Consider the following 46,292-nt stretch of genomic DNA (forward strand, 5'->3'; position numbering starts at 1 on the left):
CTATCCCAAATTCACTGTAAAAAAAGACCGCTTGTTAAGATAACAAGCGGTCCACTATTTACTTATTTTTGTAAATTTTTACTCTTTTGGTAAGCGTTTAACCGCAAAAGCTAAACCACCCCAAATAATCACAAGCGCAATGCTCATCATAATAATTGCTGGAGTACTCATACTCTTCTCCTATTCGTTTTCCAGATTAAATTCCGTTTCGTTATGCCATTTTAAGCGAGACAGAATAAACGCTACGATAACTAATGCAACTGCCATGCCCCAACCAAAGCTATTCACAAACCAACTTGGATAATTTTCGTATCCTTCGTTAGACACTTTGATCGCTTCACTGAATAACATAAAGGCTAATACCCCTGTGGTAACTACAACCGATAAGCGCCAGAATGTGCCAACCTTAATTGATGAAGTCTTATTGATATGGTGACCAAGCATACTCAGTTTACCTTTCGCCACAATCGCAACTAACGAAGCAAAGGCTACCGCAACAATACCAAAGTTGTTTACAAATTTATCCATCACATCCAACATTGGTAAACCGGTTGTGGTACCGAATAACACCACAGATACCGCCATCATCGGTAAACCGACAATAAATGTTGAAGCTACACGGCCAAATTTTAATTTGTCTTGAACTGTCGCAATAATTACTTCAATTACTGAAATGAAAGAAGTTAATGCCGCAAAAGTTAATGAACCGAAGAATAATACGCCAAGTAATGTTCCCATTGGTACTTCATTAATAATCGTAGGGAAAGCAAAGAATGCTAGACCGATACCGCCTTTCGCCACTTCACTCACTTCCTGACCGGCTGCGGTTGCCATAAAGCCTAATGCCGCAAACACCCCGATACCGGCTAACACTTCAAAACTGGAGTTTGCAAAGCCTACTACCATACCGGTACCGGTCAGATCCGCATCTTTCTTCAAATATGAAGAATAGGTAATCATGATACCGAAGCAAATTGAAAGCGAGAAAAAGATTTGACCATACGCCGCAATCCATACACTCGGGTCAGCTAATTTCGTCCAATCCGGTGTAAATAACGCATTTAAGCCTTTCGCTGCCCCCGGTAAAAACAATGACGAAATCACTAAAACAATAAACATTGTGACTAATACCGGCATCAAAATGCTTGATGATTTTGCGATACCTTTCTCTACCCCTAATGCTAATACGATTAAAGCAATAATCCATACGGCAATAAGTGGGCCAACAACCATACCGACAAATTCAAAGCTGATACCATTTGCGATATCACCCATTTTTAAGAATTCGCCGACAAAGAAATCAACCGGTTTATCCCCCCATGCTTTAGTCAGAGAGAAATAGGTATAAACTGCCGCCCAACCAAGTACGACCGCATAATAGATGCCGATAATTACATTTACTAATACTTGCCACCAACCAAATACTTCAAAATGACGGTTTAAACGGCGGAATGACAATGGCGCCGCACCACGGTGACGGTGACCAATGGCAAAATCTAAAAACAATAACGGAATCCCTGCAGTTAATAGTGCCACAATGTAAGGAATAATAAATGCACCACCACCATTTTCATAAGTGGTATAAGGGAAACGCCAAATGTTTCCTAAACCAACGGCAGAACCGATGGCAGCGAGAATAAAAGCATTACGGCCGGAAAAAGTAGCACGTTTTGCTGGAGTTGCGTTGCTAGAAGACACGAGAGATACCTCAAATGTTAAATATTAAACACACTAAGTTTTTATTTGAATAAAAGAAAATTGGTTGCGAATAGAGCTCGCAAGGGCAAGAAATATGCCGAAGAATTGTTAAGAAGTAAAGAGAATAAAATAAAATATAGAAGTGTATTTTTAGAATTTAACAGTGATTTAAAACTGGAAAATTGTTATCTATTTAGCATATTAATCTAATATCAATATAGATTCAGATGTTTATATAAATTCATTGTTAAATTTGTAGCACAACTGTTTGAATTCTATTAGCTCAAAAAATAAACTAAAATAGAACAATAGTACGAGTCAAATCCACAAAAACAAGCGGTCGATTTTGCAAAAAATTTTACCAAATCGACCGCTTACCGGCTTAGCCTTCTTCCGGTGGGGAAATTGGCTCAACTTTTGCTTGTTTCACCATATTTTCTGCCACTTCCAACACCGTCACTTTTAAATTGTTCAGTTCAAATTGAGTGTCTTCATCTGGAATCTTTTCAAGATGTTCCAAAATTAAACCATTGAAAGTCCGTACTTCATCTACCGGTAAATTCCAGCCAAACAACTTATTCAGATCACGTAAATTTGCCGAGCCTTCAATAATGACCGAACCATCCGATTGTTGCTTCACTTCCTCTTCCAAACTTGGAGCTGTTGAGGTAGTGAATTCGCCGACAATCTCTTCCAAAATATCTTCTAAAGTGACTAAACCTTTAATATCGCCATATTCATCAACGACCAAACCGATACGTTCTTTATTGGTTTTAAAATTCATTAACTGAGTCGTTAAAGGCGTACCTTCCGGAATAAAATAAACCTCATCCACGGCACGAATGAGCGCTTCCTTACTTGGTTCGTCTTTTTCTAACAGCAAGCGGAAAGCCTCTCGTACACGCAACATACCCAGCACATTTTTATCCATATTACCTTTATACAGCACCACTCGAGCATGTGCGGCGTGGTTTAATTGACGCATAATGGATTTCCAATCGTCATCAATATCAATACCGCCAATATCGTTGCGAGGTACCATAATATCTTCGACCGTCACTTTTTCCATATCTAGAATAGAAATCAGCATTTCTTGGTGTTCGCTCGGAATAAATTTCCCTGCTTCCAATACCACGCCACGCAATTCTTCCGCACTTAATCCGGTATTTTCATCTTTTTTAACACGTAATAATTTCATTAAAGCGCTAATGATTAAATTCATTAAAAATACTAACGGCATTAATAATTTTTTTAATGGCGTTAGGATATAACTAGCAAAAAAACCGATTTTTTCCGGATAAATCGCCGCAATGGTTTTCGGTAAAATTTCTGAGAAAACCAGCATTACAAAGGTCAATGCACCGGTTGCAATCGCCACACCGGCATCACCGGCTAAACGCATACCAATCACTGTAGCAATCGCAGAAGCGGCAATATTGACTAAGTTATTACAAATAAGGATAAGACTGAGTAATACATCCGTCTTGTTGAGAAGTTTTTCCGCAAGTTTCGCCCCTTTGTGACCGCTTTCGGCAAGGTGACGCATTTTATAGCGGTTGAGCGACATGAGCCCTGTTTCAGAACTTGAGAAAAATGCAGAAAGGAATAAAAGAATTGTGAGTGAAATAAAAAGAGTACTCAGGGGAATACTGTCCAAAATAAAAGTCCTATATAAATGAATAATTAAGCGGCCAAATTTGAAAAATAATTTGCAAAAAATACAGAAAATCCGACCGCTTCCGCTCGTGATTATGAAATCACATGACTACCGAAATAACCGACAGTCAATAATATTGTACCTAAAATTGAATAAATTAGCACCCGATTTCCACGCCAACGGAATTTCCATTGTCCGAGTAATAAAATCGTATAAACAATCCAAGCGATAAACGAAAAAATCGCTTTGTGAATTTGTTCCGGCACAAAGAAATTATGCAGATAAATCATACCGGAAATTAACGTTACCGTCAGCATCGCCTGTGCTGCTAACGTCAAGGTAAAGAAATGACGCTCAACCGTCATTAACGGTGGCAACATACTGCAAAACACCGGCTTTTTACTTTTCAGTTTTTTATCTAACCACTTTAATTGTAAGGCATACAGTAAAGCTAAAAAGAACAACGCATAAGAAAACAATGCAATACCTAAATGGAATACCAAGCTCGGATTATCCGCTAAGTTTTTAATAAAATTCCCTGTCGCAAAACTTGAAACCACCACGCTGCAAATACCAAAGGTATAAACAACCATAAGCGGAAACCAAATCGTTCTCCAGCGAGGTAACGCCAGTGTCGCAAACGCACTGAGCAAGAAACTCATCAACGAATTGACATTAGAAAGCGAAAAGTCTTGTCCGTTCTCTGTTGAAATAAATTCTTGAGACAAGCTAATCGCATGAAATAACACAGCAAGTAAACTGATACCAAAAACCGCTTTAATATTCGGTTTTTGGTTATTAGCTCGATTCTCTAAATTGGCTACGGTTGGCGCCACCCATAATAAAGCGCCTAAATAAGCAAGGATCGCTAAAATAGCAAATAACATCATCGTCCCGTGTTTAACGTAAAATAAGAATAATTTTCAGCTAGGTGATAAAAGTACCAGTTTTATCTCTTTTTTGCTATGGTTAGTGGTCAAATTACCTAGAAAAAATTAGTATAATTTACCTTATATCAAACCCAAGTGAGAGATCTTTTCCCTATACCGACATATTTTAGAAAAATCCGATTTTCTCTTTGACTATTTTGCTTTCTATCTGTAGTATGTACGCCTTATGCAAAAGGTAAAACTACCCCTCACCATTGACCCATATAAAGACGCACAGCGTCGAATGGATTACGAAGGCTACATTTCAAGTGGTCTCCTTAGTCGTTTGGGTGAATCTGTGAGCAATGTGCTAAGCGATGCACAAGTTACTCTCTCGTTATATATCGATCCGCAACGCTTAACCGTCATTAAAGGGACGGCTAAAGTTGAGGTGGAATTTGATTGCCAACGATGCGGTAACCCGTTTACACAAACACTCGACTGTTCATTTTGTTTCAGTCCAGTGTCTAATATGGATCAGGCGGACAATTTGCCCGAAATTTATGAACCTATCGAAGTAAACGAGTTTGGTGAAGTAAATTTATTAGATATGATTGAAGATGAGTTTATCATTGAATTACCTCTAGTCCCGATGCATAGTGAAGAACACTGTGAAGTGTCCGTGAGTGAACAGGTGTTTGGCGAATTGCCTGAAGAATTGGCGAAGAAACCCAACCCGTTCGCTGTATTAGCTAATTTAAAGAAAAACTAGATCTAGGAGTATAGCCAATGGCTGTTCAACAAAATAAGAAATCTCGTTCACGTCGTGATATGCGTCGTTCACACGATGCATTAACAACAGCAGCAGTTTCAGTAGATAAAACAACTGGTGAAACTCACTTACGTCACCACGTAACTGCTGACGGTTACTACCGTGGTCGTAAAGTAATCAACAAATAATCTCGGTTAGTTTCGAGGTATCAGTTGAATCGTCTAACCCTTGCGTTAGATGTGATGGGCGGGGACTTTGGTCCCCGTGTTACTATCCCTGCATTATCTCTAGCATTGGCACAAAATCCGATGCTATCTTTTATACTATTTGGTGATCAGCGCCAAGCAAGTCCTTTTCTGAATGCTCTTCCTAACGATCAGTTAAAACGTGTTCAATTTGTCCATACGCCGCATACTATTGATGCAAATCTTCCTTTTATGCAAGCATTGCGAAAAAGTAAAGGAAGTTCTATGCGTTTGGCATTAGAAGCTGTCGCTAATGGTGAAGCACAAGGTTGCATTAGCGGTGGAAATACCGCTGCATTAATGGGCTTAGCGAAAATATTAATAGAACCGCTACCAAATATTGAACGACTGGCACTTGCCACACTTATTCCGAGTATGAATGGAAAATCGAGTGTAATGCTTGATTTGGGTGCAAATGTAGAGGCTGACAGCGATTTACTTATCCAGTTTGCCGAAATGGGCAATATTTTTGCCGAAGTGATGCTAGATTTAGTTTATCCGCGTTTAGCACTATTAAATATCGGCGTAGAAAATAGCAAAGGTACACAAACTATTCGTAATACGGATAAACGTTTACAACTACGCAATGATTTAAATTATATCGGTTTTCTAGAAAGTGATAAGCTGATGAATAATATGGCGGATGTCATTGTTTGTGATGGATTTACCGGTAATATCGCTCTAAAAGCAGTAGAAGGATCCGCCAAAAATATTCTTTCACTATTAAAAAGATCCTCTGAAGGTTCTTTTATTTGTCAAAGTACTAAACGTTATTTATTACGAGCTATTTTTTATCGCTCTTATCGAAAATTGCAACAAATTAATCCGGATCGCCATAATGGAGCAACCTTACTTGGATTATCTTCTGTGGTGGTAAAAAGCCATGGTGGAGCAAGCACTAATGCATATTTTTATGCGATAGATCACGCAATTGGGCAGATCCAAAGGCAAATTCCTGATAAAATTTCGCAAGGTTTAAACAAATTACATCAAAATTTATAGAGAATAAAATATGTACAGCAAAATTTTAGCAACAGGTAGTTATTTACCTGCTCAAATTCGTACTAATGCTGATTTAGAAAAGATGGTCGATACTACTGATGAGTGGATTTTCACTCGTTCCGGTATGAAAGAGCGTCGTATTGCTGCTGCAGATGAAACAGTTGCGACGATGGGCGCACAAGCGGCTAAAAAAGCACTAGAAATGGCAAAAATTGATCACAATGAAATTGATCTGATCGTAGTTGGTACTACCACAAATTCGCACGCTTATCCGAGTGCAGCTTGCCAAATTCAAGGTATGCTAGAGATTAAAGATGCGATTGCTTTTGATGTGGCTGCCGCTTGTACGGGTTTTGTTTATGCGTTAAGTGTTGCTGATCAATTTGTGCGTACCGGAAAAGTAAAAAAAGCTTTGGTTATCGGTTCTGATTTAAACTCTCGTGCATTGGATGAAACCGATCGTAGTACGGTTGTGTTATTCGGTGACGGAGCCGGTGCGGTTATTCTTGAAGCAAGTGAAGAGCAAGGTATTATTTCAACTCACTTACATTCATCTTCCGATAGTGAATATATGCTTGCCCTACCGGCACAAAAACGTGGTAATGAGAAATCCGGCTTTATTCAAATGCAGGGCAATGCCACCTTTAAATTAGCGGTAGGACAGCTTTCAAGCGTAGTGGAAGAAACGCTTGAAGCGAATAACTTACAAAAATCGGATTTAGACTGGTTAGTACCGCACCAAGCGAATATTCGTATTATTGCGGCAACCGCAAAAAAACTCGAAATGGATATGTCGCAAGTGGTATTAACTGTTGAGAAATATGGTAACAATAGTGCGGCAACCGTTCCTGTTGCGTTAGATGAAGCGGTTCGTGACGGACGTATTCAACGCGGCCAATTATTGTTACTTGAAGCATTTGGTGGCGGTTGGACTTGGGGTTCTGCCCTTGTTCGTTTTTAACCAATATCGTCTCTAACAAGCGGTCAAAAAAGATAGAATTTTTACAAATGTCAGAAAAACAAACTTTTGCAGATAAAAAACGTAAAACAGTAGAACAAGCCGAATTCACCGAAGACGGTCGCTATCTTCGTAAAGTGCGTAGTTTCGTATTACGCACCGGACGTTTGAGCGATTACCAACGTGATATGATGAATAACAACTGGGCGAGTCTCGGCTTAGATTATCAAAACACACCTTTTAATTTTGAACAAATTTTTGGTAACAACAATCCGGTCGTGTTAGAAATCGGCTTCGGTATGGGACGTTCATTGGTTGAAATGGCGGAACAAAATCTGGATCGTAACTACATTGGGATTGAAGTACATACGCCGGGTGTCGGCGCTTGCATCGCTTATGCGTTGGAAAAAGGCGTCAAAAACTTGCGTGTAATTTGCCATGATGCGACTGAAATCTTACGTGATGCGATTGCTGACGGTGCATTAGGCGGTTTACAACTTTATTTTCCGGATCCGTGGCAAAAAGCGAAACACCATAAACGCCGTATTGTACAGCCGGAATTTATCACTCGAGTGCTGACTAAATTAAGTGATAATGGTTTTATCCACTTTGCAACAGACTGGGAAAACTACGCAGAACATATGTTGGGAGTATTACGTCAATTCGATAAGGAACTACGCAATACTTCAGAAACTAACGATTTTATTCCACGCTCGGATTTTCGTCCTTTAACCAAGTTTGAGGAACGCGGTCATCGTCTTGGACACGGTGTGTGGGACTTATATTTCGTTAAACAAGTACAATCAGTTTAACGATTGATTTTAACTATCCATTCTCATTAAATAAGGGGAGATACAAATGGCTATTCAACGTAACGCGCGTCAGCGTAAAAAAATGCACTTAGCAGAATTCCAAGAATTAGGCTTCTTAGTAAAATTCCAATTTGCAGAAAACACAGGGATTGATCAAATTGATTTAACTGTCGATCGTTTTATCGCAGAAGTTATCAAACCAAACGGCTTAGCTTATGAAGGTAGCGGTTACTTACACTGGGAAGGTTTAGTTTGCTTAGAAAAATTAGGCAAATGTGATGAATCTCACCAACAATTAGTAAAAACTTGGTTAGAAAACAATGGCTTAACTCAAGTTGAAGTAAGCGATTTATTCGATATTTGGTGGGACTACCCAGTTCAAGGCTAATACTTTAGCGACAAGCGATTAGATTTTGCAAAAAAATTGCAAAATCCGACCGCTTTCTATCATGAGGGCGGGTATATTCCCGCCCGAATAGTTTATAAAGACATTTTTATAAGAGGAAGATAGATGGAATTTCTAGCCCCTGTTCTTTCGATCGTTATCGGCTTTTTTAGCTTCGTATTAATTTTGCGTACTTGGCTGCAATTCTGCCGTGTTGATCCTTATATGCCGTTATCACAATCGCTATTACGTCTTACCTCACCACTAGTCAATCCGGTAAGCAAAGTGATCCCGACCGTAAAAAATATTAACTTTGCCGCATTACTGATTGCGTTGCTATTACTTGCATTCGAGAAATTTGTGCTAGGTGTACCTGTTGCAATGGCAGTCCTGACTGGCTTATTAGGTGTGGTGAAAACCTTTGGTCAGATTCTATTTTTCACCACTTTAATTCGTGCCTTAATGAGTTGGGTGACACGTGGCGATCATCCGTTAGATTATATGGTGGCACAAATTACCGAGCCGGTATTAGGCTTTATCCGTAAATTATTACCGCGTACCGGTATGTTGGATTTTTCGGTGATGGTACTCGGGTTCGGCTTAATTCTTCTAAATAACCTTTTTTATAGTATATTTGGCGTGCTTTGGGCGGTTGCTTAAATGGAAGCAGTAGAACGTATTGAAAATCCGTGTGGCATCCGCCTGCGGATTTTTCTACAACCCAAGGCAAGTCGCGATCAAATTGTCGGTTTACACGATAATGAACTCAAAATTGCGATTACCACACCACCGGTCGACGGTGCGGCTAATGCGCATTTGCTGAAATATTTAAGCAAGTTATTTAAAGTACCTAAAAGTAGTATCGTGCTAGAGAAAGGCGAGCTACAGCGACATAAGCAATTATTTGTGCCGGAGCCGAAGTTGCTTCCGAAAGAAATCGAAGTATTGCTGAATAAATAAAAAAACGGTGGGATGTTTGCAAAGTTTTGCAGAAATCCCACCGCTTGTTTATGTGAAATTATTTCACTTTTTCATTAGTTAGTAATTTGCCTTTATATTCACCGGTCAGTGATTCTAAGAAAGCAACTAGCTCATTAAGCTCTGTCTCAGAGAATTGTTTATTGCTTTGGTAAATACCCATAATACGAAGCGCTTCTTTTAAGTCTTTCGCACTTGCATCGTGCATATGGTTAACGCCACGTTACGTAAAGTCGGCACTTTGAAACGGTGCATATCGCTTGGATTCTTAGTTACCGCATAACGACCGTGATCCGCTTCGGTTAATTCCGTACCGAGATCTTTGAAGTAATCGCCGTATAAGCCCATATACTCGAATGATTGTCCACCCATTGCCGTACCGGTATGGCAGGTATCACATTTCGCATTTTTGAAATGCTCATAACCACGTTTTTGTACGTCAGTTAACGCATTTTGTTCACCTTTTAAGAAACGGTCGAATGCACTATTTGGTGTGATAAGCGTTTTCTCAAATTCACCAATCGCATCGGTCACATTTGCTTGGTCAATATGTGGATAAACCGCTAAGAAACGCTGCATAAAGCCTTCGTCTTTGCTTAATCTCGCTAAGATCTCATCCCAAGTTTTTGACCCCATCTCAACCGGATTGGTTGGCGGACCGCCCGCTTGATCAGCTAATGTTTTCGCACGACCGTCCCAGAATTGCCATTTATTAAATGCCGCATTAAATACGGTTGGTGCATTGATACCGCCTTTTAAGCCGTGAATCCCTTCCGACACAGGTAAGTTATCCACCCCGCCTTGCGTTAATTGGTGACAAGTACGGCACTGGATTGAACCGTCACCTGATAAACGTCCGTAAAAATAAAGCCCCTCACCTAGTGCCACTTTATGTGGATTGGTTACTAATTGATCTGGAATCGGTTGAACTAAACGCGTTGCATCTGTGCCTTCTGCTTTTGGTAAGAAGTGTGCTTGGCGCTGTGCAGTAATCCAATCTAGAATCACTTTCTTCTGTTCCTCATCCGGACGAGCGCCCCAGTTAACATGGATATATTTCGCAATTGGCATTTCATCATTACGAATAACTTGCTCCAACTTAGCCAAATCAGCTTCCGAAAGCTTGCTTGGATCTTTCATCCTTTCAATTAAACGATCGAAACGGAAAAAGCGAGTTCCCTTTTCAATATCCGCCGCCATCATTTGGCTTGCGATAGGTAATTTTGAATAAGCAGGTAATTCTGCATTTGGTGTGTGGCAGTATTGACAGCCATTTTAAACATCACACCCGCAACGGCTTGATGTGATTCCGGTAATTCGGCTGCAGCAAGTAATTTAGGCGCTTGTTCTTTATCGAACCAATACGCATATCCCACAAGTGAAAAATAGCCAATGCCGGCTACGGCTAAGGCTGAAAGTAAATATTTTTTCATATTAGTCCCCCATCAGAAATATGAAACTTTATTATCCCTAAAAAAGAAAGAATATTATTTGAGTTTAATCAATAGTTTTAATCTATAAGATCTATATCAATAATATGTATAAACTATGAAATAAAAAACGCCCACCAAAGTGAGCGTTTAAAATAAGCAAAATTCAATAAGCAATTACGCTTTTTTCAAGAATTCCGATTTCAACATAATTTTGCCACAATCAACATTGTGGTCACCGTTTACTAAGCGGATATTTTTGAATTTAGTTCCTTTCTTCAGTACTTCTGACGAACCTTTTAATTTTAAATCTTTGATTAAAAGAACATCATCACCATCAGCTAATAAATTACCGTTACTATCTTTAACGATTAACTGATCTTCATCATGCTCTTCAACTTCCTCACCTGTCCATTCATGTGCACAATCAGGGCAAACGAATTGAATTGAGTCATGGTAAGTATTTTCGCCTTTACATTGTGGGCAAGCTGGATATGTCATAAAAGTAAATCCTTAATCTGATAAAAAACCGTTATTTTATAATGAAATGCTATAAAAAGTAAGCCTGTGCCTTGTAGCCTAGGCATATAGCAATTAAAACCGATAAAAGAAAAATGCCCAAACTTCTTATAGTTGGGCATTTTCTAGTTAATTTATTAGTCGTCTAAGAAACTACGTAAAGTTTCTGAACGGCTTGGGTGACGAAGTTTGCGTAGTGCTTTCGCTTCAATCTGACGAATACGTTCACGTGTTACATCAAATTGTTTACCGACTTCCTCAAGTGTGTGGTCAGTATTCATATCGATACCAAAACGCATACGTAATACTTTCTCTTCACGTGGTGTTAAGCCTTCTAACACTTCATTGGTTGCGATACGTAAGCTTTCCGCCGTTGCCGAATCTAACGGTAATTCAAGACTTTCATCTTGAATAAAATCACCTAAATGTGAATCATCGTCATCACCAATTGGGGTTTCCATTGAGATTGGCTCTTTTGCAATCTTCAGCACTTTACGAATCTTATCTTCCGGCATTCCCATACGCTCCGCTAACTCCTCTGGAGTCGCTTCACGTCCCATTTCTTGTAGGCATTGACGAGAAATACGGTTAAGTTTATTGATGGTCTCAATCATATGCACTGGAATACGGATGGTACGAGCTTGGTCTGCGATTGAACGGGTAATCGCCTGACGAATCCACCATGTTGCATAAGTAGAGAATTTGTAACCGCGACGGTATTCAAACTTATCTACCGCTTTCATCAAACCGATGTTACCTTCTTGAATTAAGTCTAAGAATTGTAAGCCACGGTTGGTATATTTCTTCGCAATCGAAATTACTAAACGTAAGTTCGCTTCGATCATCTCTTTTTTCGCACGGCGAGCTTTTAACTCACCATTTGCAATACGACCGCCGATTTCACGGATCTGTGCCACCGTTAAACCAGTACTTTGTTCCATACGTTGTAAGTTTGCGATATTGACACGAATTTGATCAACGTAGTTAGCCAATTTCGGTGCTGCGCCTTTTTTCGCGTTGATTGCTTTTTCAATCCATTCTTCCGAAGTTTCGTTACCTTGGAATAATTTTAAGAAATCGGCTTTTTTCATTTGTGCATATTCAACCGCATAACGTTGAATCTGACGCTCTTCCGCACGCACTTGTTTCATCATTTTTTGCATTGATTCCACAAGTAAATCAAATTGTTTCGGTACTAAACGGAACTCACGGAAAATGTCTGAAAGTGCTTGAATCTGCTCTCTTGATTTTTTATGACCACGGCCGTGTTTTTGAATCGCTTGCAATGCTTTCTCGTGCTGCTCACGTAACGCATAGAATTTCTCACGAGCAAGCTCAGGATCGATTGAGTTGTCATCGCCCGTATCCGCACTGCTATCGCTTCCTTCCTCTTCGCTCTCATCATCCACATCGGCAACCGCTTCCGCATCTTCATCATCAAGCACGGCTTCTAGATCTTCCACCGTTGCTTCTTCCTGCGCATTCGGATCAACAAACGCCGTCACTAAGTCAGACAAACGCATTGTGCCTTCTTCGACTTGTGCGTAAAAACCGATTAACTCAGTTAATGCTTCCGGATATTCTGCAACCGCACATTGCACTTCATTGATACCTTCTTCGATACGTTTTGCGATATCAATTTCGCCTTCTCGAGTAAGTAATTCCACCGTACCCATCTCACGCATATACATACGTACCGGGTCAGTCGTTCTACCTAATTCCGATTCTACCGTTGAAAGTACTTTGGTCGCTTCTTCCACGACATCTTCATCAGCGATATTTTCTGCAAGCATCAGCTCATCAGTATCCGGGGCCGTTTCTAAAACCTTGATCCCCATATCGTTGATCATTTGAATAATATCTTCGATCTGCTCCGCATCAACCAACTCTTCCGGTAAGTGGTCGTGCACTTCTGAAATGGTTAAATAACCTTGTTCACGCCCTTGGGCAATCAGAAGTTCTAATTGAGATTGCTGTTCTAATTGTTGTTCCATAATTGTATCCGTTTTGTGTGCGAGCAAAAATAGCGTTGGATTATACCATTAATTGCGATTTTCTTGATAGTTTTGCAAAAAATTTCTTAAAAATGACCGCTTAATTACTGTGCAATTAACATCACCAGTTCTTGCTTTTCTTCTGCATTTAAACCTATTGTACGATCTTTAGCAATCAATACTTCGATCCGTTTTTCCACCAATTTCGCATAAAGAAAATCAAGCGTTTCAATGAAGGTACTTTCAATATTTTCCGGAGTAACCAGATGATCCCAATTCGCTAACAGCTCAAGGGTGCGATAATTCGGTTTATCTCGCCAATGTTCGAGTAAGGCCCCCATTGATACTCCGACTTTTTGTTGGCAGACATCAACCAACTCCAGTAATAACTCAAAGCCCGGTTCATCCAACGTTTTAAGGGCTGAAATATCCGGCACAAATTTCACTAATTCTGGGTTTTGCAATAATAAAGCGATTAATAAACGCATTGGCGTTCGCTTAATTTGCAATGGTTGTACCGCCAGTTTCTGTACGGATTGCACTCGACTTGGCAACATTGCCTCCAATTGCGCCGGATCTAAAATCCCAAGCTTTTGTCCAAGAATGTTGCGTAAATAAACACGCAACATTTCCCCCGGAATACGGTTAATCAGCGGCACTGCCAACGCTGCCAATTTTGATTTACCTTCTTTGCTAGAGAGATCAACCTGCGCAATCAATGAATCAAACAGAAAATCACTAAGCGACATCGCATTTTGCAAATAGGCTTCAAAGCCTTGCTTGCCATGCGCTCGTACAAAACTGTCCGGATCTTCGCCGTCCGGCAAGAAAATAAATTTCAGCTGACGCCCGTCATGCAAATACGGCAGCGCATTTTCAAACGCTCGCCATGCTGCTTCTCTTCCGGCTCTATCACCGTCATAGCAACAGATCACTTGTTCGGTGACACGGAACATTTGCTTGATTTGTTCACCGGTGGTTGCCGTACCAAGTGAGGCCACCACGTTATCTACCCCGAATTGCGCCAATGCGACCACATCCATATACCCTTCGACCACAACGAGTGAGGTAGGGTTTTCATTCTGTTGTAAAGTGTGGAATAAACCATATAGTTCATTACCTTTATGGTAAGTCGCCGATTCCGGTGAATTCAGATATTTAGGTCGCTCATCTCCCATCACTCGCCCACCAAAGGCAATCACACGTCCGCGTTTATCACGAATCGGGAACATTACTCGATTGCGAAATTTATCATAAATTCGACCGCTATCATTTTGCGTAATCATGCCTGTATCGAACAATTTCTGTACTTCATCACGATTCGTGCCGAATTTGCGTAATACGGAATCCATTGAATTATGCGCAAAGCCAATCTCAAAACGAGCAATGATTTCCGGTGACAATCCACGGCTTTGTAAGTAGCTTTGGCTAGGAATATCTTGAGTTAAGTTTTGTTGATAAAACTGACTAATCGCTTCTAACAGCTCATATAAATTACGTTTAGTTTTATAACTTGCCTGAGGCTTGCCATCACGAGCGATCACATTTTCACGCGGTACTTCCAAACCCTGCATCGCTGCAAGTTCTTCAATCGCCTCCGGAAATTCCAGTTTATCGTAATCCATTAAAAAGCTAATCGCATTACCATGCGCACCGCAACCAAAGCAGTGATAAAACTGTTTAGATTGACTGACGGTAAACGAAGGACTTTTTTCGTGATGAAACGGACAACAGGCTTGATAATCTCGCCCTGCTTTCTTGAGTTTGACTCGGCTATTGATCAGCTCAACGATGTCGGTACGCGCAACAAGATCATCAATAAACGAACGAGGAATTGTGCCTTTCATTGATTCTCCTTGTCATAATGGCAAGCGGTCAAATTTGCGCTAAATTTTGCAAAAAATTATGAAAATTTGACCGCTTATTTACTAATAGGTTACATAGGTGGGTTCACTAAAAACACTAAAACCGTGATTCCAAAAGGTTTCACGGTTTTAGTTAATTTAAGCTAAGTAGCAGACCGCTAATTAGTATAAACGAGTGTTACGTGCATTTTCACGTGCATTACGTTTAGCGTGACGTTTAGCTAAAGATGCTTTTTCACGTTTACGAATTGTAGTTGGTTTTTCGTAGAATTCACGAGCGCGAACTTCTGCTAATAAACCTGCTTTTTCGCAAGAGCGTTTGAAACGACGTAATGCAACGTCAAATGATTCATTTTCACGAACTTTAATTACTGGCATATGCCATCACCTCAGGAAATATATGTTTAAATAAAGTCGCACATCAATTTTTGGCGACATAGAACTAAAAAAGGTAGCGCATTCTACCGCAGCCAGCCTTTAAAGTAAAGGGTAATTTCACTTGGAAAGTGACTCAAAACTTACTATTTTTTCAACTATTTTTGTTCATTAACTCAATCATAAGGCTTTTAGGATCTCTAGATGATCCTAAAATCACCTGCTTGTCTGAATTAATCGCAATAAATATTGCCCATAGCTATTTTTCGCCATCGGTTTGGCTAGCGCTTCAACTTGCTCAGAACTCAACCAATTATTACGCCAAGCGATCTCTTCCAAACAAGCAGCTTGTAGGTTTTGCACATGCTCAATCGTTTTCACAAACGAAGCCGCCTCATGCAAACTATCGTGCGTACCGGTATCCAGCCAAGCAAAACCTCGTCCAAGTAGCTGGATATTTAAAGATCCGTCTTGTAAATACATTTGATTAATCGAGGTTATTTCAAGTTCACCACGCTCTGACGGCGTGACTTTTTTGGCGAAATCGATTACTCGATTATCATAAAAATATAAACCGGTGACCGCCCAATCTGATTTCGGTTGAAGCGGTTTTTCCTCAATCGAGAGTATACTGTAGGATTGATCAAATTCTACCACCCCGAATCGTTCAGGATCTTTAACTTGATAACCGAAAATTGTCGCACCATGTTCACGCCCGGCAATTTTACGTAAAGTAGGTGTAAAGCCCTCGCCATAGAAAATATTATCTCCCAAAATCAAACAAACGTTGTCCGTACCGATAAAGTCTTCACCGATTAAAAATGCTTGCGCTAAACCGTCTAGGCTTGGCTGGATAGCATAAGAAAGCTGAATACCGAAATCAGATCCATCTCCTAATAAGCGTTTAAAACTCTCATTATCTTCCGGTGTAGTAATCACCAAAATTTCTCGGATCCCAGCTAACATTAACACCGATAACGGATAATAGATCATCGGCTTATTATATACCGGCAGTAATTGCTTAGAGACGCCTCATGTAATCGGATACAACCGCGTATCGGATCCTCCGGCTAAAACGATCCCTTTCATGATTCCTCCCGTAGCCCTAAACGCTCACGGTTATATGTACCATCTAAAATCGCTTGCCACCAATCTCGATGCGTTAAATACCATTGCACCGTTTTACGTAACCCCGATTCAAACGTTTCTTGCGGCTGCCAGCCTAATTCATTGGCAATTTTACTGGCATCAATCGCATAGCGAACATCATGCCCCGGTCTATCGGTGACATAAGTAATCAAATCTTCATATTTTTCTATGGCATTTGGTTTATTAGGGACAAATTCTTCCAACAACTGACAAATCGCACGCACAACTTTAATATTCGTCTTTTCGTTATGACCGCCAATATTATAGGTTTCGCCCACTTTACCTTCGCACACTACTTTATAAAGCGCACGAGCATGATCTTCTACAAACAGCCAATCTCGAACTTGCAAACCATCGCCATAAACCGGCAGCGGTTTCCCTTCTAGCGCATTTAGAATCATCAGTGGAATCAGCTTTTCCGGAAAATGATAAGGGCCGTAATTATTTGAACAATTCGTGACGAGTATCGGTAAGCCATAAGTACGAAACCAAGCTCGAACTAAGTGATCGCTCGCTGCCTTCGAAGCTGAATACGGACTACTTGGCGCATAAGGCGTTTGCTCGGTAAATAGCTCTTCCATACCGTGTAAATCACCATAAACCTCATCTGTTGAAATATGATGAAAACGAAAAGCGGCCTTTTTAGCTGCACTTAAACCGTTCCAATAGCTACGAGCCGCCTCAAGTAAAGTGTAAGTGCCAATAACATTGGTTTGTATAAAAGCCGATGGTCCGTCAATCGAGCGATCAACGTGACTTTCCGCCGCAAGGTGCATAACTGTATCCGGCTGATATTTGCAAAAAAGTTGCGAAATTCGACCGCTATCACAAATATCAACTTGCTCAAAATGGTAACGCGAACTCTTACTCACACCTTCCAATGAGGCAAGATTTCCAGCATAGGTTAGTTTATCAATGTTAACGACAACATCTTGAGTATAATTAATAATATGGCGAATTACAGCTGATCCAATAAATCCTGCTCCGCCGGTAATAAAGATCGTTTTCATAAATACATCACAAATTAAAGATATATTCTATTTTATATGAGCAATAAAAAAGCAGAAAGAAGATCTTTCTGCTTTTAATTTTCTAATATGCTCCTGCTCGCTTACGCACCGCAGTAATTGTTTTAAAAAGAATCGCAATATCGTTCCATAATGACCAGTTTTTCACATACCAAGAGTCAAAATAAACACGTGTATCGTAATCCACATCATTACGGCCACTCACCTGCCATAAACCTGTCATACCTGGTTTTGCCATCAGATAGTAATCTAAATTCTCTTTATAATAAACAAGCTCATCTGTTACAACCGGTCGAGGCCCAACTAAGCTCATTTGTCCGACAAGAACATTAAATAACTGTGGTAGCTCATCTAAGCTTGTTTGACGAATAAAAATTAGCTGGTCTTATTTTTTATACAAAAAGTTGCATAAATAAAATCATCTAATATAATTCAGATGTTTTAAAACGAAATTTAGATATTAAATATCGAAACTTTTCATGAGGAAAGTATGTCAAAAAGAAATACGCAACAACGTCGCCACCTAATTGTAAAAATGGTACAAGAACAGGGAGAGGTGAGTGTTGAAACATTGGCAAGTTTCTTCGAAACTTCTGAAGTGACGATTCGTAAGGATTTAACCGCTTTAGAAGAAAGCGGTTTGTTATTACGTCGCTATGGTGGAGCAGTGAAAATTCCATCAGAAATGATAGAAGATAGTAACGAGCAACTTTCAAAACAAAAATTAGCGATTGCGAATGAAGCGGTAAAACATATTCGAGATCATAATCGGATTATCATTGACAGCGGCAGTACGACCGGAGCGATGGTAAAAGCCTTGTACCAGACGGGCTTAGTGATTATGACTAATTCATTAGCATTAGCAACCGAATTAACCATGCTTGATAATGAGCCTACGGTTTTGATGACCGGTGGTACTTGGGATACTCGTTCTGATTCATTCCAAGGTAAAGTTGCCGAGCAAGTACTACGTTCTTACGATTTTGACCAACTATTTATTGGAGCAGATGGTCTAGATTTAGTACGTGGTACCACAACATTTAATGAACTCGTAGGCTTAAGCCAAATTATGGCGGAGGTTTCTCGAGAAGTTATCGTCTTAATTGAGTCTCAAAAGATGGGGCGTAAAATGCCAAATCTTGAGCTTGAGTGGAAAGGCGTGAATAAATTGATCACTGATGCCGATATTGATGAAGAAATTAAAAAGACCATCGAATCGCATGGTGTAGAGGTGATTGTGGCTTGTGATTAAACAAGCAAATAATAAACAGTGGCAATGGCTCATATTTTGATGGAATCGGCACATCAGAATCACTGCTTATTACCCGTTACCCAGTTATTTATTATTTTTTTAACTTTAACATAGGAAAGACATTATGTGCGGAATTGTAGGTGCAGTAGCACAACGCGACGTAGCTAATATTTTAGTAGATGGTTTACACCGCTTAGAGTATCGTGGTTACGACTCTGCGGGTGTTGCAGTTCTAAATGAAGAACACAATATGCAAATTGTTCGTCGTGTAGGTAAAGTAAAAGCATTAGACGATGCTATTTCTGCAAACCCATTAGTTGGTGGTACAGGTATTGCTCACACTCGTTGGGCAACGCACGGCGAACCGTCGGAAACCAATGCTCACCCGCATCGCAGCGGCAAAATTGCAGTGGTTCACAATGGTATCATTGAGAACTATGAAGAATTAAAAGTGGCTTTACAAGAGCGTGGTTATGTATTCCAGTCGCAAACTGACACTGAAGTAATCGCTCACTTAGTTGAGTGTGAACTCCGTACATCAAGTTCTTTATTAGAAGCGGTTCAAAAAACAGTAGTTCAATTACGTGGTGCATACGGTACCGTAGTAATGAATCAAGATGATCCGTCTCGTTTAATCGTTGCACGTTCTGGCAGCCCATTAGTTATCGGTTATGGTGTTGGCGAAAACTTCTTAGCATCAGACCCATTAGCATTATTAAGCGTAACTCGTCGTTTTGCTTACCTTGAAGAAGGTGATGTAGCGGAAATTACTCGTCACACTGTAGATATCTATAGCCGTGACGGTCAAAAAGTTGAACGTGAAATTCACGAAGGTAACTTCGAAGCGGATGCTGCAGACAAAGGTCCATACCGTCACTATATGCAGAAAGAAATTTTCGAGCAGCCGGTAGCGATCATGAATACTTTAGACGGCCGTATCGAAAACGGTAAAGTGAAAATTGATGCAATTGGTCCGAATGCAGCAGAGATTTTAGCGAAAGTTGAACACGTACAAATCGTAGCTTGTGGTACCTCTTACAATGCGGGTATGGTTGCTCATTACTGGTTTGAAGCTATCGCTGGTGTGAGCTGTGATGTTGAAATTGCATCTGAGTTCCGCTACCGTAAATTCGTAACTCGCCCGAATAGTTTATTAATTACGCTTTCACAATCAGGTGAAACAGCGGATACATTAGCGGCATTACGTTTAGCGAAAGAATCTGGTTATATGTCAGCAATGACGATTTGTAACGTAGCAAGTTCTTCACTTGTTCGTGAGTCAGATTTCGCATTTATGACGAAAGCGGGTGTTGAGATCGGTGTTGCATCGACAAAAGCATTTACGACTCAGTTAACTTGTATGCTTCTTTTAAATGTGGCGATCGGTCGCTTAAAAGGCACGGTATCTGAAGAGCAAGAACACCACATTGTTCAAGCATTACAACGTTTACCGGCGCAAATTGAAAGTGCGTTAGTGTTTGATAAAGCAATCGAGAAATTATCTGAAGACTTCGCAGATAAACACCATACTTTATTCTTAGGTCGTGGTGAGTACTATCCGATTGCAATGGAATCTGCATTAAAATTAAAAGAGATTTCATACATCCACGCAGAAGCTTATGCTGCAGGTGAGTTAAAACACGGTCCGTTAGCATTAATCGACAGCGAAATGCCGGTAGTAGTAGTTGCACCGGAAAATGATTTACTTGAAAAAGTGAAATCAAATATCGAAGAAGTACGTGCGCGTGGCGGTCAGTTATATATCTTCGCAGATCACGAAGCTGGTTTCGAAGAAACAACTGGTTTCAAAACAATTGTGTTACCACGTGTTGATGAAGTAACAGCACCAATCTTCTACACAGTGCCGTTACAATTACTTTCATACCACATCGCATTAATTAAAGGTACGGACGTTGACCAACCTCGCAACCTTGCGAAAGCGGTAACTGTTGAGTAATCAATCTATTTCACTTAAGCCTTTGAGCGAAAGCTCAAAGGCTTTTTTCTTTTTTTAAGCGGTTAAATTTCAGGATTTTTTTGCAAATAAGCTACTTGGAGTTACTTGTAAAAAAATTGTAAAATTAGACCGCTTGTTTGTTGAAATTGTGATGTAGATCACAATTTTTGGAAGTGTATTTATATAAGTGTGATTTGTATCACATTTTTCAAAAATGGCGGAAAATTTAATGTGATCTTGTTCACAAATTCAATAGAAACATTTTGGTAACTTTGAGAACTGGTGCTAATTTATGCACAGATTTTAATCCCTTTTTCTCTACACTGTTGTTTAGGAGCAGTTATGTCTAATCTTAAAGTTAAAGTCCAAAGTTTTGGGCGTTTCTTATCAAATATGGTGATGCCGAATATCGGGGCTTTCATCGCCTGGGGTTTTATTACCGCATTATTTATTCCTACCGGTTGGTTGCCAAATGAAAGTTTAGGTAAACTTGTCGGCCCGATTATTACCTATTTATTACCGTTATTAATCGGTTATAGCGGCGGTCGTTTAGCTGGTGGTGAACGTGGTGCGGTAGTTGGTGCGATTACTACCATGGGTATCATCGTGGGTTCTGAAATTCCCATGTTTTTAGGCGCAATGATTGTTGGCCCACTTGGCGGCTGGGCAATCAAAACATTCGATAAAGCAATCGAAGGTAAAGTGAAAAGCGGTTTTGAGATGTTAGTGAATAACTTCTCAGCCGGTATTATCGGTATGTTATTAGCGCTACTGTCATTTAGCTTTATCGGTGGTGTTGTTACTTCGCTTTCAGATTTATTAGCTGCGGGCGTAAGAGCGTTAGTGGATGCTAACTTACTTGCGTTAACATCGGTGATTGTTGAGCCTGCGAAAATCTTATTCTTAAATAATGCAATCAACCATGGTATCTTCTCACCACTTGGTATTCAAGAATCTTCAGAATTAGGTAAATCAATTTTCTTCTTAATTGAAGCGAATCCGGGCCCGGGCTTAGGTATTTTGATTGCTTATATGTTATTCGGTAAAGGTTCTGCAAAAAATACCGCTAGCTCTGCATCAATCATTCACTTCTTCGGTGGCATTCACGAAATTTACTTCCCGTATGTATTAATGAATCCTCGCTTAATCCTTGCTGTCATTGCAGGCGGTGCAACAGGTGTATTAACTAATACATTATTAGGTGGCGGTTTAGTTTCACCGGCTTCTCCGGGGTCAATCATTGCGGTATTAGCAATGACACCGGCGGGCGGGCACTTAGCGGTTATCGCTTCTGTGATTCTTTCATGTGTAGTTACTTTCGTGATTGCATCCGTATTACTCAAAATGCAAAAAGAAGAAGCTTCTGACGATGCGTTAGAAAGCGCACAAGCGGAAATGACGGCAATGAAAGCACAAAGCAAAGGCGGTGCTGTTGCGGCGGATGCAGCAGTAGCAGGTGATTTCAGCAATGTACATAAAATTTATGTGTCTTGTGATGCGGGCATGGGTTCAAGCGCAATGGGTGCAAGTATGTTACGCAAAAAAGTACAAGCGGCGGGTTTAAATGTCGAAGTACAAAACGTAGCAATTAACGATTTACCGCAAGATGCGCAATTAGTGGTAACTCACAAAGACTTAACCGCACGTGCGCAAAAACAAGTACAAACCGCACAACATTTATCACTTAATAACTTCTTAGACGGCGTTTTCTATGACGGTTTAGTGGCAAAACTTACTGCAAACAGTACAGACAAAGCGATTCCAGTTGAAGTTGTGCCGCAAGTGGCAACCGAACGTGGCGGTTTAAATGTAACCGAAGATCAAATCTTCTTAAACCTAACTGCGCGTACTAAAGAAGAAGCGATTCAATTTGCCGGTGAGCAACTTGTCAAATTAGGTTTTGCCGAAGCGGATTATGTACCGGCAATGTTTGAACGTGAACAACAAGTTTCAACTTACTTAGGTGAAGGGGTTGCGGTTCCACACGGTACGATTGCGGCAAAAGATAAAGTATTAAAAACCGGTATCGTGTTCTGCCAATATCGTGAAGGTGTGCGTTTTACTGACGAAGAAGACGGTGTAGCGAAATTAGTGATCGGTATCGCGGCACGTAATAACGAACACATCCAAGTTGTAAGTGCGATCACTAATGCGTTAGATGATGAGAAAACCATGGAAATTCTCACTTTAACCGATGATCCGCAAAAAGTATTACGCTTATTAAAAGGCGAATAAGTGAGTTCCCCCACGTGAGTGGGGGATTTTCGCTTGCAAGCGGTCAAATTTTTCAAATATTTTACAAATTAAAGAGGAACATAGAATGAACGCATTACATTTTGGTGCTGGTAATATCGGTCGTGGCTTTATCGGTAAATTATTGGCGGATTCAGGCGTTTTCGTCACCTTTGCCGACATCAATCAAACTCAGATTGATCAAATTAACCAAAACAAACAATACGGCGTAAAAATCGTAGGTGATGCGAGCCGTGTTGAAGTGGTAAAAAATATTGCGGCGATTAACTCAAAAGATGAAGCGGCAGTGATTGAACAAGTGAAAAGCGTTGAGCTGATTACGACTGCGTTTGGCCCGAATGTATTAGGCTTTATTGCGCCATTATTTGCCAAAGCGTTAGCGGCACGTTTAGAAGCGGGTAACACCCAACCGTTAAATATTATTGCTTGTGAAAATATGGTGCGTGGTACGAGTTTCTTTAAAGCAAAAATCTTTGAAAATTTAACCGCTTCTCAACAGGCAGAAATTGAAAAATTTGTCGGTTTTGTGGATTCGGCTGTCGATAGAATCGTACCGCCGGCGGAATTAAACGAAGCGGATCCGTTAGAAGTGACGGTAGAAGAGTTTAGCGAATGGATTGTGGATAAAACCCAATTCAAAGGTCAAATTCCGGATATTAAAGGAATGGAATTAACCGATAATTTAATGGCATTTGTAGAGCGTAAATTATTTACGTTAAATACCGGTCATTTAATTTCTGCCTATTTAGGTAAACAAGCTGGCGTGAAATGGATTAAAGAAGCGATCGCTATTGATAGCGTGAAAGCGGCAGTGAAAGCGACGATGGAAGAAAGCGGTGCGGTATTAATTAAACATTATAATTTTGGCCCGCAAGCGCACGCTGCTTATATCGAAAAAATCTTAAAACGTTTTGCTAATCCGTACTTAAATGATGATGTAAACCGTGTCGGTCGTGAGCCAATTCGTAAACTTAGCCCTAACGACCGTTTAATTAAGCCTCTCTTAGGTACATTAGAATACGGCTTACCGCATAAAAATCTCGTCAATGGTGTGGTAATGGCTCTACAATATCGTAATGAAGAAGACCCGCAAGCGGTCGAATTAGCACAATTTATTGCAGATAACGGAGTAGCCGCAGCAGTTGAGAAATATACCGGTTTAACAAACCAAGAAGTCATTGATCAAGTTGTTGCGTTATATAACTAATGCCATATTCAGATAATTTTATCGAACAGTTAAGCGAGGTGAGCTCATTACGAGGTTTCCTCGCACTGGCGACCAATCAATTTGCCCAAAATGTTGATCGTCTGATTCAGCGCGTCTTTCGTAAAGCGGATTTTGCTTTGAAATCGGTGGTGGATTCTTTATTTGAGTATCAAGGACCATTAGCGGAGTTACCTGTTCGTCTAAAATTATTGCTCGGTTTAGGTGTAGTTTCGGCTGAGGTTTTTGAAGATATTACGTTGTTTATCGAATTAAAGCAGCATCTCAGTGATGAGGTGGAAGAATTACCCTTTTCTCATCCGGCAATTGTGCAATTTGCCAAAGATTTACACCATATAGATCTCGCACCAGCGGCAGAGATGCTGAAGCATCAGCCGGTTGGTGATAATAAAGATTCAATGTTGTTTCAAATGCAGCAGATTCGTTTAGAGCGGATAATGCGTTCTAGCCTGATTCTTGCTATTACTGAAATTAACGAAAAGCTGAATGTAGAAAGTCCGTTATAACGTTACGATTTTTCGGAAGGAAAAGCCGGAGGTTTGATTAATCTCCGGCTTTTTTTTATTCACAAGCGGTATAATTTCAACAATATTTTGCAAAGGGGAACAGTATGCAGAATTTTGTTAATCATTTACCTGCTTTTTTGCAATATCCATTATTTGGGGTGTTGGCATGCTTGCGATTGCTGTCGGCTTATTTATTCAAAATAAATTGCGAATGGATATTGTCGCTTTATTAGTAATGTTGGGCTTTGGGTTAACGGGCATATTAACTACACAAGAAATTTTTGCCGGTTTGAGTGACCCGAATATTGTCTTACTGGCTTTGTTATATGTGGTGGGAGAAGCTCTGGCTCGTACGGGTGTGGCGTATCATATTAGTGATTGGTTGATGCGGGTGGCGGGTTCTAGCGAAACCAAAGTATTGGTCTTGATGATGTTATCGATCGGGTTATTGGGCGTATTTATGAGTTCGACTGGCATTGTTGCTATTTTTATTCCTGTAACATTGGCGATTTGTGCGGGTATGAATATTTCGCCTCGGCGGATGATGATGCCGCTCAGTATTGCCGGCTTGATTAGCGGTATGATGACTTTAATTGCTACTGCACCTAACTTAGTCACGCATGCGGAATTAGTTAAAGCCGGCTACCAAGGGTTTGTTTTTTTTAGTTTTACACCGATTGGTTTGGTTGTTCTGCCATTAGGTATTCTATATATGCTCATTGCTCGCCGTTGGTTGGATAATTGCGATGTGCAAGTGTTAGCTAAAGACGATAACAGTATGTCGCATTTGATTGAATAGTATCAATTGCACGGGCGTGCCAAGATGGTGATTTTGCAAGAAGACTCACCGTTTATCGGAAAAACTATGGACGAACTAAAATTACGTTCGTTATATCGAATGAATGTGATTGCTATCCAGCGCTATAAAAATTTCCGTTCACAAATTATGGCGGCGTTCGGTAACGATCAATTGCAAGCGAAAGATATTTTACTGATGGATATTGGCATTGATGAAGATGCGTTTGCGATGTTATGTGAGGAATGCAAATTACAGCGTATTGAACTAAAAGGCGAATATTTTTCTACACACGCTAAATCGGTCGGCATGGCGGAATTTGCAGTGATGCCGGAAACGGAAAGTATCGGAAAAACAGTACAACAGCTAAATTTTCGCTCGACTTACGGTTTAAGTGTGGTGGGGATTAAACGAGAAGATCGTATTCTACAAGAAAATCTACTTACCGAATCGGTGAAAGCGGGTGATGTGCTGTTAGTGATGGGTGTTTGGCAAAAAATCATTACGCTTGAAAAATACAATAAGGATTTATTTTTACTCGGTATGCCGAAAGAAGGCAAACAAATCGCACCGGCGGCAAGCCAAGCGCCTTATGCTTTGTTTGCTGTGGGGCTGATGGTGTTATTAATGATCAGTGGCTGGATACCGAATGTGCTTGCGGCTTTGATTTGTTGCTTATTACTCGGTAAGTTTCGTTATATTGATATGAAAAGTGCTTATGACTCCATTCATATTCCGAGTCTGTTATTAATTGTCGATATGATGCCGTTTTCAACAGCTATGCAAAAAACAGGTGGCGTATCGTTAATCGTAGAAGAATTTTTAGCGCTTACCGGCGGGGAAAGTACGCATTATAGTTTAGTGTTGGTCGGTTTATTTGCGCTGACTGCATTAGTCGGGCTGTTTATTTCGAATACGGCTACCGCTATATTAATGGCGCTGATTGCCATTGAAGTGGCGAAACAATTAGGCTATTCACCGATTGCGTTTGTGATGGTAATTACGATTGCTTCCTCAGCGGCATTTATGACACCTATTTCTTCACCGGTTAACACTATGGTGATAGCACCCGGCGGTTATCGCTTTATCGATTTTGTGAAAGTCGGTGTGCGGTTCACATTATTAGTCATGAGCGTGACGATATGGTTAGTTCCGTTATTATTTCCGTTGTAGTTTGCGTCCATTAGCTAAAAAGCCTGTGATTTTTATTGATCACAGGCTTTTTTTAGTAGCATGAAGCGGTATAATTCGGCGGATTTTTTACAATAAGAGAGAATTATGCAAACCATCATCAATTATTTACCTTCCTTTATGCAATTTCCCTTGTTTTGGGTATTAGCGATTCTGGCTGTTGCAGTTGTGCTATTTATTCAAAATAAATTGCGTATGGACGTCATCGCACTCATGGTGCTATTGGCATTTAGTTTAAGCGGTATTTTAACCACCAAAGAAGCGTTAGCCGGATTTGGTGATCCCAACGTGATTTTACTAGCGCTCCTTTATATCATTGGTGATGCGCTTGCCCGAACCGGTGTGGCGAATCAAATGAGTGATTGGTTATTGCGTGTAGCGGGAGCGAGCGAAGCTAAAGTGATTGCCTTGCTGATGTTATCGATCGGTACGCTCGGCGCATTTATGAGCTCGACCGGTATTGTGGCGATTTTTATTCCGGTGACTTTAGCGATTTGTGCTAGTTTAAATATTTCTCCTCGTCGTTTAATGATGCCACTTGCCGTTGCCGGTTTAATCAGTGGTATGATGACCTTAATCGCGACAACACCTAATTTAGTGACGCACGCTGAATTGGTTAAGGCTGGTTATGAAGGATTTCATTTCTTTAGCTTTACCCCGATTGGTGCGTTAGTCTTAGTACTGGGGATTTTATATATGTTAGCAGTACGTCGCTGGTTAGATGATGGCAGTGTGCCTGTATCAGTCAATAATGACGATTCAATGGCGCATTTGATTGAAGAATATAAATTAAATGGGCGAGCCAAAATGGTAGTGTTAAGCGAAGGTTCACACTTTATTGGAAAAACTATTGATGAATTGAATCTACGTTCGGTTTATCAGCTTAATATTATCGCGATTCAACGTTATAAGAACTTCCGCCATATTACCCTAGCTGCATTTGGTAAAGACCAGCTGCAAAAGAAAGACATTTTGTTAATGGATATTGGTGTAGATGAAACTCGCTTTGCACAACTTTGCGAAGAGTTCGGAATGCAGCCGATTGAGTTAAAAGGGGAATATTTTTCAACGCAATCTAAGTCGGTCGGTATGGCGGAATTGGGTGTGATGCCGGAAACCGAAACCATCGGGCAAACCGTTGATGCGTTAAATTTCCGTTCTAACTTTGGTTTAAGTGTGGTGGGAATTAAGCGTGAAGGACAGATTCTCCAAAATAATTTACTGACCGAAACAGTGAAGTCCGGCGACATTTTACTGGTAATGGGAGTGTGGCAGAAAATTACCGCAATGGTTCAAATTCGCAAAGATTTCTTCTTAATCGGAATGCCGAAAGAAAGTAAACAGGCGGTACCGGCAGCGAGCCAAGCGCCCCATGCCTTATTCGCATTGGTAATTATGATTGGTTTAATGATTAGTGGGCTAGTGCCGAATGTGATTGCAGCCTTTATTGCCTGTTTGTTATTGGGCGCATTCCGCTGTATTGATATGAAATCGGCTTATGAGTCGATTCATTTTCCGACCTTGATTTTGGTGATTGGTATGATGCCGTTCTCATTAGCAATGCAGAAAACCGGTGGTGTCGCATTGATGGTTGAGAAATTTATCAGTTTAACCGGTGGGGCGAATACGGCATATCCGCTCATCTTGATTGGGTTATTTGCATTGACTGCAGTGGTCGGTTTGTTTATTTCAACCAGTGCGACAGCCATTTTGATGGCGCCAATTGCGATTGAAGTAGCTCGTCAGCTCGGTTATCCGCCGACAGCATTAGTGATGGTGGTGGCGATTGCGTCTTCCGCAGCATTTATGACGCCGATCTCGCCGGTCAATTCAATGGTAGTTTCGCTCGGTAATTATCGTTTTAGCGATTTTCTTAAAGTCGGTTTACCTTTTACGGTGATTACGATGTTAGTCACTGCCTTTTTGGTACCGATTCTCTTCCCTTAGTATGCTTCAAGCGGTTGTTTTTTGATATTTTTTGTAAATTTCATACAAAAAACGACCGCTTGCCTAAAGTTGTACACAAAAATCTCTAAATGATTATTACTTTTTTGTTAATAGTCTATTAGCTACAATCTATCTTGTCATTAATAATTATTCCTCTATAATACGCCTACAACAAAAAAGAGAAGAGATGATATTTGAGGAATAATAATGAGATTAACGTTTAAACATATTTTTTTATCACTTTTTTTAGGCATTGCCTTAAGTATTACTGCGAGTTTACCTGTAATTTCGAATGTAGAAGCAAAGCAAGAGCAACAAGAAAGAGTAATTGATGTATATAAAGAATTAAATAATGCATTGATTAACCCTAATTTTGCCAAGTTGCAAAGTCTGTTAGCGGATGATTTTGAATTGATCACTGTAAAAAATGACACAATGACAAAGCAAGAATGGATTAAAAATATCCAAAAAGGCGGAATGAAATACGGTGCGATTCAAGAATCTAAAATCAAATCAAAAGGTTATGATGAATTATTAGTTACTGCGCGTGTATTCGGTGATATGTGTGATCAGGCAGGTAGCTGGAATGTAAAATTTGATATTGATACGAAACAAAACGGCGATAAAGTACAAATTACCAAAATTGTGGTAACAGCTATGGAAGCGTAAGCTGACCATATAAGAACAGTGTTCACCTTAGCTGTCGGAACTTGCAAGTTTTTTACAAAATTCGACCGCTTTTTTTATGTTTATTTATAACGTTTTTGCATAATTTCGGTTAGCAGATCAAAAACTTTTAACACTCGAGGTGAAGTAATTGGCTGATAAGGATGATATAAATAAAGTTGCCACTTTTCAAATTGCTGTTCTAGGAAAAGTTGTACAAGTTGCCCATTTTCAATATATGGTTTGTAAATCTTACTGCTAATATGCGCCACTGTTCTGCCAGCAAGCACTGCTTTTAATTCACTATAAATGTCTGTGGTGATAAAGCCTAATTTCTGCGGAACGAGAATGGTATCCTCATCAATGAAAATATCCCACGGCTGACCTGTTGTTGCGTTAATTAAACTACTGAACGGAAAATTCTTTCGTAAGTCATCCAAATCTTTCGGCATTCCCCAGTGTGCAATAAAGTCGGGTGATGCGACAAAAATATCATACGTTTCCATCAATGGGCGCACGATAAAATTTGGCTCTGGCTCTTTACTGGCTCGAATACCGATATCTATTCGATGTTTGACATTATCTAAGCGTGCGGCATCGACTCGCCAATCAATAATTAAATCCGGATAAGGCTTAAGAGCCTGTAGCAGTTCAGATAAAATTTGTTCTTAGTCTCGTAATTTTGGAAGCGTAATACGTACCGTACCAGCCATTTCATCTTGTTGCTTTTTGCCTAAGCTGAAAACTCGTTCGCTTTCAGCTAGAAGCTGCTTGGCGTGTAATAGAAATTCTTCACTGAAATCGGTTAAGGTAATATTACGAGTGGTTCGTTTGAAGAGTTGTTCGCCTAACTCACTTTCCAACGCATTAATAACCCGTGTTATGACCGGTGGAGAAATGGCTAATTGATTACTGCCTCGCGGAAATTCAAAGTTTGCGCAGCAGTACAAAAGTATTTCAAAGCATCAAGTTTATTTAACATATTGTTTCGCTATCGGAAATGATTAGAAAAAAGAATTGTATAAAAAAGTGTCTGATTTGAATATAAAAAGTTGGTGGTTTATACGTTCGGTGATTTATTTTACATCTTAAAATATTTTGCATAGCTATAATTAGTTTTATTTATTTGAGTGATAAGTAAAACTTTTTTATAATGAAACACTAGATTTAATGATATTTTAAGGAGAATCTTGTATGTCATTCAAAAGTGGGGTGTTAGGACTTGTTTCACTTCTTTCGATTTCGATCGCACAAGCTCACAACGTATGGTTAGAACCAACAAAAAATACAAATGAATATGTTGTGAAGTTTGGTCACGAAACCACAGAACCTTATCCTGAAGCAAAGCTTCAATCTATTCAATTACTACAAAAGAATGGAGCTCTCTTTTCCATTAAACCCCTGTTTAATCACGGCGAAGCCTATTTTAATGCTGGTCATCATGCAATGGTATTTCTGGAATTCAATAATGGAGTCTGGTCGAAGTTGCCAAGCGGTAAATATGTAGAGAAAACCAAGGCGCAAGAACCGACAGCAGTGCTTAGCTTAAATCCAATTAAACTGGGTAAAGCCGTTTTAGTGTGGAATGATGATGCATTTAAACCTCATGCCGTTGAGTACGAATTAGTGCCGCTTGCAAAACCTGTCGCAGGCAAAGCGATGGATATTTTAGTTTTACGCCACGGTAAACCGGTATCCGGTATTAAGGTAGGCTTAGGCGAAGATAAACCTTTTAATTTAACAAATGAAAAAGGAATCGCTCAATTTACACCAGTAGCAGGCTATAACAAAGTTTGGGCTGAGTTTGAAGAAAAGGACGTTGTTCATCCGGATTATACGGAGCGTTCAATTGAATATATGCTGACATTTGAAGTGAAATAATGAAATTAAAACAATATTTATTGGGTATCTTATTTGCATTCGTTTCTTTAAATACTTCAGCACATAGTCTACATTTATTTGCGCTTTATGACGGGCATGAAATTTCGGGTAAGTCTTTTTATTCCGATCAATCACCGGCGGCGGAAACTTATTTAGAAGTGTTTAGATTAGGTAAAGACGGTAGCGAAAATGTGCCAATCGCAACAGCGAAAACCGATGTTTACGGTAGTTTTTCTATTCCTATTTCCGGTGATGGTCCATTTAAAGTGGTAGTTGAAGGGGCGGAAGGTCATCGTGCCGAGGGGATCGCCGATAACGTTGTTAAACGGACGTTAGGACGAGCCGAGTTCGAAGTATTACGAGAAGATATTCAGAAGCTAAAACATAAAATCTACCTGCACGATCTTATTGGCGGTATCGGTTATATTTTTGGCTTATTTGGGATTATTACACTATTAAAAGCAAGAAAGGACAAAAGCTAAGTGCATTTATCAGAAGGCGTTTTACATGCTCCAACACTACTTATCGGTTCCGCTATTGCGACTGTCGGAGTGACAATTGGCTTGCGTAAACTTGATTATGGCCGTTTAACGTTGACCGCATTATTTGCATCCGCATTTTTTGTTGCCGGAACTATTCATGTTCCCGTTGGCATTGGTAGCGTGCATTTAATTTTAAATGGTATGGCTGGGCTGTTTTTAGGTTGGACAGTGTTTCCCGCTTTCTTTGTCGCATTAGTGTTACAGACGTTATTATTTTCATTCGGCGGTTTTTCTGTTTTAGGCGTAAATTTGTGTGTAATGGCGTTACCGGCATTACTTGTGCACTACGTTTTTCGAGGCTCACTTGCCTTAAATCGCTCTCGTCAGCAATTGATGTTGTCCGGTATCGGTGCCGGCGTGATTGGGGTTGGAGGCGCAATTCTGCTTGCTTCAGCAGTATTAGCGTTTGATGGCGGTAAGAGCTATGCTGGCTTGATCGGTTTGTTGATTGTTTCACACCTCCCGATATTTTTAGTCGATAGCATTGTGAGTGTCGGCACACTCTTTACGCTGGCAAAAATGTATCCTAACGCATTACAAGAAACATAATGACGCATTTATTTCAAGCACATTGGCGGCTGGTTTATTTGTTTGTTTTTGGCGTAATAATCAGTGGGTTGAAATCGGTAAATATTTTACTTTTTTTGACCGCTTGTTTAGTGCCTTGCGTTCTGATTAGTCAAATTTTTTATGGACGATCATTAAAAGCCTTAGCTCGCCGTTGGCTCAAATTCAATATTTTTACGTTATTGATTTGGCTGACGCTAAGTTGGCGTTTGGATGCGTTTTCCGTGCAATGGAATCTTTATGGTATCGAGTTGGCAAGTTTAATTAGCCTACGGATGAATTTGATTTTATGTGCAACGTGGTTACTATTATTAAATGTGAATGAAGTTATGCTGGTGCAAGCTATCAGTCGGCTTCCTCTTTCACCGAAATTAATTCATCTCTTTGTTTTAAGTATTCGCTATATTTCCTTGTTAAATGAGGTAAACCATAAGATGGATATTGCGATGCGTGCACGGGGTTATCAGCCGAAATGTAATTGGCTCACCCTGAAAATCACTTCACAACGCGTGGCATTATTGCTTATTCACGCCATGGTGCGGGCGGAAAGAACGGAAATGGCGCTGAAAGCACGAGGCTTTAAATTTGGCGCTAAATGATTTGCGGCTAAGTATAAAAGTAAAAAATGAGTATATTGGAAATTAACAACCTGACTGTTTTTCGCAATCGACAAGCGGTCATAAATGCCTTAAGTTTTACCATTGAGCCGCAGCAACGAGTATTTTTACAAGGTGAAATCGGCGTAGGAAAATCCACACTGCTGCTTTCATTGCTCGGTTTCTTGCCGATTCACTCCGGTGATATTTATTTGTTTGGCACGCATTGCCAACGAGAAAAAGATTTTGTGCCGTTTCGAGGCAAAGTCGGCATTTGTTTTCAAAATGCAGAAGACCAATTATTTGGTCCCACCGTATTAGATGATGTTGCCTTTGGTGTGTTAAACCAAGGCTACACTCAAGCACAAGCTTATCAAATCGCACTTGAACAACTTCAGATGTTAGATCTTGAATATCTGAAAGATCGTCCGGTGAATGCGCTTTCCGGCGGTGAACAGAATTTCACCGCTTTAGCCGGAGTACTTGCGATGAAACCCAAACTACTGCTGCTTGATGAGCCGACTAATGGTTTAGATGCAAAAAATTGTGCGAAATTAACCGCTTTACTCAAACAACTCCAATTACCAATGTTGGTGGCTTCGCATGATCAAGCCTTTACGAGACAGTTAGCAGATAAAACGCTTTATTTACAAAAATAGTGGCAAAGCCACAATATATGCAAACACACAGGAAAATTAAATGAAGCTTATTAAAACTACCCTCACAGGGATAGGGCAAATCTTTTTGCAAGAAAATGGTTTGTCCGGTTTGGTCATTGTTATTGCGATGTTTTTTAGTCACTGGACGTTAGGGGTAAGCTGTTTTCTCGGCGCACTTATCGGTACGCTGACAGCTAAAATATTGAAGTATCCGCCACAGCAAATTAGCCAAGGGCTTTATGGCTTTAATGCAAGTCTAGCGTTTATGTGCACCATGTTTACTTTTGCGGAAGTGGATGCCTCAAATCCTTTAATTTGGAGTATTGGTCTTGTTGCTTCGATTGTTGCAACGTTAATTATGCGTTTATTTGTGAAAAAGAATAAAGTCGCATTTACCTTTCCGTTTGTATTGAGCTGCTGGTTCTTTTGTTGGGGAATCGCCAAATTAGGCTTATTCGGTTTAACCCAAACAACGCCTCCTTTAGCTGATTACACTGGCACGCTTGATGCAATCCAGGAACCTTTCTATGCTTGGGCGGAAGTAAATTTCGGTACCAGCATGGTAACCGGTACGTTACTTTTTTTAGCGATTGCTATTAGTTCTCCCATTGCGGCTATGTACGGTTTGGCGGCAGCAGTTATCGGTACTGTATTTGCTCACCATTTACCGGATATTGATCATAATAGCCTTGCCAACGGTATTTACGGTTTCTCTCCTATTCTCGTAGCTTGTGCTTTTGCTGGCACACAATTACGCCATTTTTTATATGTCATTGTAGGCACTTTACTCGCGATTCTTATTCAATATGCGGTTGCTCAAACCGGACTGGCAACTTATACCATCGGGTTTATCATTGCCAGCTGGCTGTTATTGATCGTTAAGAAACGATTAGATAAAGCCGCATTTGATAAACATAAATTAGTACAATTACTCAATCCATAAATTCTTCCTCTTCCCCTCTTGGGAACCGGATTTTATAAATAACTCATAAAATTAAGAAGGTACAAAATGCATTTAACTTCCAGAGAACAAGAAAAACTGATGCTTTTCCTCGCAGGAGAATTGGCGGCAAAACGCAAAGCACGTGGCGTTAAATTAAATTATCCAGAAACTGTTGCCTATATTGCGAGTCATTTACAAGAGGCGGCAAGAGATGGAATGAGTGTGGCTGAAGTCATGCAGTATGGTTCAACACTTTTAACCGTTGATGATGTGATGGAGGGTGTGTCAGAAATGGTTCACGAAGTGCAGATTGAGGCGACTTTCCCAGATGGTACAAAACTTGTGACGGTGCATAATCCAATCAGATAACCGTAGGGTGGGCTTTAGCCCACCAAAATAAAAATATCAATGGTGGGCTAAAGCCCTCCCTACAAGGAACAAAGATATGATCCCAGGCGAATACCAATTAGCCGAAGGCGATATTCTCGCTAATGTCGGCAGAAAAACAGTGACAATTGAAGTAATTAACTCAGGCGATAGACCCATTCAAGTTGGTTCTCACTACCATTTTTTTGAAACCAATAATGCCCTTAAATTTGACCGCACTTTGGCACGCGGTATGCGTTTAAATGTGCCTTCTGGTAATGCGGTGCGTTTCGAACCGGGAGAAGCCAAAACCGTTGAGTTAGTGGCTTTTGGTGGTAACCAAATTATTTACGGTTTCCATAATCAAATTGATGGCAAATTATAAAGTAGGGCAAGATGGCATTAACAATTTCAAGAGCGCAATATGTAGCAACTTATGGCCCAACCGTTGGCGACAAAGTTCGTTTAGGCGATACCAATTTATGGGCAACTATTGAGCAAGATCTATTGACCAAAGGCGACGAGTGTAAATTTGGTGGCGGTAAAAGTGTGCGTGATGGCATGGCACAAAGCGGCACCGCAACTCGCGATAATCCAAATGTATTGGATTTTGTGATCACTAACGTGATGATTATTGATGCGAGATTAGGCATTATCAAAGCCGATATTGGTATTCGTGATGGTCGCATTGTGGGCATCGGTCAAGCTGGTAACCCTGACACCATGGATAATGTCACGGCAAATATGATTATCGGTGCAAGCACGGAAGTGCATAACGGTGCTCATTTAATTGCGACCGCTGGCGGTATTGATACGCATATTCACTTTATTTGCCCTCAACAAGCACAGCATGCGATTGAAAGTGGGGTTACCACGCTAATTGGTGGCGGAACAGGCCCTGCTGATGGTACACACGCGACTACTTGCACACCAGGTGCATGGTATATGGAGCGTATGTTCCAAGCAGCAGAAGCATTGCCTGTAAACGTAGGCTTTTTTGGTAAAGGAAACTGTTCAACTTTAGATCCGCTACGCGAACAAATTGAAGCAGGCGCATTAGGTTTAAAAATCCATGAAGACTGGGGTGCAACGCCAGCAGTAATTGATTCAGCATTAAAAGTGGCTGATGAAATGGATATTCAAGTGGCAATCCACACCGATACGCTGAACGAAAGTGGCTTCTTAGAAGATACCATGAAAGCGATTGATGGACGTGTTATTCATACCTTCCACACGGAAGGAGCTGGTGGCGGTCATGCGCCAGATATCATTAAAGCAGCGATGTATCCAAACGTATTACCGGCTTCAACTAACCCAACTCGTCCATTTACGAAAAACACCATTGATGAACATTTGGATATGTTGATGGTTTGCCATCATTTAGATAAACGCGTGCCAGAAGATGTAGCATTTGCTGATAGCCGTATTCGTCCTGAAACTATTGCAGCGGAGGATATTTTGCATGATATGGGCGTTTTCTCCATTATGAGTTCTGACTCTCAAGCAATGGGACGTATTGGCGAAGTCGTTATTCGTACATGGCAAACCGCAGATAAAATGAAAATGCAACGTGGTGAGCTAGGTAATGAAGGAAACGATAACTTCCGTATTAAACGCTACATTGCGAAATACACCATCAATCCAGCGATTGCACACGGTATTGCGGATCATATTGGTTCATTAGAAGTAGGCAAAATTGCAGATATCGTGTTATGGAAACCGATGTTCTTTGGGGTAAAACCTGAAGTGGTGATTAAAAAAGGTTTTATTAGCTACGCAAAAATGGGCGATCCAAATGCCTCTATTCCAACACCGCAACCGGTATTCTACCGTCCAATGTACGGTGCTCAAGGTTTAGCAACCGCTCAAACCGCAGTGTTTTTCGTTTCACAAGCCGCTGAAAAAGCGGATATTCGTGCTAAATTCGGTTTACACAAAGAAACCATTGCCGTAAAAGGCTGTCGCAGCGTGAGTAAAAAAGATCTCGTTCACAATAATGCAACACCTGAAATCACAGTGGATCCAGAACGCTATGAAGTGCGGGTGGACGGAGAATTAATTACCTGTGAACCTGTGGATACAGTGCCATTGGGGCAACGGTATTTTATGTTCTAAGTAAAAAGAGCGGTCAAAATTTAAGGAGAATTTACAATGAAACTTTGGTACTCCACTACCAGCCCGTATGTACGTAAAGTGCTGGTAACGTTGAAATATCAACAACTCTTAGACAAAACAGAACTGATTAAAATTGGTTCATCATTTGATGCAAGCTCTCCGCATAATCAGGCAAATCCACTAGGTCGAGTGCCAGCGTTAGAACGTAATTGTGGTAATTGGCTTTATGGCAGTTTGCTCATTTGCGAATATCTTGATCAAAAAGGCAAGGTAGAGCCTAAACTCATTCCAGAAAGTGGCAAGCCACGCTGGGCAACGTTAGCGTTGCATAATTTAGCCGATGGCATTATGGAAAATACCGTGCCGATGATGGCTGAAAAAATGCTTCGCCCTGAAAGTGAATGGTGGACAGCTCGCCATCAACAACTAACCGAACGTAATCGTCAAAGTTTTGTAAGACTTGAGCAAGATTTAAAACCGTTTGGCACTGAATTAAACATTGGTACGCTAACGACAGTCGCAGTCATTGATTGGTTCTTATTCAGAGCTGAGAAAATTGGATTAGATCTTGCAAAAGAATTTCCAAATTTAACCGCTTGGGCGGCAGAGATGAATGAAAAATATGAGGTTTTAAGCGAGACAATGCCGACTTTATAACCATTTTTGTGGCATCACGAGATTGGTCTAAATAACCTAATTTCTCCGTATTTTCTTCTGCCAAATCTCCCCTACCCCTCTTTGCTAAAGAGGGGAAAGAATGAGCGAGATTTTATATCATTGTTCTACTTTGATATGGCAAATATAAATTAGTCAGATGACCGCAAATTTATAAAGAAAATTCCCTCTTTAGCAAAGAGGGGTAGGGGAGATTTAGCAGCCTTAATTAGCGAAGAAAATAAATAATATAAAAATGAAAATCCTCAACCCCATTTTGCCCATTATGGATACCATTTTGGGCGACTTAACTAGCCTTCAGGCTGAAGGCAAAATTACTAATCAGACTATTGAACGCGTGGCATTGCAGTGGTATGAAAGCGAACGGAATATTTTGCGTAAAACCACAAATACTGGGCGTGAAGTCGCTTTTCGCCTACTCAAAGAAGGGCAACGTTTAAAACACGATGATGTGGTGTTTATCAGCGATGAGTTGGCGATTGTGATCGAAATCTTGCCAAGCGAAGTGATTGTGTTGTCGCCGAAAACTTTGCCTGAAATGGCTCGAGCTTGTTATGAAATCGGCAATAAACATTCTCCGCTTTTTTTAGATGGCGATGAAGTCACGTTGCCTTACGATAAACCGATGTTTGAGTGGTTACAAGCGGCGGGATTTCATCCGCAAAAAGCGGAACGCCGTTTAAGCCAAGCGTTGAGGGCGAACTCTGCACAAGGTCACGGGCATTCACATAGTCATTCGCACGATCATCACAGTTATCATCATCACGGAGATGGAAATTGGCATCAACATTAAACCGCTCTTTAACGGATTTAGGTGCGTTGTTGCACTTGGTCGATCCCACCTTGCCGATTGGAGGATTTAACCACTCCAACGGCTTAGAAACCTTCGTTCAGCAAGGTGTGGTGGAAAGCAAAACGACCCTCGAAGAGTATGTGCAAACCCAGCTTTTACAAAACTGGATTTACAACGACGGGGCATATCTTTCCCTTGCATTCGATGCAATGAATGAAGGTAATTTTGACCGCTTGTGCGAATTGGATTGGCAACTTTCCGCCACCAAAGTGGCACGAGAAAGTCGCGAAGGCAGTTTTAAACTCGGCGTACGATTGCTGAAAATTTTTATTCGCTACGAAACACATACGCTGCTCACGACTTACCAACAAGCGATTGCAGAAAAACACGTGCAGGGCTATTTCCCGATAGTGTTTGCAATGGTTGCTCAAGCCATGGGCTTAAGCAAAGCCGACACACTCTATGCGTTCTACTACAACGCAGCAGTCGGTGCGATCACTAACGGCGTGAAGCTAATTCCTCTCAGCCAAATGGATGGGCAAGATATTCTGTTTTATTTGCGAGGCTCACTTGTGCAAGCGGTGGAATTAAGCCTTGAACCTGACGAAGAATGGCTTGGTGCGGCAACGCTGGCGAATGACATTCGGGCTATGCAACACGAGGTGCTTTATACCAGATTATATATGTCATAACCTGTGATTGCTGTGTTTTTATTTTTCAGGGGTAGGGTGGGCGTAAGCCCACGTGTTTATTTAACAATGAAAAGTGCGGTTGATTTTGACCACATTTTTTCCCTTTTTTCTAAAGAGTGTTTTAGAAGGAAAATAAAAACTCAGAGCTAAATGCGTGGGCTTACCCACCTTACAGCTTGTCGTAAATAATCACAGTTGCTAGGTTAATTAAAGGAAAGAAAAATGCGTAACTACATCAAAATCGGCGTGGCTGGTCCTGTTGGAGCGGGTAAAACGGCGTTAATCGAAAAACTCACTCGTGAAATAGCGAGTAAATATAGCGTGGCAGTCATTACTAACGATATTTACACTCAAGAAGATGCAGAGTTTTTAACGAAAAACAGCTTACTTTCGCCTGAGCGAATTATGGGCGTGGAAACGGGCGGTTGTCCACATACGGCGATCCGTGAAGATGCGTCAATGAACTTAGAAGCCGTGGACGAAATGGTGGCTCGTTTCCCTGATGTGGAAATCGTGTTCATTGAATCGGGCGGCGATAACCTCTCGGCGACTTTTAGCCCAGATTTGGCAGACGTGACGATTTTTGTGATCGACGTGGCACAAGGGGAAAAAATCCCTCGTAAAGGCGGGCCTGGTATCACTCGTTCAGATTTGTTAGTCATTAATAAAACTGATCTTGCTCCGTTTGTAGGGGCAGATTTAAGCGTGATGGAACGCGATGCCCGACGTATGCGTAACGGTCAGCCGTTTATTTTCACCAACCTGATGAAAAAAGAAAACCTCGACGGCGTGATCGGTTGGATCGAAAAATACGCATTGTTAAAAAATATTGAAGATCCAGCATCTTTAGTTCGTTAAATACTATAACCCTCGCCCTTTGTGGGAGAGGGACAGATTTTTCTTCGTATAGAAGAAAAATCAGGGAGAGGGGAAACGGTGTTTAAACACTCATTTTTTTGCAAATTCCCTCTCTCTGCTTGTTTTCGCTGAACGCTTCAACAAGCTGTCTCTCTCCCTCGAGGGGAGAGAGTGAACAATCAAATGCAAGGCAAACTTTTACTCTCAACAAAATTAACCTCACAGGGCAAAACGCAGCTCGATCAATACTTTGTGTCGCCGCCGTTTAAGGTGATGACTTTGCCGAATTTGGATTCGTATTGGCGCAATGCTTTGAATGCGATGCAGATGTCCTCCTCACCGGGATTACTGGTAGGCGATCTACTTGATATTGAGATTTCGTTGGCGGATGATACTTCTCTTTCATTGAACACGCAGGCATTTACTCGGGTGCAATCAATGAATGAGGGCGATTATGCAACGCAAAAAACGTGTATAAAATTGGGCAAAAATAGCCGTTTGTTTTATCTTCCGCATCCGTTGGTGCTGCATAAAGACAGCGGATTTAAGCAAACTACCGAAATTGAGATGGGCGAGCAGTCCGAGCTGATTTATGGCGAGGTTGTGGCGATTGGGCGAGTGCTAAACGGCGAGCGATTTGCCTTCCGTCATTTTGTGTCCTATTTGCGGATTTCTCATCAAAATCGACCGCTTGTGACCGACCGTATTCAATGGTTGCCGGCAAAAATGGCATTGACCTCATTGAGCCAAATGGAAGATTTTTCGCATCAAGGTTCATTAACCTACATCAATTTGGCAAAAACGACTTTAGAAATAAAAGCAATCGTGAACGAATTGCAAGCCTCAATGTCCGAGCAAAAAGAGATGCTAATTGGCGTATCTCAGCTAAATGAAGGCGGATTGATCATCAGAGTACTGGCTCATCGATCGGATATCATTCAACATTTATTTGAGCGGATTGGGCAAGTTTTAAAAGCTCAGTCCAATATTGTTTAATTTAGGAGAGCAATTATGATCGCAGTTTATGCAGTATGCCATGTAAAAGCGGATAAAACCGCAGAATTTGAAGCATTGGCACAAAACTTAATTCGTGCTTCACTTAACGACCAAGGTTGTATTTCTTATGGTTGTGGCGCGGTGCAAGGTCAGCCGAATGTTTATACTTTTGTGGAACAATGGCAATCGCAACAAGATTTGGCGTTGCATACTCAGCAAGCGCATTTTATTGATGCAGGCGCTAAATTTGCCGAGTTATTAAGTCATCCAATAGAGATTAATATCGTGGATTTACTTTAATTTGAAACAAGCGGTCGTATTTTCCGGAATTATGTAGCAGTTGCACAAAGACCGAAAATTGACTAAAACCGCATTCCAAATTAAGTGCCTTTCCGAGATGATCTTGCGAAAGGCATTTATTTTTCCTGAAATTCTACGCGATTTTTCACGCAAATTCTTCATTTTCCGCTGATTTGAGCGTGATAAATCCGCTCGACCGTGATTTCGGTAAGCGAGTTATCCTTTTCTATTTAAATCTGATGAAATATCGCTAAGGCTATTGCAATCTACGCAGCTAACAGCATTTCATCGTACTTCATTTGTTCTTCTAGTCGCTTGAAGTCGTTCTGTGAAATTTCTTTGGGGGCAAAGGCTTTCATTCCGATTAACTCACCTTCACAATGATTACCTTGCCAGTAGCCCACCCACTCTTTAAGTGGCAATACCCACAGGCAACACTTGAGTACATCTTCAAAGAGTTCCCTGTTGGATTTACGGCGATTATCTGACAGATAAGCCGCATAGTTTGCGTAGTATAAGGCATATTTATTATCGGTTTTATGATGTGTGCCACGCATTAAATCACGCATTCTGGCATTAAAAGATTCCGCAAGGTTATTATTTACACCTTTCGCACTATAAGCCTCTTGATGATTCACCGACCAACGGTTGTAATGAAAATTAAGATTGTTGTAGGCAGGATTTTCATCACACATAATATCACTGCCTGCTTTTACGAAACGTTGGTTCAATGCAAAAACTGTATCGGTATTTTCGGTGTAATCCATTGCCACAATAGTACGGTTTGAACCCCAAATTTGTTCATCATTGGCGGAACGTTGGTTAAGGCTGATAATGCAGCGTTTAGTCGGTCTAAATTGGGGAAATTTCCGTTCTTTTTCATCTGCTTGTTGGCGTTGTTTATGGTTGTTTTTACGGTAGTTTGGCTTACGTAGCGTGAAGTTAATCCAAGCTCCATCTTTGTGAATTTCGCCTTGCATTGGGCGTAAATCACGCGTTTTGAACAGGGCTTCACGTAACTTGTGGCAAAGTACGAAAGTCGTTTTGTAATTGATGTTGAGGTGGCGACTAATATCAATAGCACTAATGCCTTTTGAGCTATTTACCATCAGTAAAGTAGCGGCAAGAATATCAACTAACGGAAGCTTATGAAAAGCGAAAATGGTGTTGGTGGTAACGTAAAAATGACGTTGGCAATCTCATTTAAAAATGAGATAAATCGCAAATGTCAAAAACAGAAAAATTCTGCAGCGTACACATTAGCACACACCTATTCAGGAGTAAGGCTATATTTAAAGTTGTATTCTTGGGCTAACTATAATCATTTACTAAGAGATGTTTTCTCATGTAAATGTTATTTATAAACTATATTTAAACTACAGGAAGTAATAACTCACCTAATCGTTCTCCTTTAGGTTTTCTACCATAAGAAAATTTAAATCTATTAGCTGTTATATATGCTGCATATAGTAATTTGGTTTCTAAGTCCATATTGTATTTAGGTTCCAGCACTACAACATTACTATTAGGAATGAAGTTTTCGATAGACACATAAGCGTAAGTATGACTTCCTGCACCATCAGTTGAAACATATAAGGTATCCATAGGAAATTTTTTTTCATCTCTGACAGTATTACTATCAACAAAGCCTGCATAACTAGTTGATTGTCTTTTAGAAGGTCTAACATAAGGTAAATAATTATCTGATAGCTTATCCTCTTGAACTTCAACACTAGATGAGGTAACACCATTGTACATATAAAATATGTCATCTAGTCTCATTTGATGTTTAACATTTAATTTTGAATGTAAGAGTATTATATTATTTTTTATTTCAATAAATTCTTGTTCATCGCCAATATTACCATTTTCTATTCTAAAAGCCATATACTGATAGCAAGGTTTTAATACAGTATCAATAGTTAGAGAGCTATAATTCGTTTTCAAATAAGCTTCTGCCAACCATTCATCATCAGCAGTTACTCTTCTTTTAATACTAAATTGATAATCTTCTTTTTTATTAATAAAAGATGACAGCCATTGTTCTTGAAGTTTGTTTTCACCATACCACTCCTGATTTATATCTGCTCGACCAAGATTTTTAGTTTTTACAAATTTATCATCTCTCCAATAACCAAACCAAGTTTCTTTCAACTTAGGATGAGGAATGTGGGCGGTTATAACTATACCTACAGTAACTATAGATGTTTTACTATTTGCAAATAGATCTTCAGGTAAAGATACAACAGCTTCCAGTGTATGATTTCTTAATAATTTCTTCTTATTTATATAATTAACGCCAGATGTATCATTGATTACACTAGTAGGAATTAATGCTATAACAGTTCCGCCTTTTTTAATTGCATTTAAATTTGAAAATATAAACTCAAATTCCTCAGTATCATCTGTAGCCATTTTAAATGGAGGATTTAATAACCCCACATCTATCTTATTTTCATCTAAATTAATATTTTCATATTTTAAAGATTGTATAATTTCATCTTCTTTTTTGTTTTTATTATAATCTTTATATTTTAATAATTTATCAGGTATAATATCAAATGAATTCCCCCAATAAATATTGCTGCGCCCATCGGAATGAATAATCATATTTGATACTAATAAGGCTAAAATGCTATCTTCATATTCTATTCCATAAATCTGATTTTTTTTAATATCTAGGATTTTCTTTTCATCATCTCCAGCATCTAAAATCATCTCCCCCATTGCTGCAACTAAAAAACCACCAGTGCCTGCGGCATTATCTAATACAACAGTATCTTTATTAACTCCTGCCATTTTTGCAAAAAGCTGCGCAATATGTAATGGCGTTAATACTATTCCAAGTCCTTTATCAGTATTTGCATATCTTAGAAATTCAATATAGAATTGACTTAAAGTATCTATATATTTATATTTATCAAGAAAAGTATAAACATTATCTTTAATTGAATTTATAACAGACAATAGATTTAACAACCCAGTTTTATCATCTTCAAATGTTTTATTGGAACGAATGAAATTAAAAGCACCTAATACAGTATCAGCATTTTTATTTTTTGATTTGTCAGCTCTTAACTCAGAAGATATAGCATTTAATAGTGATGTAATTAGATCCTGCGGTGTTTTATTTTCTTTATAAGAAATTCTAAAAACTTTATTTTGTAATGCAACTAATATTCCACTAATTAATAAAGCTCTATTTGATTCTTTTATTTTCTTTTTATGTAAGTCTGTATTCAATGTTTTAGCATAGACTAAAAGAGCATTATAATCTCGATGGAAAGCTTCATCTGATTCTAAAATCAAACGTAGATAATTTGAATAAGGTAAAAGTTTATCTGCATCAACCTGATTTACATTATCTGTTCCTTTTAGTTGCCAAAAAGCATCTACTTTATAGTTACTAGATGTTCCACTAATAGCTATAGACAATACGTCAAATTCTTTAGAAACAAAAGATGAGTATAATAAAACACCATCAACAGCATAATCTGCATATTTATCTCTACTTTTACTTTCATGTTGTCTAATATCGGCTTTGCACTCAATTAAAAAAATAATATCGGGGTGTTTATTAGATCTAATAATGAAATCTGGGATCCCATTTTTACTTCCCTTCTTACTTGCATTAGAAAGTAATTTTTTTACTTTTTCACTTTTAGTTTTATCTTTAAATTCAATAATAAGATCTTCAGAATCAAAATAACCATTTTCTTCTAAAAGATCTTTAAACAACCATTCAGTTTCAGTTTCAGTTTCAGAATACTTAGATTTCATTACCAACCTCTCAAAATAAATTTACAAGGTTGATATTTAGAGAATAAGCTATTTGTAGGCTTGTAGGGACATTTTTTGTTCCTTATTGAGTTAATGTCAAGTTAAATATTTATTGTTTATTGGAAATTTCTTTGAAAGAAATTGAGAAAGCATCTTTTAGGTTTTCAGGCATTGAGCGGTAGTCTGCAATCAATTTTTCTTCTTGTGCTGAAATCGAACTTTCTTGAGTTGCTGCTTGAAACATTGATCCATTTCCTGTGAGCAGCCAAGTTATACTGATTTCTAACCCCTTATGAATTTTCACTAGAGCATCTACATTCGGATCGCGTCCCTCATTCAAGTAATTCATTGCCGAACGATATGAAATTCCCGTTACATTAGAAAACTCAGTAACGGTCATATTTTTGGCATCTAAGACCTGCTTCAAACGCTCTGATATGCACATTATTTCACATTCCTATTGAAAAAAGTGAATGATTGTGATACCTTATGCACAATCAATATGAATAATATTTCATATTTTAGTTTAATAAAGGTGTGACCTCAATACTATGACCCAGAATTTTCTTCTTAGCAGCAAAGCTCGCACGCTTTCGCCTATCAAGATGGCACAGCTATCTGATAGCGAAGCTCGGGCATTGCTATGCCAAATTCGTTGGGGGAGTGAGGAAAATGTGGTGTGTCCCAAGTGCGGTGTGCAGCATATTGCTTATAGCATTGCCAGTCGTAATCAATGGCGGTGTAAACATTGCAATCATACCTTTAGCGTTACATCAGGCACAATTTTTGCTGACCGAAAATTATCTATTCAGACTTACCTTTATGCCATTGCCTTATTCGTTAATGCTGCTAAAGGCTTGTTTGCTTGCCAACTTTCGCGCGATTTGAACGTGCAATATAAGACGGCTTTTACGCTCGCGCACAAAATCCGTGAAAGTTTACAAATTCAGAAACAGTTATTTCCGCTTTCAGGTGAAATCCATATTGACGGCACCTACAT

Annotated in this window: 42 protein-coding genes and 6 pseudogenes; 32 read left to right on the forward strand and 16 right to left on the reverse strand. The window is 39.9% G+C overall.

Translation table 11 applies throughout. The features are described 5' to 3' along the window. Positions 1–78 precede the first annotated feature (78 nt). From HMPREF0027_RS11485 to HMPREF0027_RS01790, 4 genes are all read right to left on the reverse strand, one after another. A complete protein-coding gene (locus tag HMPREF0027_RS11485; protein ID WP_015674419.1) occupies positions 79–171 on the reverse strand; it encodes a methionine/alanine import family NSS transporter small subunit in 93 nt (30 codons plus the stop codon). A gap of 9 nt (positions 172–180) precedes the next feature. Next, the gene (locus HMPREF0027_RS01780; RefSeq protein ID WP_005621671.1) at positions 181–1,698 is read right to left on the reverse strand and encodes a sodium-dependent transporter; all 1,518 of its coding nucleotides are present in this window, start codon (positions 1,696–1,698) and stop codon (positions 181–183) included. Positions 1,699–2,080: 382 nt separating this feature from the next. Then, a complete protein-coding gene (locus HMPREF0027_RS01785; protein WP_147290500.1) occupies positions 2,081–3,355 on the reverse strand; it encodes an HlyC/CorC family transporter in 1,275 nt (424 codons plus the stop codon). 92 nt (positions 3,356–3,447) lie between these two features. Then, on the reverse strand, positions 3,448–4,242 hold the full coding sequence (locus HMPREF0027_RS01790; RefSeq protein WP_044024219.1) for a cytochrome C assembly family protein: 795 nt from the start codon (positions 4,240–4,242) through the stop codon (positions 3,448–3,450). A gap of 229 nt (positions 4,243–4,471) precedes the next feature. On the opposite strand from HMPREF0027_RS01790, the gene yceD reads away from it, so the two are divergent. The 8 genes from yceD (at position 4,472) to yggU (ending at position 9,358) form a co-directional block, all read left to right on the forward strand. Beyond that, positions 4,472–4,996, forward strand: a complete 525-nt coding sequence (gene yceD, locus HMPREF0027_RS01795; protein ID WP_005621677.1) for a 23S rRNA accumulation protein YceD — start codon at positions 4,472–4,474, stop codon at positions 4,994–4,996. 17 nt (positions 4,997–5,013) lie between these two features. Beyond that, entirely contained in the window at positions 5,014–5,184 is a 171-nt protein-coding gene (gene rpmF / locus HMPREF0027_RS01800) for a 50S ribosomal protein L32 (protein ID WP_005598552.1), read from the forward strand. A 24-nt stretch (positions 5,185–5,208) separates the two neighbouring features. Further along, positions 5,209–6,243, forward strand: coding sequence for a phosphate acyltransferase PlsX (gene plsX / locus HMPREF0027_RS01805; protein ID WP_005621679.1), 1,035 nt, complete (start codon positions 5,209–5,211; stop codon positions 6,241–6,243). A 10-nt stretch (positions 6,244–6,253) separates the two neighbouring features. Beyond that, positions 6,254–7,204: a beta-ketoacyl-ACP synthase III gene (locus HMPREF0027_RS01810; RefSeq protein WP_005621681.1), complete on the forward strand. Its 951-nt coding sequence runs from the start codon at positions 6,254–6,256 to the stop codon at positions 7,202–7,204. 47 nt (positions 7,205–7,251) lie between these two features. Continuing rightward, a complete protein-coding gene (gene trmB / locus HMPREF0027_RS01815; protein WP_005621683.1) occupies positions 7,252–8,013 on the forward strand; it encodes a tRNA (guanosine(46)-N7)-methyltransferase TrmB in 762 nt (253 codons plus the stop codon). Positions 8,014–8,059: 46 nt separating this feature from the next. Further along, a complete protein-coding gene (locus tag HMPREF0027_RS01820; protein ID WP_005598541.1) occupies positions 8,060–8,401 on the forward strand; it encodes a YggL family protein in 342 nt (113 codons plus the stop codon). Between the two features lie 123 nt (positions 8,402–8,524). Continuing rightward, entirely contained in the window at positions 8,525–9,058 is a 534-nt protein-coding gene (locus tag HMPREF0027_RS01825; protein ID WP_005621685.1) for a YggT family protein, read from the forward strand. Further along, entirely contained in the window at positions 9,059–9,358 is a 300-nt protein-coding gene (gene yggU, locus HMPREF0027_RS01830; protein WP_005621687.1) for a DUF167 family protein YggU, read from the forward strand. It begins immediately after the preceding gene. A 58-nt stretch (positions 9,359–9,416) separates the two neighbouring features. On the opposite strand, the pseudogene HMPREF0027_RS01835 reads toward yggU, so the two are convergent. The 8 genes and pseudogenes from HMPREF0027_RS01835 to HMPREF0027_RS01870 form a co-directional block, all read right to left on the reverse strand. After that, positions 9,417–10,809 (reverse strand): annotated as a pseudogene (locus HMPREF0027_RS01835) (cytochrome c peroxidase). A 174-nt stretch (positions 10,810–10,983) separates the two neighbouring features. Beyond that, positions 10,984–11,307 (reverse strand): zinc ribbon domain-containing protein YjdM, encoded by a 324-nt coding sequence (locus HMPREF0027_RS01840; RefSeq protein WP_005621693.1) that lies wholly within the window; start codon positions 11,305–11,307, stop codon positions 10,984–10,986. A 155-nt stretch (positions 11,308–11,462) separates the two neighbouring features. Next, complete coding sequence (rpoD, locus tag HMPREF0027_RS01845; RefSeq protein ID WP_005621694.1) at positions 11,463–13,319, reverse strand: RNA polymerase sigma factor RpoD; 1,857 nt, start codon at positions 13,317–13,319, stop codon at positions 11,463–11,465. A gap of 104 nt (positions 13,320–13,423) precedes the next feature. Continuing rightward, on the reverse strand, positions 13,424–15,166 hold the full coding sequence (gene dnaG / locus HMPREF0027_RS01850) for a DNA primase (RefSeq protein WP_005621696.1): 1,743 nt from the start codon (positions 15,164–15,166) through the stop codon (positions 13,424–13,426). A gap of 180 nt (positions 15,167–15,346) precedes the next feature. Beyond that, the gene (gene rpsU, locus HMPREF0027_RS01855; RefSeq protein WP_005598703.1) at positions 15,347–15,562 is read right to left on the reverse strand and encodes a 30S ribosomal protein S21; all 216 of its coding nucleotides are present in this window, start codon (positions 15,560–15,562) and stop codon (positions 15,347–15,349) included. Between the two features lie 213 nt (positions 15,563–15,775). Next, positions 15,776–16,648: pseudogene (gene rfbA / locus HMPREF0027_RS01860) on the reverse strand (glucose-1-phosphate thymidylyltransferase RfbA). Then, positions 16,645–17,718, reverse strand: a complete 1,074-nt coding sequence (gene rfbB, locus HMPREF0027_RS01865; RefSeq protein ID WP_005621700.1) for a dTDP-glucose 4,6-dehydratase — start codon at positions 17,716–17,718, stop codon at positions 16,645–16,647. Before rfbB ends, rfbA begins: the two are co-directional and overlap by 4 nt. An 82-nt stretch (positions 17,719–17,800) precedes the next feature. After that, a pseudogene (locus tag HMPREF0027_RS01870) lies at positions 17,801–18,109 on the reverse strand (sugar transferase); the annotation flags it as partial. Positions 18,110–18,226: 117 nt separating this feature from the next. On the opposite strand from HMPREF0027_RS01870, the gene HMPREF0027_RS01875 reads away from it, so the two are divergent. From HMPREF0027_RS01875 to HMPREF0027_RS01910, 8 genes and pseudogenes are all read left to right on the forward strand, one after another. Then, positions 18,227–18,988: a DeoR/GlpR family DNA-binding transcription regulator gene (locus tag HMPREF0027_RS01875; protein WP_005621704.1), complete on the forward strand. Its 762-nt coding sequence runs from the start codon at positions 18,227–18,229 to the stop codon at positions 18,986–18,988. Between the two features lie 124 nt (positions 18,989–19,112). Next, the gene (gene glmS / locus HMPREF0027_RS01880; RefSeq protein WP_005621706.1) at positions 19,113–20,945 is read left to right on the forward strand and encodes a glutamine--fructose-6-phosphate transaminase (isomerizing); all 1,833 of its coding nucleotides are present in this window, start codon (positions 19,113–19,115) and stop codon (positions 20,943–20,945) included. A 342-nt stretch (positions 20,946–21,287) separates the two neighbouring features. Next, positions 21,288–23,180 carry a PTS mannitol transporter subunit IICBA gene (locus HMPREF0027_RS01885; protein WP_005621708.1) on the forward strand — a complete coding sequence of 631 codons (1,893 nt, stop codon included), beginning with the start codon at positions 21,288–21,290 and terminating at the stop codon, positions 23,178–23,180. 85 nt (positions 23,181–23,265) lie between these two features. Next, positions 23,266–24,405: a mannitol-1-phosphate 5-dehydrogenase gene (locus HMPREF0027_RS01890; RefSeq protein ID WP_005621710.1), complete on the forward strand. Its 1,140-nt coding sequence runs from the start codon at positions 23,266–23,268 to the stop codon at positions 24,403–24,405. Further along, on the forward strand, positions 24,405–24,929 hold the full coding sequence (locus HMPREF0027_RS01895; RefSeq protein WP_005621712.1) for an MltR family transcriptional regulator: 525 nt from the start codon (positions 24,405–24,407) through the stop codon (positions 24,927–24,929). The genes HMPREF0027_RS01890 and HMPREF0027_RS01895 overlap by 1 nt, the downstream gene beginning before the upstream one ends. Positions 24,930–25,033: 104 nt before the next feature. Then, positions 25,034–26,898, forward strand: a pseudogene (locus HMPREF0027_RS01900) (SLC13 family permease). Between the two features lie 105 nt (positions 26,899–27,003). Continuing rightward, entirely contained in the window at positions 27,004–28,863 is a 1,860-nt protein-coding gene (locus tag HMPREF0027_RS01905) for an SLC13 family permease (protein ID WP_005621717.1), read from the forward strand. Between the two features lie 207 nt (positions 28,864–29,070). Next, the gene (locus HMPREF0027_RS01910; RefSeq protein WP_005621719.1) at positions 29,071–29,532 is read left to right on the forward strand and encodes a nuclear transport factor 2 family protein; all 462 of its coding nucleotides are present in this window, start codon (positions 29,071–29,073) and stop codon (positions 29,530–29,532) included. A gap of 80 nt (positions 29,533–29,612) precedes the next feature. On the opposite strand, the pseudogene HMPREF0027_RS01915 reads toward HMPREF0027_RS01910, so the two are convergent. Then, positions 29,613–30,511 (reverse strand): annotated as a pseudogene (locus tag HMPREF0027_RS01915) (LysR family transcriptional regulator). Positions 30,512–30,723: 212 nt separating this feature from the next. Here HMPREF0027_RS01915 and HMPREF0027_RS01920 point away from each other — a divergent pair. The 15 genes from HMPREF0027_RS01920 to HMPREF0027_RS01990 all read left to right on the forward strand — a co-directional run bounded on the left by HMPREF0027_RS01920 (position 30,724) and on the right by HMPREF0027_RS01990 (position 41,512). Beyond that, positions 30,724–31,410: a DUF4198 domain-containing protein gene (locus HMPREF0027_RS01920; protein WP_005621725.1), complete on the forward strand. Its 687-nt coding sequence runs from the start codon at positions 30,724–30,726 to the stop codon at positions 31,408–31,410. After that, a complete protein-coding gene (locus HMPREF0027_RS01925) occupies positions 31,410–31,892 on the forward strand; it encodes a hypothetical protein (protein ID WP_005621726.1) in 483 nt (160 codons plus the stop codon). The genes HMPREF0027_RS01920 and HMPREF0027_RS01925 overlap by 1 nt, the downstream gene beginning before the upstream one ends. Next, positions 31,893–32,501 (forward strand): cobalt transporter CbiM, encoded by a 609-nt coding sequence (cbiM, locus tag HMPREF0027_RS01930; RefSeq protein ID WP_005621728.1) that lies wholly within the window; start codon positions 31,893–31,895, stop codon positions 32,499–32,501. Next, positions 32,501–33,118, forward strand: a complete 618-nt coding sequence (locus HMPREF0027_RS01935; protein ID WP_005621730.1) for an energy-coupling factor transporter transmembrane component T family protein — start codon at positions 32,501–32,503, stop codon at positions 33,116–33,118. Before cbiM ends, HMPREF0027_RS01935 begins: the two co-directional genes overlap by 1 nt. Positions 33,119–33,144: 26 nt before the next feature. Continuing rightward, entirely contained in the window at positions 33,145–33,774 is a 630-nt protein-coding gene (locus tag HMPREF0027_RS01940; protein ID WP_005621732.1) for an energy-coupling factor ABC transporter ATP-binding protein, read from the forward strand. A 40-nt stretch (positions 33,775–33,814) separates the two neighbouring features. Beyond that, on the forward strand, positions 33,815–34,717 hold the full coding sequence (locus tag HMPREF0027_RS01945; protein WP_005621734.1) for an urea transporter: 903 nt from the start codon (positions 33,815–33,817) through the stop codon (positions 34,715–34,717). 66 nt (positions 34,718–34,783) lie between these two features. Beyond that, positions 34,784–35,086 carry an urease subunit gamma gene (gene ureA / locus HMPREF0027_RS01950; protein ID WP_005621736.1) on the forward strand — a complete coding sequence of 101 codons (303 nt, stop codon included), beginning with the start codon at positions 34,784–34,786 and terminating at the stop codon, positions 35,084–35,086. 76 nt (positions 35,087–35,162) lie between these two features. Further along, positions 35,163–35,468 (forward strand): urease subunit beta, encoded by a 306-nt coding sequence (ureB, locus tag HMPREF0027_RS01955; protein ID WP_005621738.1) that lies wholly within the window; start codon positions 35,163–35,165, stop codon positions 35,466–35,468. An 11-nt stretch (positions 35,469–35,479) separates the two neighbouring features. Next, on the forward strand, positions 35,480–37,198 hold the full coding sequence (gene ureC / locus HMPREF0027_RS01960) for an urease subunit alpha (RefSeq protein ID WP_005621739.1): 1,719 nt from the start codon (positions 35,480–35,482) through the stop codon (positions 37,196–37,198). Between the two features lie 36 nt (positions 37,199–37,234). Next, positions 37,235–37,855: a glutathione S-transferase gene (locus HMPREF0027_RS01965; protein ID WP_005621741.1), complete on the forward strand. Its 621-nt coding sequence runs from the start codon at positions 37,235–37,237 to the stop codon at positions 37,853–37,855. A 253-nt stretch (positions 37,856–38,108) separates the two neighbouring features. Further along, entirely contained in the window at positions 38,109–38,666 is a 558-nt protein-coding gene (gene ureE, locus HMPREF0027_RS01970; RefSeq protein WP_005621743.1) for an urease accessory protein UreE, read from the forward strand. Beyond that, positions 38,651–39,358 (forward strand): urease accessory protein UreF, encoded by a 708-nt coding sequence (locus HMPREF0027_RS01975; protein WP_005621745.1) that lies wholly within the window; start codon positions 38,651–38,653, stop codon positions 39,356–39,358. Before ureE ends, HMPREF0027_RS01975 begins: the two co-directional genes overlap by 16 nt. Before the next feature lie 222 nt (positions 39,359–39,580). Next, positions 39,581–40,216, forward strand: a complete 636-nt coding sequence (ureG, locus tag HMPREF0027_RS01980; RefSeq protein WP_005621747.1) for an urease accessory protein UreG — start codon at positions 39,581–39,583, stop codon at positions 40,214–40,216. Positions 40,217–40,399: 183 nt separating this feature from the next. Further along, positions 40,400–41,212, forward strand: coding sequence for an urease accessory protein UreD (locus tag HMPREF0027_RS01985; RefSeq protein ID WP_005621748.1), 813 nt, complete (start codon positions 40,400–40,402; stop codon positions 41,210–41,212). Positions 41,213–41,227: 15 nt separating this feature from the next. Then, positions 41,228–41,512, forward strand: coding sequence for a putative quinol monooxygenase (locus HMPREF0027_RS01990; protein WP_005621750.1), 285 nt, complete (start codon positions 41,228–41,230; stop codon positions 41,510–41,512). Between the two features lie 266 nt (positions 41,513–41,778). Here HMPREF0027_RS01990 and HMPREF0027_RS01995 read toward each other — a convergent pair. The 3 genes and pseudogenes from HMPREF0027_RS01995 to HMPREF0027_RS02005 all read right to left on the reverse strand — a co-directional run. Continuing rightward, a pseudogene (locus HMPREF0027_RS01995) lies at positions 41,779–42,708 on the reverse strand (IS1595 family transposase); the annotation flags it as partial. A 175-nt stretch (positions 42,709–42,883) separates the two neighbouring features. Then, positions 42,884–45,292, reverse strand: a complete 2,409-nt coding sequence (locus HMPREF0027_RS02000) for an HsdM family class I SAM-dependent methyltransferase (RefSeq protein ID WP_005621752.1) — start codon at positions 45,290–45,292, stop codon at positions 42,884–42,886. A gap of 109 nt (positions 45,293–45,401) precedes the next feature. Then, a complete protein-coding gene (locus HMPREF0027_RS02005) occupies positions 45,402–45,737 on the reverse strand; it encodes a helix-turn-helix domain-containing protein (RefSeq protein ID WP_005621753.1) in 336 nt (111 codons plus the stop codon). A gap of 106 nt (positions 45,738–45,843) precedes the next feature. Between HMPREF0027_RS02005 and HMPREF0027_RS12335 the strand changes: the two genes are divergently transcribed. Further along, positions 45,844–46,292 (forward strand): transposase (locus HMPREF0027_RS12335; protein ID WP_005621754.1); only part of this gene is annotated, 449 nt, incomplete at its 3' end.

Origin of the sequence: Actinobacillus ureae ATCC 25976 (assembly GCF_000188255.1) — a bacterium.
Classification (GTDB): domain Bacteria; phylum Pseudomonadota; class Gammaproteobacteria; order Enterobacterales; family Pasteurellaceae; genus Actinobacillus; species Actinobacillus ureae.

Coding starts and splice junctions, on each gene's coding strand:
- HMPREF0027_RS11485 (WP_015674419.1), bottom strand. CDS start 171: ATGAGTACTCCAGCAATTATTATGATGAGCATTGCGCTTGTGATTATT.
- HMPREF0027_RS01790 (WP_044024219.1), bottom strand. CDS start 4,242: ATGTTATTTGCTATTTTAGCGATCCTTGCTTATTTAGGCGCTTTATTA.
- yceD (WP_005621677.1), top strand. CDS start 4,472: ATGCAAAAGGTAAAACTACCCCTCACCATTGACCCATATAAAGACGCA.
- rpmF (WP_005598552.1), top strand. CDS start 5,014: ATGGCTGTTCAACAAAATAAGAAATCTCGTTCACGTCGTGATATGCGT.
- HMPREF0027_RS01810 (WP_005621681.1), top strand. CDS start 6,254: ATGTACAGCAAAATTTTAGCAACAGGTAGTTATTTACCTGCTCAAATT.
- trmB (WP_005621683.1), top strand. CDS start 7,252: ATGTCAGAAAAACAAACTTTTGCAGATAAAAAACGTAAAACAGTAGAA.
- HMPREF0027_RS01820 (WP_005598541.1), top strand. CDS start 8,060: ATGGCTATTCAACGTAACGCGCGTCAGCGTAAAAAAATGCACTTAGCA.
- HMPREF0027_RS01825 (WP_005621685.1), top strand. CDS start 8,525: ATGGAATTTCTAGCCCCTGTTCTTTCGATCGTTATCGGCTTTTTTAGC.
- yggU (WP_005621687.1), top strand. CDS start 9,059: ATGGAAGCAGTAGAACGTATTGAAAATCCGTGTGGCATCCGCCTGCGG.
- HMPREF0027_RS01840 (WP_005621693.1), bottom strand. CDS start 11,307: ATGACATATCCAGCTTGCCCACAATGTAAAGGCGAAAATACTTACCAT.
- rpoD (WP_005621694.1), bottom strand. CDS start 13,319: ATGGAACAACAATTAGAACAGCAATCTCAATTAGAACTTCTGATTGCC.
- dnaG (WP_005621696.1), bottom strand. CDS start 15,166: ATGAAAGGCACAATTCCTCGTTCGTTTATTGATGATCTTGTTGCGCGT.
- rpsU (WP_005598703.1), bottom strand. CDS start 15,562: ATGCCAGTAATTAAAGTTCGTGAAAATGAATCATTTGACGTTGCATTA.
- rfbB (WP_005621700.1), bottom strand. CDS start 17,718: ATGAAAACGATCTTTATTACCGGCGGAGCAGGATTTATTGGATCAGCT.
- HMPREF0027_RS01875 (WP_005621704.1), top strand. CDS start 18,227: ATGTCAAAAAGAAATACGCAACAACGTCGCCACCTAATTGTAAAAATG.
- glmS (WP_005621706.1), top strand. CDS start 19,113: ATGTGCGGAATTGTAGGTGCAGTAGCACAACGCGACGTAGCTAATATT.
- HMPREF0027_RS01885 (WP_005621708.1), top strand. CDS start 21,288: ATGTCTAATCTTAAAGTTAAAGTCCAAAGTTTTGGGCGTTTCTTATCA.
- HMPREF0027_RS01890 (WP_005621710.1), top strand. CDS start 23,266: ATGAACGCATTACATTTTGGTGCTGGTAATATCGGTCGTGGCTTTATC.
- HMPREF0027_RS01895 (WP_005621712.1), top strand. CDS start 24,405: ATGCCATATTCAGATAATTTTATCGAACAGTTAAGCGAGGTGAGCTCA.
- HMPREF0027_RS01905 (WP_005621717.1), top strand. CDS start 27,004: ATGCAAACCATCATCAATTATTTACCTTCCTTTATGCAATTTCCCTTG.
- HMPREF0027_RS01910 (WP_005621719.1), top strand. CDS start 29,071: ATGAGATTAACGTTTAAACATATTTTTTTATCACTTTTTTTAGGCATT.
- HMPREF0027_RS01920 (WP_005621725.1), top strand. CDS start 30,724: ATGTCATTCAAAAGTGGGGTGTTAGGACTTGTTTCACTTCTTTCGATT.
- HMPREF0027_RS01925 (WP_005621726.1), top strand. CDS start 31,410: ATGAAATTAAAACAATATTTATTGGGTATCTTATTTGCATTCGTTTCT.
- HMPREF0027_RS01935 (WP_005621730.1), top strand. CDS start 32,501: ATGACGCATTTATTTCAAGCACATTGGCGGCTGGTTTATTTGTTTGTT.
- HMPREF0027_RS01940 (WP_005621732.1), top strand. CDS start 33,145: ATGAGTATATTGGAAATTAACAACCTGACTGTTTTTCGCAATCGACAA.
- HMPREF0027_RS01945 (WP_005621734.1), top strand. CDS start 33,815: ATGAAGCTTATTAAAACTACCCTCACAGGGATAGGGCAAATCTTTTTG.
- ureA (WP_005621736.1), top strand. CDS start 34,784: ATGCATTTAACTTCCAGAGAACAAGAAAAACTGATGCTTTTCCTCGCA.
- ureB (WP_005621738.1), top strand. CDS start 35,163: ATGATCCCAGGCGAATACCAATTAGCCGAAGGCGATATTCTCGCTAAT.
- ureC (WP_005621739.1), top strand. CDS start 35,480: ATGGCATTAACAATTTCAAGAGCGCAATATGTAGCAACTTATGGCCCA.
- HMPREF0027_RS01965 (WP_005621741.1), top strand. CDS start 37,235: ATGAAACTTTGGTACTCCACTACCAGCCCGTATGTACGTAAAGTGCTG.
- ureE (WP_005621743.1), top strand. CDS start 38,109: ATGAAAATCCTCAACCCCATTTTGCCCATTATGGATACCATTTTGGGC.
- ureG (WP_005621747.1), top strand. CDS start 39,581: ATGCGTAACTACATCAAAATCGGCGTGGCTGGTCCTGTTGGAGCGGGT.
- HMPREF0027_RS01985 (WP_005621748.1), top strand. CDS start 40,400: ATGCAAGGCAAACTTTTACTCTCAACAAAATTAACCTCACAGGGCAAA.
- HMPREF0027_RS01990 (WP_005621750.1), top strand. CDS start 41,228: ATGATCGCAGTTTATGCAGTATGCCATGTAAAAGCGGATAAAACCGCA.
- HMPREF0027_RS02000 (WP_005621752.1), bottom strand. CDS start 45,292: ATGAAATCTAAGTATTCTGAAACTGAAACTGAAACTGAATGGTTGTTT.
- HMPREF0027_RS02005 (WP_005621753.1), bottom strand. CDS start 45,737: ATGTGCATATCAGAGCGTTTGAAGCAGGTCTTAGATGCCAAAAATATG.